We start from the raw sequence: 57,671 nt of genomic DNA on the forward strand, positions 1-57,671 counted from the left end.
GGCCTGGCATAAGGCGCTCTGGAGCACGGTACTCTGGTCATTGCTGTGGGTCGCGTTGTTTGGCCTGCTGGCGGGACTGCTGGTCTGGTACTGGGTGACGCGTCCGGTTAAGCGCCTGACGGAAGAGGTCACCGGCCTGGAGCAGGACAGCATTGGCGCAATCAGGTTGCTGGCAGCGCAGCCGCCGGACGCCGCGGCCAATGACGAAGTGGCCCTCCTGCGCAACAGTTTTATCGAGCTGGCGCGGAAAATCACCCGCCAGTGGGACCAGCTGGCCGACAGCGATCGCCAGCGCAGGGAGTTTATTGCCAATATTTCGCACGATCTCCGCACGCCGCTCACCTCGCTGCTGGGCTATCTGGAAACCCTGTCGCTCAAATCCGCCACCCTGACGCCGCAGGAGCACCAGCAGTATCTCGCCACCGCGCTGCGTCAGGGACAAAAGGTACGTCATCTTTCGCAGCAGCTGTTCGAGCTGGCGCGCCTTGAGCACGGCGGCATTAAGCCGCAGCGCGAGCGTTTCGCTATGGGAGAGCTGATTTCCGATGTGGCGCAGAAGTTTGAGCTCACCGCCCGCACGCGCGAGGTCAATCTGCATATTGACGTGCCTGGGCCCCTGCCGCTGGTCAATGCCGATGTGTCGATGATCGAGCGCGTGGTGACCAACCTTCTGGATAACGCGATGCGCCATACGCCCACCGGCGGGGAAATTCGTCTGGCGGTCTGGCAGGAGAATGAACAGCTTCAGGTCGAAGTAGCCGACACCGGAACGGGGGTGGATGCCTCGCTGCGCGACGATCTGTTCCAGCGGCCGTCGGCGCTGAATACCCAGGCAGCGCGGGAGAACCGCGGTGGGTTAGGGCTGTTAATCGTTAAGCGTATGCTGGAGCTGCATGGCGGCGGGATCAGGCTGATGGAGTCGGTGAGCGGGGCGCGGTTCAGGTTCTTTGTACCGCTGTGAGAGAGTGCCGGGTAAGGCGAAGCCGCCACCCGGCAAAAGAGATTACTGCGGGAACCACTGGTCGCTGATTTTCTGATACGTGCCGTCCGCTTTAATTGCCTTCAGCGCGCCGTTCAGTTTTTCCAGCAGGGCCTTGTTATCCGGACGTACCGCGATGCCGAGGCCCGTGCCGAAGTACTGCGGGTCGGTGACTTTCTCGGTCGCCGTACCCAGCTGCGGATTGGTTTTCAGCCATTCGTTCACCACGGCGGTGTCGCCGAATACGCCATCAATACGGCCGTTTTTCAGGTCGATAATCGCGTTCTGGTAGCTGTCATAGGCCACGGTCTTCACTTCAGGATGCTTGTCCTGCAGGTATTTCTGGTGCGTGGTGCCGTTTTCCATCCCGATGCGTTTGCCTTTCAGCTCGTCGAAGGACTTGTACGCCCCTTTCTTCGCAATCACTACCGCCGAGTTGGCGTAGTACGGGTCGGTAAATGCCACCTGCTTGCTGCGCTCCGGCGTGATGTCCATCCCGGAGATCACCGCATCGTATTTTTTGAATTTCAGCGACGGGATCAGGCTGTCAAATGCGTGGTTGGTAAAGGTGCAGTTGGCCTGCATCTGCTTGCACAGCGCTTTCGCCAGGTCGATATCGAAACCGACGATCTGGTTGCTGGCATCCAGCGATTCAAACGGCGGATAAGTCGCCGAAACGCCAAAATTGATTTTATCAGCAGCGGATGCGCCAGCGGCGAAGGTTGCCAGTAGTGCGGCCAGAACTAACTTTTTCATTGTAATGCTCCCGTCTGTCTTATTTATGCGCCGTGTCTGCGGCATGGATGTACAATGCCATTTAATGAATTTATATGCAATAAAAATGATTAAATATTATTTTCATGACAAAAAAAAGCGGATAACCCATCAGGTTACCCGCTCTGTGAATATCGTTTTATGCACTCGCGTGGTTAATTTCTGCGCTCAAATGCTAACGCTTTACGCTCAATCAGGCGCATCATCAGCGTCAGCAGGCCGTTTACCACCAGATAGACCACGCCGGCTGCGCCGAACACCATCACGTCATAGGTGCGCCCGTACAGCAGCTGCCCGTGACCCATAACTTCCATCAGGGTGATGGTGTAGGCCAGAGAGGTACTCTTGAACACCAGCACCACTTCGTTGGAGTAGGAGGAGAGTGCGCGCTTAAAGGCGTACGGCAGCAGGATTGCCAGCGTGTCTTTCTTGCTCATGCCCAGCGCCCCGCAGGACTGCCATTGTCCTTCCGGGATGGCGCGGATCGCACCAAAGAACAGCTGCGTGGTATAGGCCGCACTGTTCAACGAAAGGGCAATCAGGGCGCACAGCCACGGCTCAGAGAGCAGGTGCCAGATAACCGGATACTCCTGCAGCGACGGGAACTGGCCCGGGCCGTAGTAAATCAGGAAGATCTGCACCAGCAGCGGCGTACCGGTAAACAGGGTGATATAGCCGCGCACGATCCACACCAGCACCGGCGTTTTCAGCGTCAGGACGATGGTGAAGATAAGGGCCAGGATCAGCGCCACGATAATGGACGCCACGGTCAGCGTCAGGCTGGTGTGCAGCCCTTTCATCAGCTCGGGGAAATATTCAAGCATCAGCCTGGTCTCCGTTCAAAGCGCGTCGCACGCAGGTCAATACGCTTGAGGATGTACTGACTGAGCAACGTGATCACCAGGTAGATAGCCGCCGCCACGATGTACCACGTAAAAGGCTCCTGGGTACGGGTGGCGATGCTTTTGGTTTGCAGCATTAAATCGTTAACGCTGATCAGGCTCACCAGCGCGGTATCTTTCAGCAATACCAGCCACTGGTTACCCAGCCCCGGCAGGGCGTGACGCCACATCTGCGGCATCACCAGACGGAAGAAGATGGCTGATTTCGACAGGCCTAACGCCTGACCGGACTCCCACTGCCCCTGCGGTACGGCCTTCAGCGCACCGCGCAGGGTTTGCGACGCGTACGCGGAGTAGAGCAGGGAGAGGGCAATCACGCCGCACAGGAACGGGCTGACGTCGAAGTTTTCAATCTGCATCTGCACCGGGATCTGCGTAAAGCCAAGATTGAGGGTGAAGCCGTCCGACAGCGTGAGCAGCAGCTGCGAGGAGCCGAAATAGATGAACAGGACCACCAGAATTTCCGGTAGCCCACGCAGCACGGTGACCAGCGCGGAGCCTGTCCAGGCGACGGGGAACCATTTCGCGGATTCCCACACCGCAAAGAACATCGCCAGCACGAGGCCGATAATCAGTGCGCAAACGGCAAGGCCGACGGTCATCCCGGCGGCGCTTGCTAAAGGAAATATTTCATTCATCAGGAATTACTTCTGGAACCATTTTTTGTAGATGGTTTCGTAGGTGCCGTCTTTCTTCACTTTTTCCAGCGCAGCGTTGAATTTCTGCTGCAGCTCGGTGTTGCCCTGACGAACGGCAATCCCCAGACCGGTACCGAAATAATCCTTATCGGTCACTTTGTCGCCCACTGGCGCCAGTTTGTCGTTGGCTTTCAGCCACTCGGTCACGACAGCGGTATCACCAAATACACCGTCGATACGGCCATTTTGCAGATCCAGCTTCGCGTTCTGGTAGCTGTCATACGGAACGGTGGTGATTTCCGGGTGTTTATCCATGATGAATTTCTGGTGCGTGGTGCCGTTCTGCACGCCCACTTTTTTGCCTTTTAGCTGATCGACAGAGGTGAATTTACCTTTCTGACCAATAAACAGGGCGGAGTTGTCGTAGTAAGGGGTGGTGAACAGCACCTGCTTTTCACGCTCCGGGGTGATGTCCATACCGGCCATGACGGCGTCAATACGGCGGAACTTCAGGCTTGGGATCAGGCTGTCGAACGCCTGGTTGCTGAAGGTACAGGTTGCATCGATCTCTTTACACAGGGCGTTTGCCAGGTCTACGTCGAAGCCAACAATTTTGTTGTTCGCATCAATGGACTCAAACGGAGGGTAAGAGGCTTCCGTGGCGAAACGAATGGTCTGGGCTGCGGTAGCGGAAAGGGTAACGCCAGCAAGCAGCACGGCAAGTAATACTTTTTTCATTATATTTCCCCTGACACAATCAATGAGATAAATAGTTTTTGAAGGCATCGGTTTGCGGGTTCGCGAAGCAGCTCGCGTCACCTTGCTCAACGATGTACCCGTTTTCCATGTAGACCACACGGCTGGCGGTTTTACGCGCCACTTCCACTTCGTGGGTAACGATGACCTGCGTGATATTGGTTTCCGCCAGCTCGCGAATAATGCTCACGATCTGGGCTGTGATTTCCGGGTCCAGCGCCGCGGTCGGTTCATCAAACAGCAGTACCGCAGGCTCCATCATCAGCGCGCGGGCAATGGCTACGCGCTGCTGCTGACCCCCGGAGAGGTGCAGAGGATAGCGGTCGCTGTAGGGCTTAAGGCGCAGACGCTCCAGCAGCTTTTCGGCACGCGCGATGGCCTGCTCCTTGCTTAACCCCAGCACGCGGCACGGGGCTTCAATCAGGTTTTGCAGGACGGTCAGATGCGGCCAGAGATTGTATTGCTGGAAGACCATGCCGACGTTTTGACGCAGCTCGCGAATCGCTTTATCTGACGGGGTTTTCGCGAAATCAAAATGGTTACCGGCGATAGCCAGCGTACCGGAACGGGGCATTTCAAGCAGATTAAGGACGCGCAGAAGGGAGCTTTTGCCTGCACCGCTTGGGCCAAGTAAAACCAGCGTTTCGCCTTCCGGGCAGTTCAGCGTGATGTCAAACAGCGCCTGGTGTGCGCCGTAGAAGCAGTTAATGCCGTTTAGTTTAATACTCATCGGGGCAGTCTTTACTCATCCAGGCAATCTATAGCAATTGAGGCCGCAGATAGTACCGTTGACAGAATAGTTATGCAATATTTCTGCGTTAAAAGTTAAATATAACCCGTATTTCCTCTTAAACATAGCACAAAATAGCGAACGGCAAGGTCGGCGAGTATAAATGTCGGCATTCCGCACGAAATGCCGGACATTTTACGGGGGTAACATTTTTATCACTGATGATTTAGCGGTTCTCAATCGACTGGCGCAGCGTGCCGGCCGGGGCATGAACGCTGCCGCCGATGTAGCGCACGTCGTCCACCGCCCAGCACTGACCTTCACGGATCATCAGCACTTCATCCTGCCAGGTCTGGGTTCCCTGGGTCAGCTTCACGCGCAGCGGAATGTTCCGCGCATCGGTGTTCGGGATGGTTGACGCGCTGGCCACCTCGGCGCTGTCCGGCAGCGTGGCGCGGCTGGAGAACGGATCGGATTTCAGCAGAGCGTTATGCTGCGGATCGCGGGTGGCGTCGTTGAGCAGTTTTGCCAGGTTATCGCTCAGGTACGGGCGCAGGGCGGTCAGGTCATTCCCGCGATGCTGAATGCGGTAATCATAAAATTGTTGCGCCACGGTATTCGGGCCGCCGTCGATGCAGGGGCCGCTGCGGGTACCGATATCCTTAAAGGCTGGCGTGACCGTGGTGGTACAGGCGCTGAGCACCAGCGCGCAGGGCACTAAAAGTGTTAAAGCAGAGTAGCGCATGTTGATTTCCTTATTTATTAACTATCCTTTCAATCATAGCGTAACGAACCGATAATGCTGTGCCTAAGGCATTGAACGCTAAAGAAGGAGAAAAGAATGCAGTTTTCAACAACGCCAACCCTGGAAGGACAGACCATCACCGAGTATTGCGGCGTGGTTACCGGCGAAGCGATTCTCGGCGCGAACATTTTCCGCGATTTCTTTGCCGGCATTCGTGACATCGTCGGTGGACGCTCCGGCGCGTACGAAAAAGAGCTGCGTAAAGCGCGAGAAATTGCGTTTAAGGAGCTCGGCGAGCAGGCAAAAGCGCTGGGCGCGGACGCCGTTGTGGGAATCGATATTGATTATGAAACCGTCGGCAAAGATTCCAGCATGCTGATGGTGAGCGTAAGCGGCACGGCGGTGAAAACCCGTCGATGAAGCGTTCGCTTTCAACGCTCCTGCTGGCGATGTTGCTGGCAGGATGCGCCCCGGAAAAAGGTATCGTTGATAAAGGCACCTACGAGCTGGATACGCGCCATCAGGCGCAGGCGGCCTATCCGCGTATCAAGGTGCTGGTAATCCACTATACCGCCGATGACTTCGACACCTCGCTTGCGACCTTAACCGACAAAAACGTCAGCTCGCATTATCTGATCCCCGCGAAGCCCCCGGCACCGGACGGCAAGCCGCGCATCTGGCAGCTGGTGCCGGAGAGCGAGCTGGCCTGGCATGCCGGCATCAGCTTCTGGCGCGGCACCAACCGCATCAATGATACGTCTGTTGGCATTGAGCTGGAAAATCGTGGCTGGCAGAAAACGGCCGGGGTGAAGCATTTTACGCCGTTTGAGCCTGCGCAGATTGCGGCGCTGGTGCCGCTCGCGAAAGATATCATTGCCCGCTACAGCATCAGGCCTGAAAACGTGGTGGCCCATTCGGACATTGCGCCGCAGCGCAAAGACGATCCTGGCCCGCTGTTCCCGTGGCGGGAGCTGGCTCAGCAGGGGATAGGTGCATGGCCCGATCCCGCGCGCGTGGCGTTCTATATAAACGGACGACCGCGCTTTCAGCAGGTAGATACCGTCGCGTTGCTCGATGTGCTTGCGCGCTATGGCTATGACGTGCCGGTTAACAGTACCCCGGCGCAGCAGAAACGCATCATCATGGCATTCCAGATGCACTTCAGGCCTGACCTGTGGAACGGCATCGCTGATGTTGAAACGATGGCCATAGGTGAAGCGCTTTTAGAGAAGTACGGGCAGGGGTAATCCTTCGGAATACCCCGAATCAGTTGTTTTTCCTGAAAACCCTTCAGATTAATCTTAAGTACAAACTCAATTCATTTTTAGTTAATTGACTTAAAATTATCCGGATTTAAGATAGACACATAGCTTGCTAACTAATGCAGCAAATAAATATATCGCATTCAGTTCTTAATTTTTCTCCTTGAGAACATCTTCAGAAAAATTTTCGAAGATTAAGGCTTTTATTGCCTTGGTCCTGCATCTTTAAAATTTCATATCTTAAATCGGGTATAACAATGTTAAGCATCTACGCAAAAAAATTACGTCCGCAACATGAAATGGAAGCCATTATTTCTGCAACCTCAGGTTTTGAAGAGAAAACCTTAAAGAAATGGCAAAAAATATCTACGTCTGATTCGCAATATATCCATGTTATCGTCAGCGGCGAAGTGGAATTCCGACGCGAATCCGACGAGCTGTGCATGTTCACGGTAACGGGTCAGTGCATTTTTGGTCTCGCGGCTATGTACTACAACGCGACCCACATGTACGGCCTCGTTCGCGCCAACACCGTGGTGCGCTCAATCAAAAAAGAGGTCTTCGCGCAGCTGATGACCGATAAAAACTTATGGCCTGAACTGACCAAAGTGCTCTCCTGGTACATTTGCATGCTGAGCAAACGCGATGATGTGCTGGTTGCCCGCAGTGCTTATTCTGTCGTACGTGAATTTTTGTACGAAATTAACGATCTAATTGTTCATCATCAGCGCGATATCAATATTTATGATTATATTCAGGAATACACCAACCTGGCGCGCAGTACCATTATTAAAATCCTCTCCGATCTGAAAAAAGGTCAGTATATTGTCGTGGAAAAGGGTCGACTCCTTAACCTGACAACGTTGCCTGAAAAATATTAACTACTCCAGCCGGTCTCCTTTCTTACTCAAAGGTGACCGGGGATCCACTTTCTGCAATGAACCTTTCTGCGAATTATCCTGCGTCTCGTCAACCGGCGGCGCGGGAATTTTGCCTTGCGAATAATCCTGCTCTTGTTCTTTTAATGCCTGCTTAAATAATTCGGTTATTGAGGCATCGTCACCGCTCGCGCTGGCGGGTACCGCATCGTGCGCTTCGGTTCCGGGTAAAGTATCCCGCGAGGTATCGTGCGGCACGCCGCCGTCAGGTGCCTGCTGCCAGTCAGCATCATCGCTGTTGATGGGCAGATCCTGCATGGCGGGAACATCAGCGTGTACCGGCGCGGGTTTCGGATGCGGATGCGGGAACGGCTTACTTACATACACGTAGTGCATCTCTGAAAGCTGCGTTTCGGGTTTCGCGACGCTCGCTTTAACCGGTTCCGGCACAGGATGGCGCAGGTTCCAGTAAACGTGCGCGTACAACCCTGCCATGACCATGGCGCACAAACCTAACGCCCATAAAAGGGTATTACCGCAAATTTTTCTCAGGCTGGGGAAGCGGTATGAAAACCAGACCGCCTCCCCGGTGACGTAGCTGCGCTGAGCCGCAAGACAGATGGTAGACATTAGGAATGCTTCTCCTGCGTTTTGGCGTCTGATGTGGCCTGGAGCAATACGCTCGGCGTGGTATGGGTTTCACGCATGAGCTGCATCAGCGTGTCTTCCCCAGGAATGCCATCCACGTGCAGATTCATTTTTTGCTGGAACTCGCGGGTGCGTTTCATCATCTCCGCCGTCCAGGTCTGAGCATGGGTTTCAGGCTGGGCAAGAGCCAGGCTCAGCTGCTGATCCAGCCAGCTCATGTCTTTCGCATCGCTGGCGGCACTGATGGCGTCTTTACCTTCCGGCGTCAGGCGGTGCAGCTGTGTAAAGTTCCCGGTCGCATGCTGGTTAAACCAGCTGCGGCTTACCTGCCAGGTGCGGTTGTTCATCAGCAGGTCGATAGAGGTATCCCCAACGCGGGCGACCACGGCGTAGTTAAGATGGTCACCGGTTTTAAGTTCGCTGACCCACGGATAACCCTCTCGTGCCAGCGCGTCCGGCGAGGCGTTGCCCTGTTTACACATCAGGTTCACCTTCGCGGCGTTTTGACACAGGGCGTCATCCGCCGAGGCGTCGTACCCCCACATCAGGTAAAGCTGGTGCATCGCATCCGGCTGATTAACCATTTCGTTGTCGATAACCGGCACCGCGGGCGCCTCAACTTTTGGCGCCTGCTGTTTCCAGCTGACGGGCACCGGCAGTTGAACGGGAAGTTTTGCGGTGATCGAGGAGGTTAAATACCAGCCGCAGGCGGCGAACAGCACGGAAGCGAACAGTCCCACGGTTGCCAGGCGCTTACCGTGTTTTTTCGCAGGAAGGCTCTCACCGGCCGCCAGGCGTAAATGACGAGGGCTGACCTGTAGCGCACGTTCGGTCCAGGCGGCCAGCATTGACAGGTGTGCCAGTTCATTCAGCTTGCTGATATTCCCTTTGGTCAGCGCGTGCATCTTACGCACACGCGCCGGCGTAAGCGGCGAGCTCTCGCACCCGTGCTCTTCACACTGCGCCTGGACATAGCTGAGAAATTCCCGGCAGGTCAGGGGACGTAACGTGTGACGGGTATGTGCATATTCACGCAGTTCAGATTTCTGCATCAGAACGGCGTCCTGATCCTTCGTGCCCATCAGCACCACGGCCAGGCGAAACTCCAGCTCCTGGGCGCGCGTGAGCAACATACCCAGCACCTCGCGGCAGCTCTCTTTCATGGCTTCGGTATGGGTAATGACCAGCACTTTCGTTCTGGCTTTCCCACCCTGCCACTGCTGCAGCACCGCATCTACCGCCTGAATCCGGTTCTTGTTCTCTTTCGTTCCCGGGTTGAGCTTGTACAGCAGGCTACTGGCGCTCAGTTTTGGAAACGCGTTGATGGCAAGAACGCCGGGCGTCGCGGTTTTCAGCGCATGGCTGAACTGACCTAACAAACGGGCGTCGTCACAAAAGAGACCGCTCACGCCCGCCTGTTGGGTTTTCTCTTTCAGCAGGTTGAACACGTCCTGATGATAGGGCACCAGAAAATCCCCGGATGAGCGGGCGATCTCCCTGAACGGCGGGTTTTTAAAATGAAAGTGGCTCTGATACATAACGACTTACCGTCTCTGATTAGGAATAGCAACAGGACGAGAAAGTAAAGCAACGCTATAGGGTGGTCAATTTGCGTGCAGGGTAAAAATATCCAGTGGATGATGCCTAACATCTGGATTTTATACGGTCAATATTTTTCTTTATGAAAGTTAGCGGCAAAGTCAGTGGTCGTATTTACAGCAGCTAATTACTATTTTCTCACATATTGGCGCAGCACGACGCTGCTTATTTTCGCTTTGTTAAAGGCCAGATGAAAAATGAGGTTCTCATTTCTGTCACGGTGGATAACGCCTTGCATTATGTTTGCGCTGTTAATTTTTTGCGGCCAGCAAGGCTATCTGACGTTTAAAGATTATAAAAAAGTTACGAATGAATTGGCTAAATCTGATGAACAGCCACTGAAAAATCGTCGTGAAGAAAAAAAGTTCACCCTTTTCACGGCTGCGGTGCGTCAGGACAACTTACCGACTGCGACGAAAGCCCCGCTGGCAGCGGAGATAGAAGGTATCGTGCGTAGCGATGACGCCTGGCTTTCCTTCGCGGTTATCAAAACGCCGGGGGGGGAGAAGAGCTATCGTGAAGGCGAGCCTCTGACCGGTTTCAACGATGCGTTTATTCAGGAAATTAACAAAGACAATGTGGTGGTTAATTACGAAGGTGCTACGCAGGTACTGGCGTTAAATAAGCCTGACTATTTTAAGGGCGGCGTTGACAGCGGCCCGGTAACCAAATCGACGAAAGATGCAGGCGCGGAAAGCGTGCATCTGGATGATTATCTGGTGCTCAAACCGTTAATCGAAAAAGGCCAGCTGGAAGGCTACAACATTAATCCAAGGAATGCCTCCTCGTTCTATAGCCATTCGGGGCTACAAAAGGGCGATGTGGCGGTAGAAGTTAACTCTGTCGATATGACCGATGAAGCAAAGGCAAAAAGTATTATTGCCAACTGGTCGAAAATGAAAGAAGCGGAGGTCGTCGTCAGACGTCACGCTCACCTTGAAAATATTCGGGTCAATGTTCTAAACAATTAACAAGTGTACAGACATGAAGAAATTTCCTTGGGCGTGCGTGGCGCTGACCGCATTGTCGTTATATTCCAGTTCGCTGCTTGCAGCCAACTTTAGCGCGAGCTTTAAAAATACCGATATCCGCGAGTTTATCGATACGGTAGGCCGCAATCTTAACAAAACCATTCTCGTCGACCCGTCCGTTCAGGGCACGGTGTCGGTCAGAACCTATAACGTGCTGACGGAAGATGAGTATTACCAGTTCTTCCTGAGCGTGCTGGATCTGTATGGTCTGTCGGTGATCCCGATGGACAACGGGATGGTGAAAGTGGTGCGCTCAAGCGTAGCCCGCACCGCGGGTGCGCCGCTGGCGGATAGCAAAAACCCGGGCAAGGGCGATGAGATCATCACCCGCGTGGTGCGCATGGAAAATGTGCCGGTGCGCGAGCTTGCCCCGCTGCTGCGTCAGCTTAACGATGCCACCGGTATCGGGAACGTGGTCCACTTCGAACCGTCCAACGTGCTGCTGTTAACCGGTAAAGCCTCGGTGGTTAACCGCCTGGTTGACCTGGTGCAGCGCGTCGATAAAAACGGTGTTCAGCGTCGCGAAATTGTGCCGCTGCGTTTTGCTTCCGCCAAAGATCTGTCGGATATGCTGAATAACCTCAACAACGAGGAGCAGAAAGGGCAGAACGCACCGCAGCTGGCCACAAAAGTGGTGGCCGATGACGAAACCAACAGCCTGGTGATCAGCGGCCCGGAAGACGCGCGCGCGCGTACCCGTTCCCTTATTCATCAGCTGGACCGTGAGCAGAACAACGAGGGGAATACCCGCGTCTTCTATCTCAAATATGCCAGCGCCACCAAAGTGGTTCCGGTTCTCACCGGGATTGGCGAGCAGCTGAAAGACAAGCCGGGCACCGCCAAAGCGAAAACCGCGAGAGCCTCAACGGATCTGAATATTACCGCCGACGAGTCAACCAACTCCCTGGTGATCACCGCGCAGCCTAACGTGATGAACTCCCTGGAGAAGGTGATCGACAAGCTGGATATTCGTCGTCCGCAGGTGCTGGTGGAAGCGATCATTGCTGAAGTGCAGGACGGCAACGGCCTGGATCTCGGCGTGCAGTGGACCGGCAAGCACGGTGGCGTACAGTTCGGCTCCACCGGCCTGCCAATCAGCCAGATTAAGAACGGTACCATGAAGGGGGCGAGCTTCACCGGCCTGGCGACCGGCTTCTTTAACGGTGATTTCGGCGCCCTGATGACCGCGCTCTCTACCGACGGTAAAAACGACATTCTCTCCACGCCAAGCGTCGTTACGCTGGATAATAAAGAAGCGTCGTTTAACGTCGGCCAGGACGTGCCGGTCCTTTCCGGTTCGCAGACCACCAGCGGCGACAACGTCTTTAACTCCGTTGAGCGTAAGACCGTCGGTACCAAGCTGAAAATTGTGCCGCAAATCAACGATGGCGACATGATCCACCTGAAAATTGAGCAGGAAGTGTCCAGCGTTGACAACAGTGCAACGGAAGACGCCAGCCTCGGCCCAACCTTCAACACCCGCACCATCAATAACGAAGTGATGGTGCACAGCGGTCAGACGGTGGTGCTTGGCGGCCTGATGGAAAACGTCACCAAACAGTCGGTCTCCAAAGTCCCGCTGCTGGGCGATATCCCGCTGGTCGGGCAGCTGTTCCGCTACACCTCGCAGGATACCTCCAAGCGCAACCTGATGGTGTTTATCCATACCACCGTCCTGCGTGACGACGAAAACTACAGCGCGGCGTCGAAAGAGAAATATGACCAGATCCGCGTTCGCCAGATGCAGCGCGCGGAGGAGAAAAAGCTCGGCATTCTTGAACCGGCGGATAACGCCGTTTTACCCGCGTTTCCGTCTGCCAGCACCAGTACCCACACCGCTCCGGTGAAAACCAGCGCGACGCGCAATCCGTTTAAAGAGTAAGGCGGAGGGGCAACGTGGACGAACTGAGTAAAACTCTGTGTAGCAGCAGCTACGCAAAAGATAACGGCGTTTTATTTTATAACAATGACGTCTATATCCGTGATGACACTCCGGCATTTGCACTGCTGGAGGTGCGCCGGGTGCTGGGACGCGCGTTCGTCCCGGTCACCCTGACGCCGGAAGCGTTTGACGAGATGCTGGCCAAAATCTGGCAGCAGAGCAGCGGCGTGTCGCAGCAGCTGGTAGACGACATGGACGCGGACATCGACCTGATGGCGTTAACCGAGGAGATCCCGGACAACGAAGATCTGCTCGATAACGACGAAAACTCGCCGGTGATCCGCCTTATCAACGCCATTCTCGGCGAGGCGGTGAAAGACGGCGCGTCGGATATTCATATCGAAACCTTTGAGCGCACGCTGAGCATTCGCTTTCGCGTCGACGGCGTGCTGCGCCCGGTGCTTCAGCCGGCGCGCAAGCTCGCGCCGCTGCTGGTGTCGCGTATCAAGGTCATGTCGAAGCTGGATATCGCCGAGAAGCGCCTGCCGCAGGATGGCCGTATCTCCCTGCGCATTGGCCGCAAGGCGATTGACGTGCGTGTCTCGACCATTCCGTCCCAGTACGGCGAGCGCGTGGTCATGCGTCTGCTCGATAAAAGCAATCTGAAGCCCGACATCAACAAGCTGGGGCTGATTGATGAAGAGCTGGAGAAGTTAAAGGGGCTGATTGACCGCCCGCACGGCATTATCCTGGTCACCGGGCCGACAGGTTCCGGTAAAAGTACCACCCTGTACGCCATTCTTTCGGCGCTGAACGGTCACGAACGCAACATCCTGACCGTCGAAGACCCGATTGAATACGAGCTGGAAGGGGTGGGGCAGACGCAGGTTAACCCGCGCGTGGACATGACCTTTGCCCGCGGGCTGCGCGCCATTCTGCGTCAGGACCCGGACGTGGTGATGATCGGGGAAATTCGCGACGGTGAAACCGCGCAAATCGCGGTGCAGGCGTCGCTCACCGGTCACCTGGTCATGTCTACGCTGCACACCAACAGCGCCGCAGGGGCGATTACGCGTCTGCGGGATATGGGGCTGGAGTCGTTTTTAATCGGATCATCGTTGCTCGGTGTCATTGCCCAGCGTCTGGTGCGCCGGCTGTGCACGCACTGCCGGACCACCAGTCCGCTGGACGCCAATGAAAAAGCGCTGTTCAGCTTTATGGACGCGCCGCCAAAAGCAATCTATCGCGCGGTGGGCTGTGAACACTGCCGCCAGAGCGGCTATCAGGGCCGGGCCGGTATTCATGAGTTCCTGGTGGTGGACAGCACCATGCGCCGCGCCATTCATGAAGATAAAGACGAAATGTCGATTGAAACGCAGCTTTTTAAGCAGGCCTACAGCCTGCGTGAAAACGGGCTGCTGAAGGTGATTAGCGGCGTGACTTCTCTGGAAGAGGTGATGCGCGTCACCGCCGAGCGTGGGGGGGATGCGTAATGGCCTTCTACGCCTGGACGGCGACGGATGCCGCGGGGAAAACCCAGCGTGGTACGCTGCAGGCCGAGGGGCAAAAGCAGGTTCGCCAGATGCTTCGCGAGCAAAAGCTGATGCCCGTCAGCATCACCGAAACCCGTGAAGCGGCGTCCGCCGGAAAAGCAAAAACCGGGGCAAAGCTCTCAACGCCGGTGCTGTCGATGTTTACCCGCCAGCTTTCCACGTTGGTCAACGCCGCGCTGCCGCTGGAGAGTGCGCTGAAGGCGATCTCTAAGCAGACGGAAGACAAAAAGCTGGCAGCGATGGTGGTGGAGATCCGCGAGAAGGTGGTGGAAGGGCACACGCTGTTTGACGCCTTCAGCCAGTTTCCGCGCACCTTCGACAAGCTCTACTGCACGCTGGTGATGGCCGGTGAAAAGACCGGCCACCTGGGCGATGTGCTGGAGAAGCTGGCGGAGTACAACGAGCAGCGCCAGAAGATGAAGAGCAAGCTGACGCAGGCGATGGTCTACCCGATCACCCTGACCGTGGTGGCCATCGCGGTCATCAGCATTCTGCTGGTGGCGGTGGTGCCGCAGGTGATTGAGCAGTTCACCCACATGAAGCAGCAGCTGCCGATCACTACCCGCACGCTGATTGCGGTGAGCGATTTCCTGCAGGCGTACGGCATCTATATTGTGGGCATCCTGGGGGGCGGCTTTATCGGCTTTAAAACCTGGCTCAGAAATGTCAAAAACCGCTTTCGCTGGAACAGCTGGCTGGTGAACGGTTCGCCGATTAAAAAGCTGGTGTGCGCCATCAACAGCGCCCGCTATATCCGCACCCTGAGCATTCTGCAGGCCAGCAGTGTGCCGCTGCTGGAGGGGATGTATATCGCAATGGACGGTATCGAAAACCTCTACGCCCGGCAGGTGCTGGAGCAGGCGGCGGATACCGTGCGCCAGGGGGCATCCCTTTACGCGGCGCTTGAACAGGCGAAATTATTCCCGCCGACCATGCTGTATATGATTGCCTCCGGCGAAGAGAGCGGGGAATTAGGTAATTTAATGGACCGCGCGGCGGAAAACCAGGAATCGGCATTACAGCATCGCATTACATTAACGCTGTCGGTATTTGAACCGGCGCTGGTGGTATCCATGGCAACGATTGTTTTATTCATCGTACTGTCAATATTACAACCGCTTCTGCAACTTAATAATATGGTAGGTTAAATCATGGCTTTAAAACGTAAAAACCTGGCGCGCCAGGCGGGCTTCACGTTGCTCGAATTAATGGTGGTGATTGTTATTCTCGGCGTTCTGGCGAGTATGGTAGTGCCAAACTTAATGGGGAATAAAGAGAAAGCGGACGAACAAAAAGCGACCAGCGATATTGTTGCGCTCGAAGGTTCACTGGATATGTATAAGCTGGATAACCACCGCTACCCGACCACAGAGCAGGGGCTGCAGGCGCTGGTGACCAAGCCTGAAATCGCGCCAATTCCGAACGGCTACCGCGCCGATGGCTATATCCGCCGTCTGCCGCAGGACCCGTGGGGTGGGGATTATATTCTGGTGAGCCCGGGCGAGCACGGCGCGGTCGACGTCTTCTCAGCCGGTCCGGACGGTGAAGCGAATACCGCCGATGATATTACGAACTGGTCTCTGGACAAGAAAGAGAAATAATGAATAAACAACGCGGCTTTACGTTGCTGGAAATTATTCTGGCGCTGGTGATATTTGCCAGCTGCGCCATGATGGTAGTGTCAACAATACCTTCGCGCAGCGGTGCGGATATATTTGGCCAGCAATTAAAAGCCCTCGTTGATTATGGTTCAGACCGTGCGGTGATGGACGGAAATATTGTCGGGCTGGTGATTACCACGGATAACTATCAACTGGTGACGCTCGAAGATAAAAATGGCGAACGTCGCTGGGTGCCGTTATCCGCGGGGCGAATTACCACCAAAGGCGATTTCCCGGAGGAGATGCACGTTTCGCTCTCGCCGCAGCGCCTTGCCGCCACGGTAACCTCCGACCCGCAGGTGCTCTTTTTACCGGACGGCGAAATCAGCCGCTTCACGCTGACGCTGCAAAGCTACGACAAACAGCACCATTTCCGCGTGGTGTCGCAAGGCGCGGCCCCGGTATCGGTAGAAAACGATGGCTAACGGCAATAAAAAGCAAAAGGGGATGACGCTGCTGGAGGTAATGGTCGCGCTGGTGATCTTCTCCACCGCCGCGTTGGCGCTGATGAACTCCGTCACCCTGAACGTGCGTTTCACCCACGGTCTGGCCGAAACGCTGCAGGCCAGTTGGGTGGCGGAAAATCAGCTGGCGGAAGCGCAGCTCACGAAAACCGACTTCCCGGACGCCGAGGAGCAGGGGACGGAAATCATGGGCGGACGCAGCTGGAACTGGCGTAAGCAGCGGGTAAAAACCGCCGACAACGTCTGGGCGAACGCGATCCGCGTCTACGCGGAAGGCGACGACAGCCAGCCGGTTATTGCCCTGCACATCATTCCGCCGGGAGAGAGCAAGTGAAAAAAACGCGACGCCAGCGCGGATTTACCCTGCTGGAGATCATGATTGCCCTGACCATCTTCGCGGTGATCAGCACGCTGGCCTGGCAAATTCTGGACGGCGCGATGCGCACCAGTTCGGCGACGGATGCCAGCGCCGCAAAGCTCAACCAGCTGCAGCGGGCCTGGAATCTGATGGAGCGCGATTTTTATCAGCTTCAGGCGCGCGCGCCGCGTAACGAGCCGGAACTGTTTCGTCAGGAGGGCGATGCCCTTGAGCTGACCACCCTGAACGGGGTGAGTGGAACGGTTCAGCTGGAGCGCGTGCGCTGGCGGCTGGAAGAGGGGCGTCTGTATCGCGACGTCTGGCCGGTGATTGACGGCCCGGCGGACGTTAAACCCGATGAGGTGCCGATTGTCAGCGAGGTGAAATCCCTGCAGTGGCGTTTTTACCGTCAGGGCTGGCAGAAAAGCTGGAGCGACGCGGCGCATCTGCCGGACGGCGTGGAGCTGACGCTGACCATGGAAAACGGTGACACCTGGCGCTGGGTCTTCACGACCCCGGGCGATATGCCTGAAGCGGCTGCGCCCGCCGCTGCGCCCGCCGCTGCGTCTGCGCCAGCACCAGCACCAGCACCAGCACCGGAAGCAAAATCATGAGTGCATTACGTAAACAAAAAGGGGTCGCGCTGCTGGTGGTGCTGATCCTGCTGGTCATGATGTCGGCGCTGGCCGCCAAAATCAGCCAGCAGTTCTGCCGCAACCTGCAGAAAACCCATTACCAGGTGAGCCAGCAGCAGCTGCGCAGGGCGATGCAGGCGCAGGAAAAGGTGGTGAAAGACCGCCTGCAGGCCGACGCCAGCGGTGAAAACAAGGCCCTGAACCTTGAAGGCGACTGGCATCAGCCGCTGGAAACCCGGGGCGAAGATTACACGGTGGTCAGCCAGGTGGAAGACGCGCAGGACTGCTTTAACGTCAACAACCTGCTGGCCGCAGAGAAAATACCGCAGGGGCAAAACGCGCCCGCGGTGCCGGAAAAACCGCGTAACGAGCAGATTGTTGAACAGATCCTGACGGAAAGCGGCATCAGTCACACTACGGCGGAAGAGGTGTATCAACAGCTGGTGGACTATCTCGATGGCGACGCGACGACCGCCAAAGACGGTGCAGAGAGCGATGCCTGGGCCGGCGTCGTGCCTGCCCGCCAGCCCGCAAACCAGATGATGCGCACCATTGCTGAGATCAAACAGCTGCCCGCGTTCCCGGCAGCGGCATACCCGAAGGTGAGCAAGCTGCTCTGCGCGCTGCCGGACTCTGCCAGCAAAGTGGATGTGAATACCCTGAAACCGGAGCAGGCCGCCTTACTGGCCGCCCTGTTCCCCGGAAAATTAACGGAAGATGACGCCGTTCGCCTGATTGATTCGCGTCCAGAAACCGGCTGGGAAAATATGGAAACCTTCAGCAAGGCGCTGGAGCAGACCTTCCCGCAGTTGAAAGACGATCTCCCGCAGGTGGCTGAGCTTCTCTCCATCAGCAGCCGGTATTTCCGGGTGAACTATACCGGCAATACCGATGAATTAACGCTTCGCGTGGTTAGCCAGCTTCAGGTCAATAACGAAGCCGGTGAGATCGTGACGTGGCAACGTCGTTACCGAATGATTGAATAAGAAAAGTAGATCGCTATGAAACAGGTACTTTTTGTTCGTCCCGATAACCGCGAGGGCGGGAAAATTATGGGGTGTGTCTCCGGCAGCCAGCAGGTTGAGACGCTGGAGAGCCTGGACGCACTGGCGGACCATCCACTGGCGTCCCGTGTTTGTCTGCTGCTGCCCGCCAGCAGCATGATCTTCCGTCATTTTACGCTGCCGAAAAAAGTCGCCTCTCAGGCGACGGCGTTCTCCTGGATGGCGGAAGAGACGCTGATTGGCGACGTGGATAATCTCCACTGGACGGTGCTGAACAAAAAAGGTGCCGAAGTGGATGCGGTGGCGATAGACGCCGATCTGCTGCGCGGGTGGTTAAACCGCTGTCAGGAGGCGGGGTTAAAGGTGATTCAGGTGCTGCCGGATGCCTGGCTGCTGCCCGTGACGGCTGGCGGAAGTACCCTCGTCGCCCTGGATGACAGCTACTGGCTGCGTTTATCACCGCATATTGCCAGTGAGATGGAAGCGAGCCTGCTGCCGCTTCTGATGCAGAAGGCCGGAGAGGGGGAGGTGTGCTGCTACGGTGAAGCGCCTGCCGGCGTCGCGGTCGACATCGCCCAGCCCTGGCAGCATCCGCTGGTGCTGATCCAGCCCCAGTGGCAAGCCTGCCGCGTCACGCTCCTGCACGGCGAATTCAGCGCGAAAGCGGGCTCGGGGAAAGCCTCGAAGGGCATCAAAGCGGCAATTGCCGCGGCGGGTCTGCTCTCTCTCGGCCTGTTGCTGGGCCCGCGCGTCGCCATGGCCTGGATGCTGGTGCAGCAGGAAAATCAGATTCAGCAGGAGATCCTGCAGGTTTATCAGCACCATTTTCCGAGCATGCGCCAGCAGACCAATATCAAATATCACTTTGGTCAAAACATGAAAAAGCAGAGCAAAGGGGTGTTTCTGCAGCTGGAAGATCTGGAGAAAGCCAGGCAGGCCGTACCCGCGCTGGAGATCACGCTGCTCGAATACGATGCTCAGCAAAACACGCTAACGCTGAGCGCCAGTTCGCAAAGCCAATCCGCGTTGCAGACGTTTGTAAACCAGGCGGGGGAATATTTTGATTTCACCTTACAGCCTGTTTCGACCTCAGCTCCTTATACCGCCATGATCGCAGGGAAATATAAATGAAAGAGCGAATCACGCAGCTTAAGTCTCGTTACCAGAATTACAGTGCCAGGGAAAAAATTATTCTGAAAATATGTGCCGTCGCGATAGCGGGGGCGGTTATTTATTACGCGGGAATGGTTCCGCTGGATAATATGATTCAGAACAGTAAGGCCACGCTGAGCAGACAAAAAGAGACGTTGAACTGGATGCGCAGTGAAATAGATAAAAACCATCTTCAGGTCCAGATTGTCAAAACGGATAATCCGCGCACGGTGGTGGAGAACAGCGCCCAGGAGATTCATTTGCCTCTGACAGACGTGCGTCAGGATGGGCAAACCTTATCGTTCGTGGTCAGTCGCGTAAATGTCTATGAATTAAAGAGCTGGCTGCGGGAAATAAACCAGACCTCCGGCGTCAGGCTGCAGAAAATGAACCTCACGCCGATCGACCACCTCAGCGACGTGAAAGCGGAAGTCCAGCTCACCTGGAGCAAAAAGGCATGAACACGTTCGCGCTGATGCGGGACGTTTACCCGGTGGGGTTCCCGGTAATGAGTGCGATCTTCGGCAGTATTATCGGGAGCTTTCTTGGGGTGGTTGCCGAACGCGTGCCGGGCATGGTGATGCAGGAGGAGAGGGGCGGTAATCTGCTCTTTCCGGCGTCGCACTGTCCGGTGTGCCAGCACAGCCTGACCGCCTGGGAGAATATCCCGCTGGTCAGCTGGCTTGTATTACGCGGGCGCTGCCGCCAGTGCAGAACGGCTATCCCCTTGCGGCTATTTTTAATCGAACTTTTTTCCGCGCTGTTTTGCGGCATCACCGCCTGGTGTATGCCAGACATCCTGTCCCTTTTCGCCCTGTGGCTGCTGGCCGCTTTTTTGCTGCCCCTGGCAATGATTGACTGGCGGCATCAGCTCCTGCCGGATTGTCTGACGCAGCCTCTGCTGTGGGCAGGATTATTGTTCCATGCGTTTGACCACCAGATGCCGCTGCGCGATGCGCTGTTCGGTGCGGTCGCGGGCTATCTCTCCCTCTGGCTGCTCTACTGGGCATTCCGTCTGATTACCGGGCGGGAAGGGCTGGGATATGGCGATTTTAAGCTGCTGGCGGCCCTGGGTGCCTGGTGCGGCTGGCAGGCGCTGCCTTCAATTGAACTTGCGGCAGCGTTGAGCGGTATTATGGGTTATTTCACATTAAATAATTTAAATAAAAATAACCTCACTATTTCTTTCGGACCGTATCTCTCATTTGCTGGAATAGTGGTGTTTATTGGACAGCAGTTTGCTTTCATATTTTAAATATACAGGTCAAGTTTTTTTATAAATTTTTTTGATGGTGGAAGAGAAGGACGTCTCTTTGCGCTCAGTGTATCGTAAGGGATATAAGCTACACGGAATATGGGCTTGTATCTTTTTATGGAGGAATACAACGCAGCAAAACGTTTTTTGTCACGGTTTTCAGGTTGGTTAAATACGCATTACGCGAAACGCATCCATGTTCTCAAGGAAGGCATGGGTTATTAACGTTACGAATAAATTTATCAGGAAATAAAAATGAAATTTATGAAGCCTAAATATCTGGCGCTTTTTGTTGCAGCCGCAACAAGCTCAGTATTTGCAGCGGCACCCGGTACGCCTACTATTAGCAGCGGTAATGACAAATTTGCGCTGGTAGAAGTAGACCAGGCTGCACAGGACTATAACAGCCTTGTCAAAGTTCACCCTGACGGCGTGGACGTGAAGGTTGAGTGGAATGTCTGGAGTGGCGACGCGCCAACCTCAGCGAAAGTGCTGCTGGACGGCACCACGGTCTGGTCTGGCGCGGGCAGCGCGTCCGGCTCTGCCACCTTCAAGGTAAAAAAAGGTGGACGCTACCAGGAACAAGTTGAACTTTGTAATGCCAGCGGCTGCACCAAAAGCGCCAGCAAGCTGATTATCGTTGCGGACACCGACGGTAGCCACCTGCTGCCGCTGAACGCGCCGATGCTGGAGAACAACAAAACCTTCGCACAGCATACCGATAAAGTGGTCGGTGCCTACTTCCCAGAGTGGGGCGTGTATGGCCGTAACTTCCCGGTTGATAAAATCCCTGCGGCTAACCTGAACCACATTCTGTACGGCTTCATTCCAATCTGCGGCGGTGACGGCATCAACGACAGCCTGAAATCTATCGAAGGCGGTAATAGCTTTGAAGCCCTGAAGCGCGCCTGTAACGGCCGTCAGGACTACACCGTGGCGATCCACGATCCGTGGGCAGCCCTGCAAAAGCCACAGTCCGGCGTCTCTAACTGGGACGACCCATACAAAGGCAACTTTGGTCAGCTGATGGCGCTGAAAAAAGCGCATCCAGGCCTGAAAGTTCTGCCATCTATCGGCGGCTGGACCCTGTCTGACCCGTTCTATCAGATGAACGATCCGGCCATTCGCGCCCGCTTTGTCTCCTCAGTGAAAGAGTTCCTGCAGACCTGGAAATTCTTTGACGGTGTAGATATCGACTGGGAATTCCCGGGCGGCGGCGGTGAGAACGCGGCGCTGGGCAACCCGCAGCAGGATAAGGCAACCTACACCGCCCTGATGCACGACCTGCGCGCGATGATGGATGAACTGTCTGCGAAGACGGGCCGTACCTACGAACTGACCACCGCGATTGGTTCCGGTAAAGACAAGATTGAAGATGTGGATTACACCACCGCGCAGCAGTATCTCGATCATATCTTCCTGATGAGCTACGACTTCTACGGCGCGTGGAGCAACACGGTGCTGGGTCACCAGGCGGCGCTGCGTGCACCAGCATGGCGTCCAGATACCGACTACACCACCGAAAACGGCGTGAATGCGCTGCTCCAGCAGGGCGTACAGCCTGGCAAAATTGTGGTGGGTGCGGGCATGTACGGTCGCGGCTGGACCGGCGTACACGGCCAGACGGGCGACAATCCGTTCACCGGTACCGCAACAGGACCTGTTAAAGGCACCTGGGAACCGGGCGTGGTGGATTATCGTCAGATTGTGAACGAGTACAAAGGTAAGCCAGGCTGGGAATACGGTTACGATGCTGACGCGGAAGCGCCTTATGTCTTCAACAAGTCAACCGGCGATCTGATCTCCTATGAAGATGCGCGCTCTGCCGCTGCGAAAGGTAAATACGTTCTGGCCAACAAACTGGGCGGTCTGTTCTCCTGGTCTATTGACTCTGACAACGGCGACATTCTGAACGCCATGAACGAAAGCCTGCTGGGCAGCTCTACGCCGGTTGAGCCTGTGGTGACCAACCACGCGCCAATCGCGTCATCGACAGACCAGACCATCTCCGGTCCGGCCACTGTTACGCTGGATGGCTCCGCCTCAACCGACCCGGATGGCGATGCCATTACCTACAAATGGACCCAGATTTCTGGCCCATCTGTGACCCTCACCAACAGCACCAAAGCGAAAGCGACCTTCAACGTTGCGGCTGCTACCAGCGATCAGACTCTGGCGTTCCGCCTGACGGTGACCGACGCGAAAGGCCTGAGCAACGCGATTGATGTGCAGGTTGTGAACAAAGCGCCAAAAGCGAACCAGGCACCCGTTGTCAATGCAATGGAAGCGGTAACGCTGCAGGCGGGTGAAACCTACGCTCTGCATGCGCAGGCTGCGGATCCAGACGGTGATGCACTGACCTACGCCTGGAGCGTTCCAGCGGATATGCACGCGACCGGTACCGACACGGCGAATGTGAACATCACCGCACCGGAAGTGAGCTCCGCCTCTTCCTACACCCTGAGTGTTGTGGTGAGCGACGGTAAAACCAGCGTGCAGTCTAACGTCCAGGTGACCGTGAATCCGAAACCGGCTGACGTTACGCCACCTGCTGATGATGTGACGCCTCCAGCGGACGACGTTACTCCTCCGGCTGATGACGTTACACCACCTTCTGACGAAGGCTCTGCAACCGGCAGCTGCGACGCGCCTGTTGATGCTAACGCCAGCAAGTATGCCGCGTGGGATGCCAGCAAAATCTACAACAATGGCGATACCGTCAGCTTCGACCATCTGGTGTGGAAAGCGAAGTACTGGACGCAGGGCAACCAGCCTGGCTTCGGTGTGGACGCATGGGAACTGGTCAGCGACGTGAAGATGAACTGGCGTTCTGACCTGGTCTACAACGGCGGTGATACCACCACCTACGAGGGCAACGTTTACCGTGCCAAATGGTGGACTCGCGGTGATAACCCGGCTAACAGCGATGTATGGGTGAAAGAAGGTCCTTCAACAGACTGCAAATAATATAGCCCGATAAACACTCACCATCCCCGTGAGGGATGGTGAGTGATTCAAAATTCATTTTACAGGATGTTGCTAAGGAGAAATCACTGACGCTTACAGCAGGTAAAAATGAAAAAGGTAATATTGTTGTTATTAATAATAAGCCAAAGCGCACTGGCAAATTGTTGGGACAGAGCAGCGCACTATTATCATGTCGATCCGTATTTATTGTATGCCATAGCCAATGTTGAATCCGGTATGAATCCGTATGCGGTTGGGCAAAATCATGACGGCACGCGTGATGTCGGGCTGATGCAGATTAACAGTACACATTTTACGGAGCTGGAAAGCAGAGGCATTGACGAATATCGGCTGATGACCGAACCCTGTACCTCCATCATGGTCGGCGCCTCCATCCTTTCAGGGATGATCAAGGTGTACGGCTATAACTGGGAAGCGGTAGGTGCCTATAACGCCGGTTTAAAAAAAGAGAATTATCCGCAGCGAATGAAGTATGCGCATAAGGTCTGGAAAAAATATCAACAGTTGAAATTAGCGGCGCAATATTAAGGTTTTTTATTTTTGAAGAATTCCCGAGGGTGTTCTTCGAAAAGTGAAAACAGCTGTCTGTGGTTTATTTATTAATGGATTAATACATAAGCCGGGATTTATCTTTAACTTCAATTAACAGGAATACTGAAATGAATAAAAGGACGTTACTGAGTGTACTCGTTGCCGGCGCATGCGTAGCACCGTTTATGGCGCAGGCTGCCTCGCTGCAGGCGACCACCAGTGAACCATACACCATGAAAGCCAGCGATCTGGCGAAGAAAGAGAAGGAATTGACGGATTTCCCGCTGATGGCCTCCGTTAAAGAGACCATCAAGACTCTGGACAACGCTCAGGTTGAACTGATTGAACCAGGCCGCGCGGCGAAACCGGAAAACGTGAAGCGCGTTGAAGGGATTGTGAAAGCCAGCGACTGGGAATACCTGTTCCCGCTGCGTGCTCAGGCATACACCTACAGCAACTTCCTGAAAGCGGTAGGTAAATTCCCGGCGCTGTGTAAGACCTACAACGACGGCCGTGACAGCGACGCGATCTGCCGCAAAGAGCTAGCAACCATGTTTGCTCACTTTGCCCAAGAGACCGGCGGTCACGAAAGCTGGCGTCCTGAAGCCGAATGGCGTCAGGCGCTGGTGCACGTGCGTGAAATGGGCTGGAGCGAAGGCCAGAAGGGCGGCTATAACGGCGAATGTAACCCAGACGTCTGGCAGGGCCAGACCTGGCCGTGCGGTAAAGACAAAGACGGCGACTTCCTGAGCTACTTCGGCCGCGGTGCGAAGCAGCTGTCCTACAACTACAACTACGGTCCATTCTCTGAAGCGATGTACGGCGACGTGCGTACGCTGCTCGACAAACCTGAGCTGGTGGCGGACACCTGGCTGAACCTGGCGAGTGCGATCTTCTTCTTCGCCTACCCGCAGCCGCCTAAACCAAGCATGCTGCAGGTTATCGACGGCACGTGGCAGCCGAACGATCACGATAAAGCCAACGGTCTGGTCCCTGGCTTCGGCGTGACCACCCAGATCATCAACGGCGGCGTAGAGTGCGGCGGCCCGACTGAAATTGCCCAGTCGCAGAACCGTATCAAGTACTACAAAGAGTTCGCGAACTATCTGAAAGTGCCCGTTCCGGCCAATGAAGTGCTGGGCTGCGCCAACATGAAGCAGTTCGACGAATACGGTGCCGGTGCCCTGAAGATTTACTGGGAACAGGACTGGGGATGGAGCGCTGATACGCCGGACGGTAAGACCTACTCTTGCCAGCTGGTGGGCTACCAGACGCCGTTCAGCGCCTTTAAAGACGGTGACTACACCAAGTGCGTGCAGAAGTTCTATAACGTCAATATCGTAAACGATGACGGCTCTGCCGTAACGCCGGACGAAACCCCGGTAACGCCAACGCCTTCCGAAGATGAAACGCCGGCACCGGCACCAGCGCCGACGCCGGATGAAACCCCGGCAGAGCCTGTAGTGGCAAACCATGCACCGGTTGCGCATATTGCGGGTCCAATCGGGGCTGTTGACGCGGGCGCACAGGTCTCTCTGAGCGCCGAAGGTTCTACCGATGTCGACGGCAATAAGCTGACCTATACCTGGCGCTCTCAGGACGGCCAGACCGTGACCGGCGAAGACAAAGCGGTAGTGACCTTCACTGCACCTGAGTCCGCAACGGCGCAGCAGATTGAAGTGAGCCTGACCGTCAGCGATGGCGAGCTGAGCAGCACCACCTCATATCTGCTGAACGTGAAGGCGAAAGCGACCCCGTCTCAGGACGAAGGCACTTCCGGCTCTTACCCGGCGTGGAGCGCGAACAGCAAGTACAACGCAGGTGATATCGTGAACAACCACGGTAAACTGTTCCAGTGCAAACCGTTCCCGTACAGCGGCTGGTGTAACAACGCCCCGGCATACTATGAACCAGGCGCAGGTCTGGCATGGTCTGATGCCTGGACGGCATTATAAACAGCAAACGGCAACCGAAAGGTTGCCGTTTTTGTATTTGCACTTTCCCCTCACCCTAACCCTCTCCCCGGAGGGGCGAGGGGACGGTACGGTGCTGTTGCAGGCGGGCAAAACGCTAGCGATGAAGCTTCCCGTGATCCCGTAACCATGCCGCCGTGCGCATAATGCCTTCATCCAGCGTCACAATCGGTTTATACCCCAGCTCGTTCTCCGCCCGCGAAATATCCAGCGTAAAATCAAAGTTGAGCTTCGATACCCCATAGTGCGTCAGCGCAGGCTCTTTGGCGGATTTACTGCCAAAACGCTCCATGCTGCGGGCGATCATGTCCAGCATCGGGTAGGGCACGGAACGGATACGGCAGTCGATCTGCAGTTCATCAATCAGCCGCTGCACAATACTGCGCAGCGTACAGGGTTCGCCGTTGGTGATGTTATACGCGCGCCCGGAAATCAGCTTGTCGCAGTCCGGCTGGCTTGCCAGCCACATGGCGTGGACAGCATTTTCGTAATAGGTCATATCCACCAGCGCATCGCCGCCGCGCGGCAGCAGCACGCTGCCGTAGTGGTGCATCATCTGCGCCAGACGCGGAATAAACACCTTGTCATGCGGCCCGAACAGGCTCTGCGGACGCAGGACCGTAAAACGGGTGTGCGGGTTTGACTGGGCCAGCAGGTCGATCACCTCTTCGCTGGCCGCTTTACTGCGGGCAAACTCACAGGCAAAGCGAGCAGGACGGAAATCCTCCTGCACGTCGCGATGGTGGTGATAGTCGAAATAGAGCGACGGAGAGGAGATATGGATAAAGTTACGCACGTCCCAGGCGACGGCCCATTCGCCCAGACGACGCGTGGCGCGCACGTTGGCGAGATCGAAGGCTTCCTGGGTTCCCCACGGGGAGGTAAAACTGGAGCAGTGCCACAGCGTGTCGATACCGGCGAGCATCACCTTCGCCTGCGAGGAGACCAGCTCCGTCAGGTCGGCATGGACGAACTCCGCGCCCATTTTTTGCAGCAGTTTACCCATCGCTTCGTTGCGACCGGTGGCCCTGACGCTGATGCCCTTGTTGCGCAGAAATTCGACCGCATTTCGGCCTAAGCCGCTGGTCGCCCCGGTAACCAGTACCTTCATATCAATCCACTGTGTTGAAAAGAATTTCGTGCGCATTCTTTCGTGAATTACGATGTGTTGCAATGGGAAAGGTGAAAGAAAGAGGGTTTTATTGAGTTATTTTCGTCTTTTGTTCTGCCAGTTGCGCAATGCGTTTCGCCATCCCCCTGAAGATAAACAGGTGCGCGGGGATCATCAGTAGCCAATAGAACAGACCCGGCATCCCGTGCGGGTGCCACCAGGCGCGAACGTCCAGTTCCCGGTGGTCGCCTTTGTCCCTGAGCGTAAAGCAGAGCCGCCCCAGGCCCGGAGCCTTCATGCCGAACAGCAGCGCCAGCTGTTTTTCCGGTTCGACGATGATCACCTTCCAGCTGTCGACCGTATCGCCCACGTTGAGATATGGGGCGGCAGGACGACCTTTCGCCAGACGATGGCCTACCAGCAGATCCAGCGCGCCGCGCGTTTGCCAGAGGATATTGCCGAAGAAATAGCGCTCTTTGCCGCCGATCTGGTTCACTACCTCCCACAGCGCGTGGAGACTGGCAGAGGTTTTTACCGTGCAGCCCGCCTGCTTCGGGTAATAGCCGTATTCGGGCCGCCAGCGGGCAAAGGCCTGGGCGTCGTAACCCCAGTCGCTGGAGTTCACCAGCTTCTCTTCTTCCTTCAGCGTATGGCGCACCGCGTCGTCAAAGCGGATCAATTCCTGGGGGATCAACGCGCGCAGCGCGCGATCGTCCGCCAGCAGATCGTGCTTCAGCCCCTGGATCAGCGCCTTCGCGGTCGTCGGGGGAACCGAGGTGATCACATTCAAAAACCACACCGATATCCAGCGGGTCGGGAAGGGGATGGGGATAAGCCAGCGGCGGCGGCCGCTGACGCGCATGAAATGTTCGAACTGTTCCTGATAGCTCAGCACCTCCGGGCCAGCGGCTTCCAGCACGCGGTGTTGCTCTGTCGGGTGCTCCAGCAGGGCAACCAGATAATGCAGCAGGTTCTCCAGCGCAATTGGCGTGGTGCGAGAGCGCACCCAGCGCGGCGGCGTGAGCACCGGCAGGTTGTAGACCATGTCGCGCATCACCTCGAAGGCGGCGGAACCCGCGCCGACGATGATCCCGGCGCGCAGCTCGGTGACGGGAATATTCGCCCCGCGAAGCGTGTCGGCCGTCAGCTGGCGGGCGCGCAGGTGATCGGACTGCTCGTGTTCGGGCGCCTGAAGCGAGCTTAAAAAAATCACCTGCTTCACCGGCGTTTGCAGCAGGGCATCGCGGACGTTCATCGCCACCTGCCGCTCGTGGGCGATGAAATCGCCGCCTTCGCCCATGCTGTGAACCAGGTAGTAAAGCGTGTCGACCCCTTCCAGCAGCGCGGGAAGCTCCTTCGGCCAGTTGAGATCGACGTTGTGACAGGTCACGCCAGGCAAAGTGAGTTTTTGCAGACGCTCGGTGTTGCGTGCCGCTGCCCGCACCTGATGCCCCTGCTGGCTTAACGCAGAGGTGAGATGCTGACCAATATATCCGCTGGCGCCAAGCACCAGAATGCGTTGCGGCACGTGATGCTCCTTAGCGCTGTAAAAACGCCTGCCAGTGTTTCACCACGTCCGCCAGCTGTTCGCGGCTCGCGTCGAGATGCATCACCAGACGCACGATCGGGGAGGCGTTGATCAGCACGCCACGCGCTTTCATAAATTCGCCCAGCGCAGCGGCGTGCTCTTCTCCCACGCGAACGAACAGCATGTTGGTGTCATGACGCATCACGTCTGCGCCGATCTCGCGCAGCTGCGTCGCCATCCACGCGGCGTTGTCGTGATCGTCCTTAAGGCGCGCCACGTTATTTTTTAACGCGTACAGCCCCGCGGCCGCCAGAATGCCGGCCTGACGCATGCCGCCGCCGGTCATTTTACGCCAGCGGTTGGCGCGCTTGATGTAGTCCGCATTGCCGACCAGCAGGGAGCCCACCGGTGTACCCAGACCTTTTGAGAGGCAAATGGTGAACGAGTCGCAATACTGCGTTATCTCTTTCAGTTCGCAGCCGTACTCCACCACGGCGTTGAAGATACGCGCGCCGTCAACGTGCAGGCCGAGCCTGCGCTCGCGGGTTAATTCCCACGCCGCTTTCAGGTACTCGCGCGGCAGGACTTTGCCGTTGTGGGTGTTTTCGAGGCTGAGCAGCCTGGTGCGGGCGAAGTGAATATCGTCGGCTTTGATTTTCGCCGCCACCTTGTCGAGCGGCAGGGAGCCGTCCGGTGCGGCGTCAATCGGCTGCGGCTGAATGCTGCCGAGCACGGCAGCACCGCCGGCTTCGTAGAGATAGTTATGCGCGCCCTGGCCGACGATATACTCTTCACCGCGCTCGCAGTGGCTGAGCAGCGCCACCAGGTTCGCCTGCGTGCCGGTTGGCAGGAACAGGGCGGCCTCCTTGCCGCTCAGCTCTGCCGCATAGCGCTGCAGTTCGTTGACCGTCGGGTCATCGCCGTAGACGTCGTCCCCGACCGGGGCGGCCATCATCTCTTCTAGCATGGCACGGCTCGGGCGGGTAACGGTATCACTACGCAAATCAATCATTTCACATCCCTTTAGTTTAAGAGGTCATGCGAAATGTTTTACCTGAGCCAGTTGGTTTTTGCCAGTTCGATCACTTCGTCTCCGCGCCCGCTGATGATGGCGCGCAGCATGTAGAGGCTAAAACCTTTGGCCTGCTCCAGCTTGATCTGCGGCGGGATGGCCAGCTCTTCTTTGGCGACGACGACATCTACCAGTACCGGGCCGTCGATAGAGAAAGCGCGCTGCAGGGCTTCATCCACCTCGAAGGCTTTCTCTACCCGAATACCGGTGATGCCGCAGGCTTCGGCGATGCGCGCGAAGTTGGTGTCGTGCAGCTCGGTGCCGTCCGTGAGATAGCCTCCGGCCTTCATCTCCATCGCCACGAAGCCCAGCACGCTGTTGTTAAAGACCACGATTTTCAGCGGGAGCTTCATCTGCACTACCGACAGGAAATCCCCCATCAGCATGCTGAACCCGCCGTCACCGCACATCGCCACCACCTGGCGCTCCGGTGCCGTCGCTTTTGCGCCCAGCGCCTGCGGCATGGCGTTGGCCATCGAGCCGTGGTTGAACGAGCCGAGCAGTCGGCGTCTGCCGTTCATCTTCAGATAGCGCGCCGCCCAGACGGTTGGCGTGCCGACGTCGCAGGTAAAAATGGCGTCGTCGTCCGCAAAATGGCTGATCTGCTGCGCCAGATACTGCGGGTGAATGGCTTTGTCGCTCGGTTTGGCGAGGTCGTCCAGCCCCTTGCGCGCGTCGCGATAATCGCTCAGGGCTTTATCGAGGAACTTGCGATCCGTTTTTTCTTCCAGCAGCGGCAGCAGGGCGGCAAGGGTGGATTTGATGTCGCCCACCAGCGCCATATCGACCTTGCTGTGCGCGCCGATGCTGGCCGGGTTGATATCAATCTGAATAATTTTGGCATCCGTCGGGTAGAACGCGCGGTACGGGAACTGGGTGCCGAGCAGAATGAGCGTGTCGGCATTCATCATGGTGTGGAAGCCGCTGGAGAAACCGATAAGCCCGGTCATGCCCACATCAAAGGGGTTGTCGTATTCCACGTGCTCTTTGCCGCGCAGGGCGTGGACGATAGGCGCTTTGAGCTTACCGGCGAACTCAAGTAATTCTTTATGCGCGCCCGCGCAGCCGCTGCCGCACATCAGGGCGATATTGCTGGAGTAACGGAGCAGCTGCGCCAGCTTTTTCAGCTCTTCTTCGGCAGGCGTCACCACCGGCTGCGGGGCGTGGTACCAGTGGGTGCTGGCCCCTTCCGGCGCGGCCTTGAGCGCCACGTCGCCGGGGATGACGACAACTGACACACCACGGTTCAGCACGGCCTTGCGCATGGCGATCGCCAGCACCTGCGGGATCTGCTCCGGGGATGAAACCAGCTCGCAATAGTGGCTGCATTCACGGAACAGCTCCTGCGGATGCGTCTCCTGAAAATAGCCGCTGCCGATTTCGGAAGAGGGAATATGGGCGGCAATCGCCAGCACCGGCACGTGGTTACGGTGGCAGTCGAACAGGCCGTTGATCAGATGCAGGTTGCCCGGCCCGCACGAGCCCGCACACACGGCAAGCTCTCCGGTGAGCTGCGCTTCGGCACCCGCGGCGAAGGCGGCGACCTCTTCATGGCGGGTGGGCATCCACTCGATGGTCTTCATCTTGTTGAGGCTGTCGCTAAGCCCGTTCAGGGAATCGCCGGTTACGCCCCAGATACGTTTTACACCTGCCTGTTCAAGGGTCTTCGCTATGTATGCAGCCACGGTTTGTTTCATGGTTGTCCGTCTCCTTTTTGTGATATCGCTTACAAGCTTAGAAGAAAGTCACTGTATTGCCTGCTCTTTACCCCTCAATTAAAGGTGGTTTTCCTGTGCGATTATTCAGCATAATCTGGTCATCACTTGGATGGAAACAGGAATCATTTCAAATGGTTAAATCAATGTTAATTGCTGTTAATGAAAAGCTGTCTCACGACGATTTTGGCAAACTCTTGTTACGACTTACCGTCGGCGGGCTGATGCTGTTTCACGGTTTGCACAAGCTATTGGGCGGTGTGGGGTTCATCAGCGGCATGCTGGTGGAAAAAGGGTTGCCGGGGTTTATCGCTTACGGCGTGTTGGTTGGTGAAGTGGTGGCACCGATACTGATTATTGTCGGCCTCTTCACGCGCCCGGCCGCGCTGGTGCTGGCGTTTACCATGATCGTGGCGTGGCTGATGGTGGGAATGGATGAGACATTCGCGCTCGATAAGGTCGGTGCATGGGCGATTGAAAGCCTGGTGTACTTCTTTATTGGCTCGCTGACGGTGGCGTTTTTAGGGGCAGGGCGGTTTGCGCTGGGGAAAGGTCCGGCGTGGCGGTGAAAGTTGGGTGCTGGAATGAAGGAAGGGGTCTACGGACCATTTTTTATTGGTGGGTTTTAAGTGATTGATTTTATTAGGTTGAATTGTAAGTGGTAAAAAAAGGGTTTAAGGGGAATTTTTAGGGGAATTCTTTATCTTACAAGGTTATAGGTGTAGATTGTTCCAGTTCACTGCCGTACAGGCAGCTTAGAAATCCATGAACCCCACGGATAGCGCTTCCTGGAAGTTCACTGCCGTACAGGCAGCTTAGAAAAGCCAGCCACTGAGTCCGTCCCACTCGCAGCAGTTCACTGCCGTACAGGCAGCTTAGAAAGAGCGCCAGAGTAGGACAACCAGCACGCCGCCGTTCACTGCCGTACAGGCAGCTTAGAAAAAAAACAATCGTCGTAAACCCGCCCCAGCCAGGTTCACTGCCGTACAGGCAGCTTAGAAAATACAGATCAATGTTTGAGCCGTCATTAGCTTGTTCACTGCCGTACAGGCAGCTTAGAAAATCGTTACCGCTGCGGCGATTTTGCCATTCTCGTTCACTGCCGTACAAGCAGCCTGCACAATCCAGGTCGGGTATACGCAGTGTCATCCGACAAAAGCCCGGTGGCGCTGACGCTTACCGGGCCTTCGACCGAACGTTTACCGTTTATGCGAGGATCAGGTCCCCCTGCGGGTGGCACGAGCACGCCAGCACGTAACCCTCGGCAATCTCCGCGTCGGACAGCGTCATGGTGCTGGTGACGGTGTACTCCCCGGAAACGACCTTCGTCTTACAGCAGCCGCACACGCCCGCACGGCAGGCCGCTACTACCGGTACCTTGTTGCTTTCCAGCGCTTCCAGCAGCGTGGTGCCCACGCGGCCAAAGAAGGTCTGCGCGGGCTGCAGCTTGGTGAACTGAATCCCGCTGCTTGCCGCTTCCGCCACCGGCGTGAAGAACTGCTCTTTAAAGAAGCGGGTTACGCCGAGCGCTTTCACCTCTTTCTCCACGATATCCATGTACGGCGCCGGGCCGCAGGTCATTACGGTACGGTTCGCAATGTCCGGCACGCTTTGCAGCAGCTCACGGCTCAGGCGGCCGGGCACAAAGCCGTGTGTCGCGTTGTGTTCCGCCACCAGCGTCACCGGATAATCACGCCACTCCTCGGCGAAAATAACGTCTTCCGGAGAGCGCACGCTGAAGATCGCCTGCACGTCGGCCTGCGGGCGGTTCTTCGCCAGCCAGCGGCGCATCGACATAATCGGCGTTACGCCGCAGCCCGCCGCCAGCAGCAGGAATTTATCGTCTGCCTTGTCGTCACAGGTGAAATCTCCCTGCGCGTCGGACAGCCAGATGTAATCTCCGCGCTTCACGTCACGGGTCAGCCACTGAGAGCCGGCACCGTCATCAATGCGGCGGACGGTGAGCGTGATGTACTCGCTCACGCCCGGTGTGGAGGAGATCGTGTAGGCGCGCAGGGTGTCCGCCGAATGGCGGACGCTGACCAGCGCATACTGGCCTGCACGGTACGGATAGTAGTCGTGACAGAGCAGCGAAAGCGTCCACACATCCGGCGTCTCCTGATGGATGTGATGAACCTGCATCCGCCACGGACATTGTGAGGTTGGCATGGTCATGAATAGCTCCTTACGCGCTCAGCAGTTGCTTCATATCATCTTCAACGTTGGTGACTGAGCGCAGACCGAATTTCTCGTTCAGAACGGCCAGCAGGTCCGGCGTCAGGAAACCTGGCGCAGTCGGGCCGGTCACGATGTTGGTCACGCCCAGAGAGAGCAGGGTGAGCAGGATGACAATCGCTTTCTGCTCAAACCAGGAGAGCACCAGGGAGAGCGGCAGATCGTTGACGCCGCAGCCCAGTTTTTCCGCCAGCGTGACCGCCAGAATAATGGCCGAGTAGGCATCGTTACACTGGCCCGCATCAATCAGGCGCGGCAGACCTTCGATGTCGCCGAAGTCCAGCTTGTTGAAACGGTATTTACCGCACGCCAGGGTCAGGATCAGGCAGTCTTCCGGCACGCGGGTGGCGAAATCGGTGAAGTAGTTACGTTCGCCGCGCGCGCCGTCGCATCCGCCGACGAGGAAGATGTGGCGCAGCTTTTCACGGCTGACGAGATCGATCAGCGAGTCAGCGGCGCCGAGAAGCGTCTCGCGACCGAAGCCGACGGTGATCAGGTGCGGAATTTCGCTGTACGGGAAGCCCGCCATCTGCTGCGCCTGGGCGATAACCGGGCCAAAATCGTCGCCTTCGAGGTGGCTCACGCCCGGCCAGCCGACGATGCTGCGGGTCCAGATGCGGTCGTCATACGCGCCCACGGTCGGGTCGATGATGCAGTTAGAGGTCATCACGATAGGGCCCGGGAAACGGGCAAACTCCACCTGCTGGTTCTGCCAGCCGCTGCCGTAGTTACCGATCAGATGCCTGAATTTACGCAGCTCCGGGTAGCCGTGCGCCGGCAGCATTTCGCCGTGGGTATAGACGTTAACACCGGTGCCTTCGGTCTGCTTCAGCAGGTTGTAGAGATCTTTCAGATCATGACCCGAAATCAGGATGCACTTGCCTTCGGTCGCTTTCACGTTGACCTGTGTCGGCGTCGGGTGGCCGTAGGTGCTGGTTTCACCAGCATCCAGAATGCTCATCACGCGGAAGTTCATCTGGCCGATTTCCATTGAGCACTCAAGCAGAGCATTCATATCGGCAGGCCAGGTACCCAGCCACGCCATGATCTTGTGGTACTGAGCGTAGATGTCATTGTCGTACTGACCGAGCACGTGCGCGTGCTCCATATAGGCCGCAGCGCCTTTCAGGCCGTACAGGCACAGCAGGCGCAGGCCGAGAATATTCTCGCCAATCGCCGCTTTGTCTTTATTCGGGGTAAAGTCTGCCGCCTGGCGCTGGAGGTCGCCCAGATCGTCGCTCACCAGCTGAAGCTCTGACATAGGATTGTCCACATGAGCGTTAGCATCCACCTTCAGGCACTGCGCCTTCAGCGCTTCGCGCAGGGCAATCGCTTCACGGGCATAGCCGACGATGCGCGGAGAGTCGAAGTTAACGTTGGTCAGCGTGGAGAAAAACGCGCGCGGGGCGAAGCTGTCGACGTAGTGGTCGACAATGCCGTATTCGCGGGCTTTGAACGCCCATGCGGAAAGGCCTTGCAGGGCAGCAATCAGCAGGTCCTGCAGGTCTGATGTTTCTGCGGTTTTGCCGCACATACCCTGTGCGTAAGAGCAGCCATTGCCTGCCGGGGTACGGATGGTTTGTTCACATTGCACACAAAACATAATCACACCTGTTAAAGTTATATTTGATATACATGTTTAAGGTTATGCCTGTGCCTGAACGGTGAAAAGGGCTTTCTGCTACAAAATAGGGGGAGATTGATTTAGCGCAATTTTGGCGGCAGGAAACCTACCGCCAAAGAAGTATCAGGCGGAGAAGAAGGCCATCATAACCGGAACCAGCAGACTTAAAATAAAGCCGTGTACGATGGCGGCGGGCACCATCTCCAGCCCGCCAGAACGCTGAAGGACCGGCAGGGTAAAGTCCATCGACGTCGCGCCGCACAAGCCCAGCGCCGTTGAGCGGCTGCGGCGAACCAGACCCGGGATCAGCATGATGGCAATCAGCTCTCGCGCCAGATCGTTAAAGAAGGCGGCGCTGCCGATGACCGGGCCGAAGGATTCGGTCAGCAGAATACCGGAGAGGGAGTACCAGCCGAACCCGGAGGCCATCGCCAGGCCGGTCTTCAGAGGCAGATCGAGAATAAAGGCATTAATGACGCCCGCCACCATTGAGCTGGCGACAACCATAACGGCAACGATCATTCCCCGACGGTTCAGGACGATCTGTTTCAGCGTCATGCCGTTATTTCGCAGCTGAATGCCAATCAGGAACAGCAGGAAGATCAGGGTATATTCGCTGGCCTCTGTTGCGTGCTGTAAAAATGTCCATCCGGTAAGGCCCAGAAGAAATCCGAGCACCACGACGCCGCAGAGCTTTAATGATTCCAGCGCCATTGCAATTCGGGAGGGCAGCTTTTCCTGGTGGTGATTATTTTTCCACGGAATAGTGCGTTCCAGCCACAGCAGGGCGGCAATATTGCACAGCAAAATAACCACCACGGTGACCGCAGAATAATGCAGGATGGAAAGTAAATTCGTCGCCAGATTATCCAGGAAGGCCAGGCTGATCCCCATAAAGAACAGAATGACGTAAACAATCCAGCTGAGAAAACGGTTGATAAGCTTTAAGGCCGATTCATGACGCAGCGGAATAAGATAGCCCGCAATCAGGGGCAGCAGAATAATGAGGAGTCCTGAAAACATGAACAGCCGGTCCTTTTGAGTATTCGTTAAGCGCCAGAGACACTACCCAATAAAGGCTATTCAGTAAAGCGGCAAAAGAAAGCCGGGTGGCGGCTGCGCCTTACCCGGCTTGTATGTGCGGCCTGTTGCCCACACCCCGGCCCTCTCCCACGGGGAGAGGGAGGGATAGATTAATCGCGTTTTTCCAGCAGGGTGCGGTACAGCACGCCGCCCAGAATACCGCCGACGATCGGCATCACCCAGAACAGCCACAGCTGCTCAAGCGCCCAGCCGCCCTGGAAAATGGCCACCGCGGTGCTGCGCGCCGGGTTCACGGAGGTGTTGGTGACCGGAATAGAAATCAGGTGGATAAGCGTCAACGCCAGACCGATGGCAATAGGCGCAAAACCTGCTGGCGCGTATTTGTCGGTTGCGCCGTGGATCACCAGCAGGAAGCCTGCGGTCAGCACAATTTCAATGACGATGGCAGACAGCATGGAATAACCGCCCGGAGAGTGTTCGCCGAAGCCGTTAGAGGCGAAGCCGCTGGCCGCTGCGTCAAAGCCCGCTTTACCGCTGGCAATGACGTACAGAACGCCCGCCGCAATAATACCGCCAACTACCTGCGCCACGATGTAGCCAATAACCTCTTTTGCCGGGAAACGGCCGCCCGCCCATAAACCTAATGTCACCGCCGGGTTAAAATGACCCCCGGAAATATGCCCTACGGCAAACGCCATGGTTAATACGGTTAAACCAAACGCCAGCGCCACGCCGACAAAACCAATGCCTAATTCCGGGAATGCTGCTGCCAGAACGGCGCTACCGCAGCCACCAAATACCAGCCAGAATGTACCAAAGCACTCTGCTGCCAATTTTCTAAACATAACCACCTCAAAATTATTTTCCACGCGTTTTCCCGCGCGCGGGATATATCGCCATAAAGGGATGACGACTCAAAGAGCCCGTATTTTAAAAACCAACAACACCCCTTCGCCACTTAAATAAATTCGATTAATTTGATTTAAGGCAATGTGATGTCAATCCTTGTTCAAGTCAGCGGTAAATAGAGCATAGTTCAAATCTCGCAAGGATGAATGTTCTGCTGTCGTGCCAGGATTCCTGCCGCTATACTGCTGATAACTTAAAGGAAAAAGTGATCATTTCGCGGGGGATTTATGCTTCTCGAACGTGTGGAAATTGTCGGGTTTCGCGGTATTAACCGCCTGTCGCTTCAGCTGGAGCAGAACAACGTCCTGATCGGCGAGAACGCGTGGGGTAAGTCCAGCCTGCTGGATGCGCTGACGCTGCTGCTTTCACCCGAAGATGATTTGTACCACTTTGTTCATGATGATTTCTGGTTCCCGCCCGGCGACGTGACGGGCCGCGAGAAGCATCTGCATATCATCCTGACGTTCCGCGAGTCCGAGCCCGGCCGTCACCGCGTGCGTCGCTTCCGTCCGCTGTCGCCCTGCTGGGTGCCCTGCGACGATGGTTTCCACCGGATTTTCTACCGTCTGGAAGGGGAGATGGCGGAAAACGAGGGGGTGCTGACCCTGCGTGAATTCCTCGACGAGAAAGCCAACCCGATCCCGCTGGAGAATATCGACGATCTTGCGCGTCATCTGATCCGCCTGACGCCGGTGTTACGCCTGCGCGATGCGCGCTTTATGCGCCGTATTCGTAACGGCACCGTACCGAACATGCCGGAAGTGGAGGTCACCGCCCGCGAGCTGGATTTTCTGGCGCGAGAGCTGGTGTCGCGTCCGCAGAATCTTACCGATGGTCAAATTCGTCAGGGGCTGTCCGCGATGGTGCAGCTGCTGGAGCACTACTTTTCCGAGCAGGGCACGTCGGAGTCCCGCCATCGTTTGATGCGCCGCCGCTCTCATGATGAACAGCGCAGCTGGCGCTATCTCGACATCATCAACCGGATGATTGACCGGCCCGGCGGGCGTACCCATCGGGTGATTTTACTGGGGCTGTTTTCAACGCTTCTGCAGGCGAAGGGCACCGTGCGTCTTGACCGGGACGCACGGCCGCTGCTGCTGGTGGAAGACCCGGAAACGCGCCTGCACCCCATCATGCTCTCCGTGGCATGGCACCTGCTCAATCTGCTGCCGCTCCAGCGGATTACCACCACCAATTCCGGTGAACTGCTATCGCTGACGCCGGTGGAGCACATCTGCCGTCTGGTGCGCGAGTCCTCCCGCGTATCCGCGTACCGCCTCGGACCCGGCGGGATGAATGCCGAAGACGGGCGGCGTATCGCGTTTCACATCCGCTTTAATCGCGCTTCGTCGCTCTTTGCCCGCTGCTGGCTGCTGGTTGAGGGGGAAACGGAAACCTGGGTCATCAACGAACTGGCGCGCCAGTGCGGCCACCATTTTGATGCAGAGGGCATTAAGGTCATCGAATTTGCCCAGTCGGGATTAAAACCGCTGATAAAATTTGCCCGCCGAATGGGAATTGAATGGCATGTGCTGGTGGACGGTGACGAGGCGGGGAAAAAATATGCCTCAACCGTGCGCAGCCTGCTGAACAACGAGCGCGAAGAAGAGCGCGACCACTTAACGATGCTGCCCGCGATGGACATGGAGCATTTTATGTACCGTCAGGGCTTTGACGACGTATTCCACCGCATTGCGATGGTGCCGATCGACGTACCAATGAACATGCGGCGCGTGATCGCCAAAGCTATTCACCGTTCGTCGAAACCGGATTTAGCCATTGAAGTGGCGACGGAAGCGGGAAGGCGGGGCGTGGAGGCCGTTCCGACGCTGCTGCGGAAAATGTTCTCCCGCGTGCTGTGGCTGGCACGCGGAAGGGCGGATTAACGCCGGGTTGCCTGTTCTACCTGCTGAATCAGGCTATCCAGCAGCGCGTAGCGGCGGCGATATTCAGAACGTTTTTTGCTCGCAATCTCGTCCATCGGTTTACGCGGCATGGCAAGCGGCAGCATAAAGTGGCCGCTATCCTGTTTTTCCCCACCGAGGGAACTCCAGAAGCTGTCGTAATCGGCCAGCAGTTTCCCCTCTTTTTTCTTGCGGTAGCGCCAGCTGCGATAAATATGGGTGGCGTTACTGACGGCAACAATTTGCGCGACCGGGAATGCGGCGCCGAACGTCATGGCGGCTTCAACCAGCAGGCGTTTCGGGAACAGGCCGTGGCAGGCCTTCGTCGCTTTCTGGATCTGCTCATGGGGAACATGCGCTTTCGCGCCCTGCAAACCGCCGATGAACAGCGTCGATTTTCCTTCAAACTGGCAGAGCGTAAAGGTTAGCTCCGCCAGCACCGTATTCTGACCGTCGCAGTAGGTGAGTGTGGCCTCGCCCTCTTTATCCAGAAACGCATCGGCACACAGGCGGACGGTAAATGGCTGGTCATCTTTCCCGGTTAAGGTCAGCAGCGTAGTCCCCTGCGTCGAAAGATAGCCCTTCAGGAGCGTGGCCGGAAGCTGGCGGCTCATGGCCTCATAGTGCCAGTTCAGGGATTCCAGCGCATGCTGACGGTCCATTTTCACCGTCAGCCAGGGACGGTGAAGCCGACACGGCAGACCGGGCTGCACCTGCAACATCTGCATCAGACGAGGCTGCTTAGCGAGGTTCGTTAACAGGCGAGACGTGCTCACGGGCGTTGCCAGCGAACGCAGCATGAACTTACGGCGATAGGCGGGGTTCTGCCATGCAAGGCCGGGCGCGATCTTACCGAACGCCAGGTTTTTGAAGAGCTGCCAGCCGGATGTCGGCTGCGTCAGGTTTGAAAGAGGTGTATCGACGATAGAAGACATGATAAATCCTGAGTCTTTTGGAATACCGCTATTTCAGCAGGTGAAATATCAACGTCTTGTAAACAAATTAAGGTGATTTCGGAGAACGGGGGTTTCGTTAAGGAGTCGTTTAGATAGAATCAACGTTTATTATTGCCAGAACATTTAATTGGAATATTTATGAACCTCAAGGGAAAACGCAGAACGCTGTTTCTGCTGCTGGCGCTGGTGATTGTAGCCGGTGGATTCTGGTTATGGCAGGTGCTTAACGCGCCTGTGCCGCAGTACCAGACGCTGATCGTTCGTCCCGGTGAACTGCAGCAAAACGTCCTTGCGACGGGCAAACTTGATGCGCTGCGCAAAGTTGACGTCGGCGCGCAGGTCAGCGGCCAGCTGAAAACGCTGTCGGTAGAGATTGGCGACAAGGTGAAAAAAGGCCAGCTGCTTGGCGTTATCGATCCCGAGCAGGCTGAGAACCAGATCCGCGAAGTGGAAGCTACGCTGATGGAGCTGCGCGCGCAGCGTGCGCAGGCGCAGGCAGAGCGTAACCTGGCGCAGGTAACGCTGACCCGCCAGCAGGCCCTGGCGAAAACCCAGGCTATTTCAAAGCAGGATTTAGACACCGCCGCGACTGAACTGGCGGTGAAACAGGCGCAGATTGGTACGATTGACGCGCAAATCAAGCGTAATCAGGCCTCGCTGGATACGGCGAAAACCAACCTTGATTACACAAAGATCGTCGCGCCGATGGCCGGGGAAGTGACGCAAATTACCACGCTGCAGGGCCAGACGGTAATTGCCGCCCAGCAGGCGCCAAACATTCTGACGCTGGCGGACATGAGCACCATGCTGGTGAAGGCCCAGGTCTCCGAGGCGGATGTGATCCATCTTAAGCCGGGGCAGAACGCCTGGTTTACCGTACTCGGCGACCCGCAAACCCGCTACGAAGGCGTGCTGAAAGATATCCTACCGACGCCGGAAAAGGTTAACGACGCCATATTCTACTATGCGCGTTTCGAAGTCCCGAACCCGAAGGGCGTGCTGCGTCTGGACATGACCGCCCAGGTGCATATCCAACTGACCGGCGTGAAGAACGTGCTGACCGTTCCACTCTCCGCGCTGGGTGAATCCGCCGGGGACAATCGCTATAAGGTGAAAGTGCTGCGCAACGGCGAGACGCGCGAGCGCGAGGTGGTGATTGGCGCGCGCAACGACACCGACGTGGTGGTGGTAAAAGGGCTTGAAGAGGGCGAGGAGATTGTTGTCAGCGAAAGCCTGCCCGGAGCCGCTAAATGACCGCGCTGCTTGAGCTGAATGACATTCGTCGCAGCTATCCGTCGGGCGACGGCCCGGTGGAGGTGCTGAAGGGCATCTCCCTGCGGGTGGAGGCGGGCGAGATGGTGGCGATCGTAGGCGCGTCGGGTTCCGGTAAATCGACGCTGATGAACATTCTCGGCTGCCTGGATAAACCCACCAGCGGCACGTACCGCGTGGCCGGGACGGACGTCTCAACGCTGGACGGCGACGCCCTGGCGAAGCTGCGCCGGGAACACTTTGGCTTTATCTTCCAGCGTTACCATCTGCTCTCTCACCTTAGCGCGGCGCAAAACGTAGAGGTGCCCGCGGTGTATGCGGGCGTTGAGCGTAAGAAACGCCTTGAGCGCGCGAAGGGGCTGTTAACGCGTCTGGGGTTGGCGGAGCGGGTGGATTACCAGCCGTCGCAGCTGTCCGGCGGCCAGCAGCAGCGCGTGAGTATTGCCCGTGCGCTGATGAACGGCGGGCAGGTGATCCTCGCGGATGAACCGACCGGGGCGCTCGACAGCCATTCCGGCGAAGAGGTGATGGCGATCCTGCACCAGCTGCGCGATCAGGGCCACACGGTGATTATCGTTACCCACGATCCGCAGGTGGCGGCCCAGGCCGAACGCATTATCGAGATCCGCGACGGTGAGCTGGTGAGCAACCCGCCGCCGCGCGAGGCCAGAACGGCGGCACCGAAGGAAGCGCTGCCTGCTTCGACCGGCTGGGGACAGTTCTCCAGCGGCTTTCGTGAAGCGCTGACCATGGCCTGGCTGGCGATGGCGGCCAATAAAATGCGCACCCTGCTGACCATGCTCGGCATCATCATCGGTATTGCCTCGGTGGTGTCGATAGTGGTGGTGGGCGACGCGGCCAAGCAACTGGTGCTGGCGGATATTCGCGCTATCGGCACCAACACCATCGACGTTTATCCCGGCAAAGACTTTGGCGACGACGAGCCGCAGTATCAGCAGGCGCTGAAGTATGACGATCTGGCTGCCATCCAGAAGCAGCCGTGGGTGAACTCCGCCACGCCTGCGGTCTCGCAAAACCTACGCCTGCGCTACGGCAATATCGACGTGGCGGCCAGCGCTAACGGCGTGAGCGGCGATTACTTTAACGTCTACGGCATGACCTTCAGCGAAGGCGCCACCTTCAACGCCGAACAGCTGGCGGGCAGGGCGCAGGTGGTGGTGCTGGACGCCAACTCGCGCAGACAGCTCTTCCCCAATAAAGCGAACGTGGTGGGCGAAGTGATCCTGGTCGGCAATATGCCTGCCACGGTCATTGGCGTGGCGGAAGAGAAGCAGTCGATGTTCGGCAGCAGCAAGATCCTGCGCGTCTGGCTGCCGTATACCACCATCTCCGGGCGGATTATGGGCCAGTCCTGGCTCAATTCCATCACCGTGCGCGTGAAGGAGGGCTATGACAGCGCGCTGGCGGAACAGCAGCTGGAGCGGCTGTTGACATTGCGCCACGGGAAGAAGGATTTCTTCACCTGGAATATGGACGGCCTCTTGAAAACGGCGGAAAAGACCACACGTACTCTTCAACTGTTCCTGACGCTGGTGGCAGTGATCTCGCTGGTCGTCGGCGGTATCGGGGTGATGAATATCATGCTGGTGTCGGTGACCGAACGCACCCGGGAGATTGGCATCCGCATGGCGGTCGGGGCCAGAGCCAGCGACGTGCTCCAGCAGTTTCTGATTGAGGCGGTGCTGGTGTGTCTGGTGGGCGGCGCGATGGGCATTGCGCTCTCGATGATGATTGCCTTTGCGCTCCAGCTCTTTTTACCCGGCTGGGAGATTGGCTTCTCGCCGATCGCGATACTCACCGCGTTTTTGTGTTCCACCTTTACCGGCATTTTGTTTGGCTGGCTGCCTGCGCGCAACGCGGCGCGGCTGGATCCGGTGGACGCGCTGGCTCGGGAATAACCCGAAAATAAAAATGCCAGCCGATCGGGCTGGCATTTTGACTGCGGGATGTACACAATAAAACAGAGAGCTATGCAACCGTTTCTGCTTCAACGGGTACGATAAGGCTTGCATGATTGCCTTTTGGCCCCTGGTGTACATCGAACCGGACGGATTGCCCGGCTTTGAGCGTCCTGTAACCATCCATCTGAATGGTGGAATAGTGAGCGAAGATATCTTCGCCGCCGCCTTCGGGGCAGATGAAGCCAAACCCCTTGGCGTTGTTGAACCACTTAACAGTACCCATTTCCATGCTTCGACATCCTTCGTAAATCTTATAAATTAAGATGGAATGAACCGGTGGTGGAGTGGGGGCTGTTCAAAACCTCGCCATCTCACGCTTGTACAATTTAGATAAACGAAAGACGTCGTCAAGCGTTTGGCGCTGGAGTTGGGACAATAATCAACCAAAGTTTGAAGCAGTTAACGCTATTGCAACAGTTTGTGACAGACATCGCGGATGACAGTAATAGATGATTGTTATCTAACATCTGAGGTAGATTCAAAGTGGTTATGCAAAATGGGTAAGACCAACGACTGGCTGGATTTTGACCAGCTGGCGGAAGACAAAGTGCGTGACGCGCTAAAACCGCCATCTATGTATAAAGTTATGTTAATGAACGATGATTACACGCCGATGGAATTTGTTATTGACGTGCTACAAAAGTTCTTTTCTTATGATGTAGAACGTGCAACGCAACTGATGCTTACCGTTCATTATCGTGGCAAAGCTATCTGCGGCATCTTTACCGCCGAGGTGGCGGAAACCAAAGTGGCGATGGTGAACGACTATGCGAGGGAGAACGAGCATCCGTTGCTGTGTACGCTGGAAAAGGCCTGATAAGGCATAAAATTGGGGGAGGTGCCTATGCTCAATCAAGAACTGGAACTCAGTTTAAACATGGCTTTCGCCAGAGCGCGTGAGCACCGACATGAGTTTATGACCGTCGAGCATTTACTGCTCGCACTGCTTAGCAACCCATCTGCCCGCGAAGCGCTGGAAGCCTGCTCCGTGGATCTGGTGGCGCTACGTCAGGAACTCGAAGCCTTCATCGAACAAACCACACCGGTGCTGCCAGCCAGTGAAGCGGAGCGCGACACGCAGCCGACGCTCAGCTTCCAGCGCGTGCTGCAGCGCGCGGTATTCCACGTCCAGTCTTCCGGACGTAGCGAAGTGACTGGCGCAAACGTCTTAGTCGCCATCTTCAGCGAGCAGGAGTCACAGGCTGCCTACCTGCTGCGCAAACACGAAGTCAGCCGCCTCGACGTGGTTAACTTTATCTCTCACGGAACGCGCAAAGACGAGCCTAACCAGGCATCGGACTCCAGCAATCAGGTCAATAACAATGAAGAGCAAGCAGGCGGGGAGGATCGTATGGAAAACTTCACCACCAACCTTAATCAGCTTGCTCGCGTTGGCGGTATCGACCCGCTGATTGGTCGCGATAAAGAGCTGGAGCGTGCGATCCAGGTGCTGTGCCGTCGCCGCAAGAACAACCCGCTGCTGGTGGGGGAATCCGGCGTGGGTAAAACCGCGATTGCCGAAGGCCTTGCCTGGCGCATTGTGCAGGGCGACGTGCCGGAAGTGATTGCCGACTGCACCATCTACTCGCTGGATATCGGCTCGCTGCTGGCGGGCACCAAATACCGCGGTGATTTTGAAAAACGCTTCAAGGCGCTGTTAAAACAGCTGGAGCAGGATACCAACAGCATCCTGTTTATCGATGAGATCCACACCATCATCGGCGCAGGGGCGGCCTCCGGTGGCCAGGTGGATGCCGCGAACCTGATCAAACCGCTGCTCTCCAGCGGCAAGATCCGCGTGATTGGCTCCACCACCTACCAGGAGTTCAGCAACATCTTTGAGAAAGACCGTGCGCTGGCGCGCCGCTTCCAGAAAATCGACGTGACCGAACCGTCCGTCGAGGAAACGGTGCAGATCATCAACGGCCTGAAGCCGAAGTACGAAGCGCACCACGACGTGCGTTACACCGCGAAAGCGGTCCGTGCGGCGGTGGAGCTGGCGGTGAAATACATCAACGACCGTCATCTGCCGGATAAGGCGATTGACGTGATTGATGAGGCAGGGGCGCGTGCGCGTCTGATGCCGGCCAGCAAGCGTAAGAAAACCGTTAACGTGGCGGATATTGAGTCCGTGGTGGCCCGCATCGCGCGTATCCCTGAGAAGAGCGTTTCTCAGAGCGACCGCGACACGCTGCGCACCCTCGGCAATCGCCTGAAAATGCTGGTCTTTGGTCAGGATAAAGCCATTGAGGCCTTAACCGAAGCGATCAAAATGGCCCGTGCCGGACTGGGGCATGACCACAAGCCTGTCGGTTCCTTCCTGTTCGCTGGCCCGACCGGCGTGGGGAAAACCGAGGTGACGGTTCAGCTCTCCAAAGCGCTGGGCATTGAGCTGCTGCGCTTTGATATGTCCGAGTACATGGAGCGCCACACCGTCAGCCGTTTGATTGGTGCGCCTCCGGGCTACGTGGGCTTTGACCAGGGCGGCCTGCTCACCGACGCGGTGATCAAGCATCCGCACGCGGTTCTGCTGCTTGATGAAATCGAGAAAGCGCACCCGGACGTGTTCAACATCCTGCTGCAGGTAATGGACAACGGGACGTTGACCGACAACAACGGGCGCAAGGCGGACTTCCGCAACGTGGTGCTGGTGATGACCACCAACGCCGGGGTGCGTGAAACCGAGCGTAAATCCATCGGCCTGATCCACCAGGATAACAGCACCGATGCGATGGAGGAGATCAAGAAGATCTTCACGCCGGAGTTCCGTAACCGTCTGGACAACATTATCTGGTTCGATCACCTGTCTACCGAGGTGATCCATCAGGTGGTGGATAAGTTCATCGTCGAACTGCAGGTTCAGCTGGATCAGAAAGGCGTGTCGCTGGAAGTGAGCCAGGAGGCCCGCAACTGGCTGGCCGAGAAAGGCTACGACCGCGCGATGGGGGCCCGTCCGATGGCGCGCGTGATTCAGGACAACCTGAAGAAACCGCTGGCGAACGAGCTGCTGTTTGGCTCGCTGGTGGATGGCGGCCAGGTGACCGTGGCGCTGGACCAGGCGAAGAACGAGCTGACGTACGATTTCCAGAGCGCGGCGAAGCACAAGCCGGAAGCGGCTCACTGAGTTGTTTTAGTTCAAAAGCCGGGTTTTTAACCCGGCTTTTTTGTGCCCGCTTTTCTTCCTCTCCCTGTGGGCTGAGGAATCTCCACAAATTAATGCGAGCAGTGAACAATCCCCTCGCCCCTTTGGGGAGAGGGTTAGGGTGAGGGGAACAGGCCGCCGAGGAATTTTGCGAGGCGCTTTCCAGTTTCCTTCGAAGTCAGTTGCTGGATAAAACCACAGTAATAAAATGGCGGCGCACCTGCAAAATCAGGTGCCGGGATTGGCGTCCTGATTGCACACATATGGAAAGATGTTGCTCGCAGCAACGTCACTGGTTTCGTTCACTCTTTTTTTAGCTGCGGTATAATCCGTACCTTCAAATATGGTGGGCTGAACCGGGGCTTCTTTTGAAGCGCCGATTTTCCATATGGTCGGTACGCCAAACCGGTTCAGTCTGCCACCCGAAGTTGGCGTTTCTGGTGGTAGTTTTCAGCATCTAATATGGAAATTATGAATATGGAAAACCAGTCTATCTCTCAACTCTACAGCGAACTCTCCCTCGACCCCGATCTCCCAACCCTTGCCGAGCGCTGCAAACTGCTCACCGAAATCCTCCTCGACTGCAAATCACTCCCGCAAACGCAGCCCGTTTGCCGTTGTCTCGGAGCTTACCTGGAAGAGGTGAAATCCGGCCTCACTGAATCAATGCGTGATTTTCAGGTGGTGGAATTTGAGGACGAAGCGGAACAACCGCGACAAAAAGAGTGGTTGCTGGAAGATACAGAAACGAAATGCGACTACTGCCGGGCGTTAAACCACGTACTGCTGGTGTCGCATTTTGACCGCGATATGTTGCCGCACCTGACGGGGCTCCTTCATGACATTACGCATTCGATGGCTGCTGATGTCGTTGCACCTCAACGTGCAGAAAGGTAATTCACATTATTTCCTGAGTGCAATCTGAGGCGTCGGGGGAGTTCCTCTGACGCTATTGGTTTAAACCCTTTTTTCTGATGCTTACGTAACATATTGATTTATATGGTGAGAATTTCTGTTCCAGAAAAAAGGGTTTTATGCGTAAAAGTTGATTATTTTGTTTGCTAACAATAAGATGGCGTTGTTTCCTTTCAGTTCACTGCCGTACAGGCAGCTTAGAAAACAACCACGGGCAAGATTGCTGAGGCATTACCGTTCACTGCCGTACAGGCAGCTTAGAAATCGCGCTTGCCCTGAATCCATCCGGTGACAGTGTTCACTGCCGTACAGGCAGCTTAGAAACTGACGCCTCAGCCGCCTTTTCTGCTCGCTCCGTTCACTGCCGTACAGGCAGCTTAGAAAGTCAAGCAAGCCGCATGAGCACGTCACAGCGTGTTCACTGCCGTACAGGCAGCTTAGAAAACTTCAACCTCAAGGCGATCAAGCTGCATATCGTTCACTGCCGTACAGGCAGCTTAGAAATAACCGCAATGATTAAAAAAGAATTGATCACGGTTCACTGCCGTACAGGCAGCTTAGAAAAGCTACCGATTACATTGAAGAACGTTTATCGCGTTCACTGCCGTACAGGCAGCTTAGAAATTAACTTCGGCGGCAATAAAGCCGAGTTTGCCGTTCACTGCCGTACAGGCAGCTTAGAAAATTGCGCGCCGTTTTTGCGGGCAAAGCGGATCGTTCACTGCCGTACAGGCAGCTTAGAAAGATATCAGTGAACATGATCAGACCTGATGAAAGTTCACTACCGTACAGGCAGCTTAGAAATGAAGCATGGCGGCGCGGCAGGCGTCAAACACGTTCACTGCCGTACAGGCAGCTTAGAAAGCGCCGCTGGAATCAAAGTGAAGGAGTGAGTAGTTCACTGCCGCACAGGCAGAATAAAAACCATCGGCAATCATAACCGAGTCTACCAGGCGAATGCCCGTTTTAATGCTGAGCTAAACGTCACCTCTTCATTATGTTGACCCTGTATGGGGACTTGGCATTTTTAACCTGGAAATAAAATACCTTTGAGTTATTCTTTCCCCGTCAAAAACAAGGAGAAGTATATGAAATTCCAATGGGTTATTATGACAACAATTCTTTTTCTTCCATTAGCCAGTAATGCGGTTGTAATACCTCTCATGGGGGAACTTAAAGCCGAAAGTCATCAGGTTTGTGGGAAAAATATCGATGTGGAAGTTATTATGCTTGCAAATCACTCTACTTTGATTGGCCTGAAGAATAAACAAACACATAATCTGGATTTATTTCTCTCATCCGAGCAATCTTCCGAGGAGATGAATTATGCGAAATTCATTCCCACCAAATATGATAACCTGTCAAAGAGTTTTGTTGCCCGCGAAGATAACGAAATTGATATAGTCTGGGGGAGCTCAAAAAATGATAAGGATGAGGTTTCTTATAGCCTTGCCCTTGGTCCTCAGACATATTCGTGTAGCCCGCTCCAGAAGTGGCCAAGTGAAAAAGCCAATGAAATTTATGGTGAGACCCCCTGACTCTTGTTATGCTTACAGGCGCTTTTTTAAGCGTCTGTATCAATGACACCTTTCTGAACCTGGCAGGGAAGAGAAGTTGCGTAATTTATTTCCTGACATTAAGATGAGCGACGTTCTTCCTGCTTAACTGCTGTACAGGCAGTTTAGAAAAACTCGACTGCGAATTTTTCCGCAATAAAACGTTTACTGCCGTACAGGCAGTCCCCCTCTTTATAGTAAATATTCGTTATGTCAATTTTATAAGTGGAAGTATTCAAGCTCTCGCTTTTTTTCAAACGTATACACGTAAATATTCACGGGTGAATTATATTATTACGTATATATCATTGGTGAAAATAATGATTGAAGTAGGTAGAGTTATTTTTATCTCAATTATAACTGTAATTAGTATTCATTTGATACCCGTCACATTTTTTTTCATCTTGTCTCCGATAACATGCAATGCATACAACACTTTGAAATAAAAGCCCTTGCTATGCCTACAAACAGCATCACCCCTACCGACTTAAAAACCATTCTGCATTCAAAGCGCGCCAACATTTATTACCTGGAGAAATGTCGCATCCAGGTAAATGGGGGCCGCGTTGAATATGTCACTCAGGAAGGAAAAGAGTCGTTTTACTGGAATATTCCCATCGCCAATACCACAGCGGTGATGCTGGGAATGGGAACATCCGTTACGCAAATGGCAATGCGAGAGTTTGCCCGGGCAGGGGTAATGGTCGGGTTTTGCGGAACGGACGGCACGCCGCTTTATTCCGCGAACGAGGTGGATATCGATGTCTCATGGCTCAGCCCGCAAAGCGAATACCGCCCGACCGAATATTTACAAAACTGGGTCTCATTCTGGTTTGATGAAGAAAAACGTCTGCAGGCGGCAAAGCAGTTTCAGTTTATCCGTTTACAGCAAATCGAAAAACAGTGGGCAGGGCTGCGGATGCAGCGGGAAACGTCTTTTCAGCCCGAACGGGATGCGCTGAATACTATTCTGGCGCGTGCGAAAGAGGGCATGGAAAACGCACAGGACCACACGTCGCTGATGCTCCAGGAAGCACAGCTCACAAAATCGCTCTACAAACTGGCCAGCCAGACGGTGGGCTACGGCAGCTTTACGCGCGCCAAACGGGGCGGCGGGGCGGATATAGCGAACCGTTTTCTCGATCAGGGCAACTATCTCGCCTACGGGCTGGCGGCTGTCGCGGCCTGGGTGACGGGCATTCCTCATGGTCTGGCTGTCATGCACGGCAAAACCCGACGCGGAGGGCTGGTTTTTGATATTGCCGATTTAATCAAAGACGCCCTCGTTATGCCGCAGGCATTTATTGCGGCGATGGAGGGTGAGGATAATCAACAGTTTCGTCAGCGCTGCATCAACGCGTTTCAACAGGCTGATGCGCTGGACGTAATGATTACTACCTTGCAGGAAACCTCGCACTCGCTGGCGGGCGTCGCAAAATGAATGTGCTGATTATCTCTCGGTGTACCAAACGTGCGTGTGAGCAAAGCTGTCAGATTATCGATCAGTTCGCAGAGCGTACGGGTGATGCGGCATGGCAGACGACAATTACGATGGAAGGTGCCATCACGCTGCGCAAGCTGCTGCGTAAAACGGCACGTCGTAACACCGCCGTGGCCTGCCACTGGCTGAAAAAAAACGGTCAAACCGAACTGCTGTGGATAGTGGGCAACTTGCGTCGTTTTAACGCGCAGGGGCGCGTGCCAACAAATCGCACAACGCTGCAAATTATCCGCAATGACAGCGAACATCGCTGGCAAAGTGCGGAAAATATCGCCCTGCTGGCGGCGATTGCCGGGCTGTTTCATGATTTTGGTAAAGCAGGGATGTGCTTTCAGCAGACGCTTAAGGGGGAAAGTCAGCACCTTTGTCAGCCGTATCGCCATGAGTGGATCTCGGTTCGTCTGTTCGAGGCGTTTGTAGGTGAGCAAACCGATGAGCAGTGGCTGACATCCCTCACTCAGCTAAAAGCCGCTGACGAAAAGGCCATGCTGAAAGCGCTGAAGATGGACAGGGCAGAGTGGAGCAATAGCCCACTTGAAAAATTACCTCCTATGGCGAGGGTAGTGGCGTGGCTAATGCTATCGCACCACCGTTTACCTCAACCGCACCCGGCAAAAACCTCATTACTGTACAGTGAAGGCTGGATTGAGAAACAGCTGAACGCGGACTGGAACTCGCTTAATCATAAATCCACCGAAAAACATCCATGGAAAGAGCGTGATTTTAAAAATGTCTGGAAATTCCCCCACGGTACGCCGCTAAAAAGCCAAACCTGGCGCGAGAAGGCCCTGCAGATTGGTAAACGCATCCGAAATCTTCCCGCGCTGCTTCATGCGGGATCGCTGAATAATCTCTTCACTCTACATCTCGCTCGCCTGGCGCTGATGCTGGCCGATCACGTTTACTCCTCTCAACCCGCGTATGCCGGATGGCAGGATGATGCCTTTCAGGCGTGGGCTAATAGCGACCGCCAGTCCCGGCAGCTCAAGCAAAAGCTGGATGAGCACAATGTCGGCGTGGCGCATCAGGCGCTATTGATGGGGCGTTCTCTTCCCGTGTTGCGCCGTTCGTTACCCGCCATCGCCCGGCATAAAACGTTTAGGGAAAGGGCGAAAGAAAAGCGCTTTCACTGGCAAAACGAGGCGTGGAACGTGGCGTCGTCCCTGCGCGAGAAGAGTGCCGAGCAGGGCTTCTTCGGCATCAATATGGCCTCGACCGGATGTGGTAAAACCTTCGCCAATGCCCGAATTATGTACGCGCTGGCAGATGAGCAGGCGGGATGTCGTTTCAGCGTGGCGCTGGGGTTGCGCACGCTGACGCTGCAAACGGGTCAGGCTCTGCAGTCGCGCCTGGGGCTTGATGACGACGCGCTGGCCGTCGTGACCGGTGCTGCAGCAGTAAAGGAGCTGTATCAGGGTAATGATGCTGAAGATACCAGCAGCGCCAGCGATGAAGCGTTCTTCGCCAGCCATCATTATGTGCATTACGAAGGGGCGACCAGCAGCGGGATCGTACAGCAGTGGCTGGCGAAAGAACCGGCGCTCAACCGCCTGGTCAGTGCTCCGGTCCTGGTGACAACTATCGATCATCTGATGCCTGCCACGGAAGGCGTGCGCGGCGGCAGGCAGATCCCCGCCATGCTGCGCCTGATGACCAGCGATCTGGTGCTTGATGAGCCTGATGATTTTGACGTTGATGATTTGCACGCCCTTTGTCGGCTGGTTAACTGGGCGGGGATGCTCGGCTCTCGCGTGCTGCTCTCCTCTGCAACGCTGCCCCCTGCATTAACCGAAGCGCTGTTTGAAGCCTATCGGGAAGGGCGCAAAGCCTGGCAGGCCGCGTGCGGTCAGTCGGACAGACCGTCGAGTATTTGTTGCGCCTGGTTTGATGAGTATGGCGCGCAGTCGCAGGACGTGGCTGACGACGCGAATTGGCGATTTTGTCAGGCAGCGGATCAAACGTCTGCCAGACCAGCCCCGGCTTCGTCTGGGTAAACTTGCCGCCGTGGAGCCGCACGCTTCCCGCAATGCAGATGTTGTCTCTGCGTTAGCGCAGACTCTGTATCAGCAAACGATCGCGCTGCATGGCGAGCATCACAGCACGCATAAAAGTGGCAAAACCGTATCCTTTGGTCTGGTGCGGATGGCGAATATCAATCCGCTGGTTGCCGTCGCGCGGGCGCTGATGGCCTTACCTTCTCCGGACAATTACCGCATTCATTATTGCGTGTACCACAGCCAGCACCCGCTGGCGGTGCGTGCGGCGATTGAAAAACGACTTGATGCCGCGTTCACGCGGCACGAGCCGGAGCGGGTCTGGCAGTTGCCTGACGTTAAGCAGGCGCTGACGTCACCGGAACAGCACCATCTTTTTGTCGTGCTCGGAACATCCGTTCTCGAAGTCGGGCGCGATTTTGATGCCGACTGGGGAATTATCGAGCCCAGCTCTATGCGCTCGCTGATCCAGTTCGCTGGCCGTATTCAGCGCCATCGTCAGATCGTTCCTGAGCGCGAAAATCTGGTGATTCTGGAACGCAACGTTCGCGCGCTTCGCGGGGAAACGGTGGCCTACTGCCGACCCGGTTTTGAAACCGAACATCATCTTCTGCCTCACCACAACCTCCATGAACTGCTCAGCGAAGAAGGCTACCGCACGCTGAATGCGATCCCGCGCATCGTTGAAAATCTGCCCGGCAATGCGCTGGCGGCGCTGGAGCATGCACGGTTGCGCGCTGCTCTGCTGGACGGAGAAGACAAGTCCGATGCGGTAGCCGCGTCGTGGTGGCGACTGCCGTTGACGTGGAACGGTGAATTGCAGCGGCGGACGCCGTTTCGCCGCGCTTCACCGCAGGAAACGTTCTTTTTGAGTATGGAAGAGGAAGGCGATGAACCTGAGTTTTGCCTGATGCAGGAAAACGGGGTGTTAAAACCTGCGGGAGGATTTTGCGAACAGGCGTTGTCCATGGCCGACGGCGTAGAGCCGTGGATTGCAATTGATTATGCCGAGGTATTACAGGCGCTGGCCGAAACGAAGCAAATGGAGCTGAACGCGGTGTCGCGACGGTATGGCGAAATTACATTGAGAGTGACCAGGGAGGAGGAAGCAGAGCAATGGCTGTATCACCCGGTGTTGGGTGTGTTCAGGGAATTTCTATAAAAAACCAGGAGACAGTATGTCAGTTGAAGCACTAAGCGCTTTCATCGCTGAGTACATCGCCGGACGACGACAAACAAAGCTGGAAGCATTTGATAAAGAGGCCGCAAAGCGCAGCGATACAGTTAGCGCAACGCTCGCGGCAGAACGCCGGGAACTGGAGCTTCGCTATGAGCCGAAAGCATGGCTGACGGATGCAGCGAAGCGAGCCGGACAAATTAACCTTGTGACCCACGCGGCGAAGTTCACCCACGGGGATTCAAAAAGTAGCAGTATGTACAGCGAGGTAGTGGCACAGGAAGGGTATCTCAGCACCGCTGCCTTGTCAGGTCTGGAACCGGATGCGGTGGGTAACGCAGCTGCGCTGGACGTCGCGAAACTGCTGCAAATGCGGGTAGAAGATGGCGATTCTCTACTCGCCAGTCTGAAACGTGGCGAGCACGCTGCGCTGGCCGCTTTTACCGAAGATGCCAATCAACTGAGTGAATGGATAGCGGGATTTTCCCGCGCGTTTACGCCCGGCGAACCCGCTTCCCACAGGCTGGCGAAACAGGGGTATTTTCCGGCAGGAGAAGGTTACCATCTCTTAAGCCCGTTATTTTCCACCTCGCTTGTTCACGACATGCACCAGAAAATGATCGCCTTTCGTTTTGGTGATGAGGTTAAAGCCATCTGGAAAGCGCGTCGTGAGAAAACCTGGCATCCTTCTGCGCTGACGTTATTCCCGGATTCTGCGGAAATACACTTCGGTGGCACCAAACCGCAAAATATTTCCTATCTGAACAGCGTGCGGGGCGGGCGTAGCTGGCTACTATCCTGCCAGCCACCGCAGTGGAAAAGGGCAGACAAGCCGCCTGCGGGTTTACGTTCCGTTTTCGCTTCGGGTGGGCAATTTGACCGTCGTGCAAGGAGTCACATTCAGCTACTTGTCTCGTTACTAACAAAAACGGGAGATTACACCAATTTTCGTATCCGTGAAGCCCGCGATGGCTACATCAATATGATTATCGATCTGCTGTTCGAGATCGCATCTGAACTTCAGCGTGAACCTACGCAGAACTGGACACTTAACAGCCCCGATCTGAAACGCCATCAACAGCTCTGGCTCGATCCCTGGCGCACAAAAACGGACGAAGCCTTCCGTCTTGAACGAGAAAAAGATGACTGGCAGGACGCTGTGGCCGAAGATTTTGCCCTGTGGCTGAACGCCCGTCTGCGCAAGTCGATGCCGGATTTAGGTGCTGTAGAAAAACATGAATGGGAAACCCGCGAACGTTTACGTACTCACCTCCGCGTGATGGAAAAAATTATCCAGGAGGCACTTAAATGAGCTCACTGATCCTGCTTCGCCGTATCAGCGTCGAAAACGCCAACGCGATAGCCGGGCTGACGTATGGTTTTCCCGCGATTACTCATTTTCTGGGATTCTCTCATGCGCTGTCTCGCCGTCTGACCGAAACGCATGGGCTACGCATTGATGGCTGTGCCGTTGTCAGCCACGAGCAGCAGATCCATGCCCATTCTTCTGGTCGTGACTATCAGTTTGCGCTGACCCGCAATCCTCTTACCCGTGAAGCGAAAACGGCCTCCTTTAATGAAGAGGGGCGCATGCATATGACCGTTTCATTGCTGCTGGAGTGTCGCGGGGAAATCCCTAACGGCGAATACGGGCAGCGCGATCTGGCGGAGCACCTCATGCAGCTGTGCCCAACGCTTAGATTGGCGGGCGGTATCATTGTTGATATTGAGGCTGTTACCGTCATGGCGATGCCGTCCAGCAGTCGGGATATGTGTCGGTTGCAGTGGCAACTGATGCCCGGCTTTGCCCTGCGCGATCGCAGCAGTTGGCTGGGCGAACATCATCAAGCGCTTCTTGAAAACAAGCCTGATGCCACGCTGCTTGATGCCTGGCTCGATTTCGCTGCATTGAAAATGCAGGCCGAAACACCGGAAGACGGCAATATCCGTGAAGGCGATCCGGCAGACTGGCATTACGTCCCCAAACCTAACCCCGGTTATCTGGTGCCGTTGATGATCGGCTACCAGCGTATCTCTGAACTCTACGCGCCCGGCGTCGTAGCAAACGCGCGCGATGCAGAAACGCCCTTCGCGTTTACCGAAGCTGCGTATGGCGTGGGCGAATGGTGCGGTCTGCACCGGATTCGGTCATTAGACGATATTTTCTGGCGTTATCACACGACAGAAACAAGCTACTACTGTCAGGGCGCGGGTGCGCCGGCGACATCTGAACATCTCATTTAAAAAGGACTTATCTATGGCAAAGGCTCCAACTGCCGTTAAAACGGCATCTGTACTGGCATTTGAACGTAAACTGGCGACCTCGGATGCGGTGATGTATTCAGGAAGCTGGGAAGGAGAAACCTGGCAACCGATCCGCATCCAGGAAAAAGCGGTGCGCGGAACCATTTCCAACCGCCTTAAAAACGCGCTCACTAACGATCCGGCGAAACTGGATGCTGAGATCCAGAAAGCCAACCTCCAGCGGGTGGACGTGGCCGCTCTGCCCGCAGACTCAGACACCCTGCAGGTGAAATTTACCCTGCGCGTGCTGGGCAATTTGTCTACACCTTCCGTATGTAATGATCGCGCGTATCAGGATGAACTTCAGCAGGTTATCGAAGGTTATATCAGCGAACACGGTTTTGCCGAACTGGCGCGCCGCTACGCAACCAATCTGGCGAACGGCCGCTTCTTATGGCGTAACCGCGTCGGCGCTGAAAAAATTGTCGTGAACGTGACGGGCAGTAAAACATGGACGTTTGATGCGTATCGTTATGCGCTGCGTGATTTTTCCGCGAGCGATGAGCAGCTCGATACGCTTGCGCGGGAAATCGAAAAAGGGCTTAGCGGCGAAGGATTTGTTCTCCTGAACGTCGAAGCGCAGGTGCTTCTTGGTGCCGGACAGGAAATTTTCCCGTCCCAGGAGCTGGTCCTGGACAGCAACAGCAGCAAGAGTCGTCTGTTGTATCAAGTGGATGATGTTGCCGGTATGCACTCGCAGAAAATTGGTAATGCGATTCGGACTATCGATACCTGGCATCCAAAAGTGGATGAGCTGGGCGCGATAGCCGTTGAACCGTATGGCTCTGTCACCAGCCGCGGTGTGGCTTGTCGTCAGCCGAAAGAGAAAATGGACTTCTACACGCTTCTCGATAACTGGGTGACGAAAGGGCAGAAACCCGAGGTTGAGCAGCAGCATTATGTGATGGCCGTACTGATCCGTGGCGGCGTCTTCGGTGAGAAGGGCGAGTAAGGAGTGGTTATGGATCACTATCTTGAGATCCGCGTCCTGCCCGACCCGGAGTTCAGCGAGGAGATGCTGATGGCCGCGCTGGTGGCTAAACTGCATCGTGCGCTGGGCCAGCGGGGGAAGGGGGATATTGGTGTTAGTTTCCCTGCGCACGGCATAAAGCCCGGCGCGGTGTTACGCCTGCACGGTACTCACCCGGCGTTAAGCGAGCTCGACTCGCTGGCATGGCGAAGGGGACTAAGCGATTACTGTCTGTGCACGGCGATACAACCCGTGCCAGAGGTAAAGCAATGGCGATGCGTGTCCCGTGTGCAGGTGAAAAGCAGCGCGCAGCGGCTTATGCGCCGTTCGGTAAAAAAAGGGTGGATCACTGAGGCAGAGGC

The 57,671-nt window shown here is 55.9% G+C and carries 50 protein-coding genes, 1 pseudogene and 2 CRISPR repeat arrays (2 of these 53 only partly in view); of the genes and pseudogenes, 33 read left to right on the top strand and 18 right to left on the bottom strand.

Annotated elements, in window-relative coordinates:
- Positions 1-961, top strand: the 3' portion of a protein-coding gene (locus tag ACR42C_RS07565) for a sensor histidine kinase (RefSeq protein WP_479985181.1). It extends 509 nt beyond the left edge of the window; the window shows 961 of its 1,470 coding nt (coding positions 510-1,470); the start codon falls outside the window, past its left edge; it ends in the stop codon at positions 959-961.
- Positions 962-1,003: 42 nt separating this feature from the next.
- On the opposite strand, the gene artJ is transcribed toward ACR42C_RS07565, so the two are convergent.
- From artJ to ACR42C_RS07595, 6 genes are all read right to left on the bottom strand, one after another.
- Entirely contained in the window at positions 1,004-1,735 is a 732-nt protein-coding gene (gene artJ / locus ACR42C_RS07570) for an arginine ABC transporter substrate-binding protein ArtJ (protein WP_479984953.1), read from the bottom strand.
- Between the two features lie 173 nt (positions 1,736-1,908).
- Positions 1,909-2,577 (bottom strand): arginine ABC transporter permease ArtM, encoded by a 669-nt coding sequence (gene artM, locus ACR42C_RS07575; protein WP_163330820.1) that lies wholly within the window; start codon positions 2,575-2,577, stop codon positions 1,909-1,911.
- Positions 2,577-3,293, bottom strand: coding sequence for an arginine ABC transporter permease ArtQ (artQ, locus tag ACR42C_RS07580; RefSeq protein ID WP_166710581.1), 717 nt, complete (start codon positions 3,291-3,293; stop codon positions 2,577-2,579). The genes artM and artQ overlap by 1 nt, the downstream gene beginning before the upstream one ends.
- A 6-nt stretch (positions 3,294-3,299) precedes the next feature.
- Entirely contained in the window at positions 3,300-4,031 is a 732-nt protein-coding gene (gene artI / locus ACR42C_RS07585) for an arginine ABC transporter substrate-binding protein ArtI (protein ID WP_008500032.1), read from the bottom strand.
- A gap of 19 nt (positions 4,032-4,050) precedes the next feature.
- The gene (gene artP, locus ACR42C_RS07590; RefSeq protein ID WP_116341046.1) at positions 4,051-4,779 is read right to left on the bottom strand and encodes an arginine ABC transporter ATP-binding protein ArtP; all 729 of its coding nucleotides are present in this window, start codon (positions 4,777-4,779) and stop codon (positions 4,051-4,053) included.
- 226 nt (positions 4,780-5,005) lie between these two features.
- Positions 5,006-5,524: a lipoprotein gene (locus ACR42C_RS07595; protein WP_479984954.1), complete on the bottom strand. Its 519-nt coding sequence runs from the start codon at positions 5,522-5,524 to the stop codon at positions 5,006-5,008.
- A 96-nt stretch (positions 5,525-5,620) separates the two neighbouring features.
- On the opposite strand from ACR42C_RS07595, the gene ACR42C_RS07600 reads away from it, so the two are divergent.
- From ACR42C_RS07600 to ACR42C_RS07610, 3 genes are all read left to right on the top strand, one after another.
- Positions 5,621-5,944: a heavy metal-binding domain-containing protein gene (locus ACR42C_RS07600; RefSeq protein WP_028012516.1), complete on the top strand. Its 324-nt coding sequence runs from the start codon at positions 5,621-5,623 to the stop codon at positions 5,942-5,944.
- Positions 5,941-6,771: an N-acetylmuramoyl-L-alanine amidase gene (locus ACR42C_RS07605; RefSeq protein WP_479984955.1), complete on the top strand. Its 831-nt coding sequence runs from the start codon at positions 5,941-5,943 to the stop codon at positions 6,769-6,771. The genes ACR42C_RS07600 and ACR42C_RS07605 overlap by 4 nt, the downstream gene beginning before the upstream one ends.
- A gap of 272 nt (positions 6,772-7,043) precedes the next feature.
- On the top strand, positions 7,044-7,667 hold the full coding sequence (locus tag ACR42C_RS07610; protein WP_316380018.1) for a helix-turn-helix domain-containing protein: 624 nt from the start codon (positions 7,044-7,046) through the stop codon (positions 7,665-7,667).
- On the opposite strand, the gene ACR42C_RS07615 is transcribed toward ACR42C_RS07610, so the two are convergent.
- On the bottom strand, positions 7,668-8,294 hold the full coding sequence (locus ACR42C_RS07615; RefSeq protein ID WP_479984956.1) for a hypothetical protein: 627 nt from the start codon (positions 8,292-8,294) through the stop codon (positions 7,668-7,670). It abuts the gene before it with no gap.
- Positions 8,294-9,850, bottom strand: coding sequence for an ExeA family protein (locus tag ACR42C_RS07620; protein WP_479984957.1), 1,557 nt, complete (start codon positions 9,848-9,850; stop codon positions 8,294-8,296). The genes ACR42C_RS07615 and ACR42C_RS07620 overlap by 1 nt, the downstream gene beginning before the upstream one ends.
- A 300-nt stretch (positions 9,851-10,150) precedes the next feature.
- Here ACR42C_RS07620 and gspC point away from each other — a divergent pair, with 300 nt between their 5' ends.
- The 15 genes from gspC to ACR42C_RS07695 all read left to right on the top strand — a co-directional run bounded on the left by gspC (position 10,151) and on the right by ACR42C_RS07695 (position 26,380).
- Complete coding sequence (gene gspC / locus ACR42C_RS07625) at positions 10,151-10,882, top strand: type II secretion system protein GspC (RefSeq protein ID WP_479984958.1); 732 nt, start codon at positions 10,151-10,153, stop codon at positions 10,880-10,882.
- A 13-nt stretch (positions 10,883-10,895) separates the two neighbouring features.
- Entirely contained in the window at positions 10,896-12,824 is a 1,929-nt protein-coding gene (gene gspD, locus ACR42C_RS07630; protein WP_479984959.1) for a type II secretion system secretin GspD, read from the top strand.
- Between the two features lie 14 nt (positions 12,825-12,838).
- A complete protein-coding gene (gspE, locus tag ACR42C_RS07635) occupies positions 12,839-14,317 on the top strand; it encodes a type II secretion system ATPase GspE (RefSeq protein WP_006809432.1) in 1,479 nt (492 codons plus the stop codon).
- A complete protein-coding gene (gspF, locus tag ACR42C_RS07640; RefSeq protein WP_166710589.1) occupies positions 14,317-15,525 on the top strand; it encodes a type II secretion system inner membrane protein GspF in 1,209 nt (402 codons plus the stop codon). The genes gspE and gspF overlap by 1 nt, the downstream gene beginning before the upstream one ends.
- Before the next feature lie 3 nt (positions 15,526-15,528).
- The gene (gene gspG / locus ACR42C_RS07645) at positions 15,529-15,978 is read left to right on the top strand and encodes a type II secretion system major pseudopilin GspG (protein ID WP_006809430.1); all 450 of its coding nucleotides are present in this window, start codon (positions 15,529-15,531) and stop codon (positions 15,976-15,978) included.
- A complete protein-coding gene (gspH, locus tag ACR42C_RS07650) occupies positions 15,978-16,463 on the top strand; it encodes a type II secretion system minor pseudopilin GspH (RefSeq protein ID WP_166710593.1) in 486 nt (161 codons plus the stop codon). The genes gspG and gspH overlap by 1 nt, the downstream gene beginning before the upstream one ends.
- Positions 16,456-16,836: a type II secretion system minor pseudopilin GspI gene (gene gspI / locus ACR42C_RS07655; RefSeq protein WP_116341024.1), complete on the top strand. Its 381-nt coding sequence runs from the start codon at positions 16,456-16,458 to the stop codon at positions 16,834-16,836. The genes gspH and gspI overlap by 8 nt, the downstream gene beginning before the upstream one ends.
- A complete protein-coding gene (gene gspJ, locus ACR42C_RS07660) occupies positions 16,833-17,474 on the top strand; it encodes a type II secretion system minor pseudopilin GspJ (RefSeq protein ID WP_479984960.1) in 642 nt (213 codons plus the stop codon). The genes gspI and gspJ overlap by 4 nt, the downstream gene beginning before the upstream one ends.
- Positions 17,471-18,481: a type II secretion system minor pseudopilin GspK gene (gspK, locus tag ACR42C_RS07665; protein WP_479984961.1), complete on the top strand. Its 1,011-nt coding sequence runs from the start codon at positions 17,471-17,473 to the stop codon at positions 18,479-18,481. The genes gspJ and gspK overlap by 4 nt, the downstream gene beginning before the upstream one ends.
- A gap of 15 nt (positions 18,482-18,496) precedes the next feature.
- Complete coding sequence (gene gspL, locus ACR42C_RS07670) at positions 18,497-19,630, top strand: type II secretion system protein GspL (protein WP_320720603.1); 1,134 nt, start codon at positions 18,497-18,499, stop codon at positions 19,628-19,630.
- Positions 19,627-20,112 carry a type II secretion system protein M gene (locus ACR42C_RS07675; RefSeq protein ID WP_320720602.1) on the top strand — a complete coding sequence of 162 codons (486 nt, stop codon included), beginning with the start codon at positions 19,627-19,629 and terminating at the stop codon, positions 20,110-20,112. Before gspL ends, ACR42C_RS07675 begins: the two co-directional genes overlap by 4 nt.
- The gene (locus ACR42C_RS07680; protein WP_479984962.1) at positions 20,109-20,906 is read left to right on the top strand and encodes a prepilin peptidase; all 798 of its coding nucleotides are present in this window, start codon (positions 20,109-20,111) and stop codon (positions 20,904-20,906) included. Before ACR42C_RS07675 ends, ACR42C_RS07680 begins: the two co-directional genes overlap by 4 nt.
- Positions 20,907-21,161: 255 nt before the next feature.
- Positions 21,162-23,873: a glycosyl hydrolase family 18 protein gene (locus tag ACR42C_RS07685; protein ID WP_479984963.1), complete on the top strand. Its 2,712-nt coding sequence runs from the start codon at positions 21,162-21,164 to the stop codon at positions 23,871-23,873.
- 108 nt (positions 23,874-23,981) lie between these two features.
- Positions 23,982-24,422, top strand: a complete 441-nt coding sequence (iagB, locus tag ACR42C_RS07690; RefSeq protein ID WP_116341012.1) for a type III secretion system invasion protein IagB — start codon at positions 23,982-23,984, stop codon at positions 24,420-24,422.
- Positions 24,423-24,553: 131 nt separating this feature from the next.
- Positions 24,554-26,380, top strand: a complete 1,827-nt coding sequence (locus ACR42C_RS07695) for a glycoside hydrolase family 19 protein (RefSeq protein ID WP_479984964.1) — start codon at positions 24,554-24,556, stop codon at positions 26,378-26,380.
- 115 nt (positions 26,381-26,495) lie between these two features.
- Here ACR42C_RS07695 and ACR42C_RS07700 read toward each other — a convergent pair whose 3' ends face one another.
- The 4 genes from ACR42C_RS07700 to poxB form a co-directional block, all read right to left on the bottom strand.
- A complete protein-coding gene (locus ACR42C_RS07700) occupies positions 26,496-27,509 on the bottom strand; it encodes an NAD-dependent epimerase/dehydratase family protein (RefSeq protein ID WP_479984965.1) in 1,014 nt (337 codons plus the stop codon).
- An 88-nt stretch (positions 27,510-27,597) separates the two neighbouring features.
- Positions 27,598-29,037, bottom strand: coding sequence for an SDR family oxidoreductase (locus ACR42C_RS07705; protein ID WP_479984966.1), 1,440 nt, complete (start codon positions 29,035-29,037; stop codon positions 27,598-27,600).
- 10 nt (positions 29,038-29,047) lie between these two features.
- The gene (gene ltaE, locus ACR42C_RS07710) at positions 29,048-30,049 is read right to left on the bottom strand and encodes a low-specificity L-threonine aldolase (RefSeq protein WP_479984967.1); all 1,002 of its coding nucleotides are present in this window, start codon (positions 30,047-30,049) and stop codon (positions 29,048-29,050) included.
- A 38-nt stretch (positions 30,050-30,087) separates the two neighbouring features.
- On the bottom strand, positions 30,088-31,806 hold the full coding sequence (gene poxB, locus ACR42C_RS07715) for a ubiquinone-dependent pyruvate dehydrogenase (protein ID WP_479984968.1): 1,719 nt from the start codon (positions 31,804-31,806) through the stop codon (positions 30,088-30,090).
- Positions 31,807-31,958: 152 nt separating this feature from the next.
- Here poxB and ACR42C_RS07720 point away from each other — a divergent pair, with 152 nt between their 5' ends.
- Positions 31,959-32,393, top strand: coding sequence for a DoxX family protein (locus ACR42C_RS07720; protein WP_320720166.1), 435 nt, complete (start codon positions 31,959-31,961; stop codon positions 32,391-32,393).
- Between the two features lie 165 nt (positions 32,394-32,558).
- Positions 32,559-32,946: a CRISPR direct-repeat array (repeat unit 28 nt; unit sequence GTTCACTGCCGTACAGGCAGCTTAGAAA).
- Between the two features lie 84 nt (positions 32,947-33,030).
- Here ACR42C_RS07720 and hcr read toward each other — a convergent pair.
- The 4 genes from hcr to aqpZ form a co-directional block, all read right to left on the bottom strand.
- Positions 33,031-33,999 carry an NADH oxidoreductase gene (hcr, locus tag ACR42C_RS07725; protein ID WP_479984969.1) on the bottom strand — a complete coding sequence of 323 codons (969 nt, stop codon included), beginning with the start codon at positions 33,997-33,999 and terminating at the stop codon, positions 33,031-33,033.
- 10 nt (positions 34,000-34,009) lie between these two features.
- Entirely contained in the window at positions 34,010-35,662 is a 1,653-nt protein-coding gene (hcp, locus tag ACR42C_RS07730) for a hydroxylamine reductase (protein ID WP_316380030.1), read from the bottom strand.
- 144 nt (positions 35,663-35,806) lie between these two features.
- Positions 35,807-36,706 (bottom strand): LysO family transporter, encoded by a 900-nt coding sequence (locus ACR42C_RS07735; RefSeq protein WP_116340996.1) that lies wholly within the window; start codon positions 36,704-36,706, stop codon positions 35,807-35,809.
- A 170-nt stretch (positions 36,707-36,876) separates the two neighbouring features.
- The gene (gene aqpZ / locus ACR42C_RS07740) at positions 36,877-37,572 is read right to left on the bottom strand and encodes an aquaporin Z (RefSeq protein ID WP_014831264.1); all 696 of its coding nucleotides are present in this window, start codon (positions 37,570-37,572) and stop codon (positions 36,877-36,879) included.
- Positions 37,573-37,863: 291 nt separating this feature from the next.
- Here aqpZ and ACR42C_RS07745 point away from each other — a divergent pair, with 291 nt between their 5' ends.
- Positions 37,864-39,522 (top strand): ATP-dependent endonuclease, encoded by a 1,659-nt coding sequence (locus tag ACR42C_RS07745; RefSeq protein WP_192982963.1) that lies wholly within the window; start codon positions 37,864-37,866, stop codon positions 39,520-39,522.
- Here the strand turns inward: ACR42C_RS07745 and ACR42C_RS07750 are convergent.
- Positions 39,519-40,475 (bottom strand): VirK/YbjX family protein, encoded by a 957-nt coding sequence (locus tag ACR42C_RS07750; RefSeq protein WP_479984970.1) that lies wholly within the window; start codon positions 40,473-40,475, stop codon positions 39,519-39,521. The genes ACR42C_RS07745 and ACR42C_RS07750 overlap by 4 nt on opposite strands.
- Before the next feature lie 159 nt (positions 40,476-40,634).
- On the opposite strand from ACR42C_RS07750, the gene macA reads away from it, so the two are divergent.
- Positions 40,635-41,750: a macrolide transporter subunit MacA gene (gene macA, locus ACR42C_RS07755; protein ID WP_479984971.1), complete on the top strand. Its 1,116-nt coding sequence runs from the start codon at positions 40,635-40,637 to the stop codon at positions 41,748-41,750.
- Complete coding sequence (gene macB, locus ACR42C_RS07760) at positions 41,747-43,687, top strand: macrolide ABC transporter ATP-binding protein/permease MacB (protein WP_479984972.1); 1,941 nt, start codon at positions 41,747-41,749, stop codon at positions 43,685-43,687. The genes macA and macB overlap by 4 nt, the downstream gene beginning before the upstream one ends.
- Positions 43,688-43,757: 70 nt before the next feature.
- Here macB and cspD read toward each other — a convergent pair whose 3' ends face one another.
- Positions 43,758-43,979, bottom strand: coding sequence for a cold shock-like protein CspD (cspD, locus tag ACR42C_RS07765; protein ID WP_006809408.1), 222 nt, complete (start codon positions 43,977-43,979; stop codon positions 43,758-43,760).
- A 267-nt stretch (positions 43,980-44,246) separates the two neighbouring features.
- On the opposite strand from cspD, the gene clpS reads away from it, so the two are divergent.
- The 10 genes and pseudogenes from clpS to cas6f form a co-directional block, all read left to right on the top strand.
- Complete coding sequence (gene clpS / locus ACR42C_RS07770; protein WP_006174393.1) at positions 44,247-44,567, top strand: ATP-dependent Clp protease adapter ClpS; 321 nt, start codon at positions 44,247-44,249, stop codon at positions 44,565-44,567.
- A 27-nt stretch (positions 44,568-44,594) separates the two neighbouring features.
- On the top strand, positions 44,595-46,874 hold the full coding sequence (gene clpA, locus ACR42C_RS07775) for an ATP-dependent Clp protease ATP-binding subunit ClpA (protein WP_479984973.1): 2,280 nt from the start codon (positions 44,595-44,597) through the stop codon (positions 46,872-46,874).
- Positions 46,875-47,354: 480 nt separating this feature from the next.
- Complete coding sequence (locus tag ACR42C_RS07780; protein WP_407065509.1) at positions 47,355-47,789, top strand: hypothetical protein; 435 nt, start codon at positions 47,355-47,357, stop codon at positions 47,787-47,789.
- A 194-nt stretch (positions 47,790-47,983) separates the two neighbouring features.
- Positions 47,984-48,731: direct repeats of the CRISPR family, unit length 28 nt; unit sequence GTTCACTGCCGTACAGGCAGCTTAGAAA.
- Between the two features lie 164 nt (positions 48,732-48,895).
- A complete protein-coding gene (locus ACR42C_RS07785) occupies positions 48,896-49,345 on the top strand; it encodes a hypothetical protein (RefSeq protein WP_479984974.1) in 450 nt (149 codons plus the stop codon).
- A gap of 475 nt (positions 49,346-49,820) precedes the next feature.
- Complete coding sequence (gene cas1f / locus ACR42C_RS07790) at positions 49,821-50,804, top strand: type I-F CRISPR-associated endonuclease Cas1f (protein WP_479984975.1); 984 nt, start codon at positions 49,821-49,823, stop codon at positions 50,802-50,804.
- Positions 50,801-54,020, top strand: a pseudogene (gene cas3f, locus ACR42C_RS07795) (type I-F CRISPR-associated helicase Cas3f). Before cas1f ends, cas3f begins: the two are co-directional and overlap by 4 nt.
- Before the next feature lie 16 nt (positions 54,021-54,036).
- Positions 54,037-55,347, top strand: a complete 1,311-nt coding sequence (gene csy1, locus ACR42C_RS07800; protein ID WP_479984976.1) for a type I-F CRISPR-associated protein Csy1 — start codon at positions 54,037-54,039, stop codon at positions 55,345-55,347.
- Positions 55,344-56,279, top strand: a complete 936-nt coding sequence (csy2, locus tag ACR42C_RS07805; protein WP_479984977.1) for a type I-F CRISPR-associated protein Csy2 — start codon at positions 55,344-55,346, stop codon at positions 56,277-56,279. The genes csy1 and csy2 overlap by 4 nt, the downstream gene beginning before the upstream one ends.
- 13 nt (positions 56,280-56,292) lie before the next feature.
- Complete coding sequence (csy3, locus tag ACR42C_RS07810) at positions 56,293-57,291, top strand: type I-F CRISPR-associated protein Csy3 (protein ID WP_479984978.1); 999 nt, start codon at positions 56,293-56,295, stop codon at positions 57,289-57,291.
- Between the two features lie 9 nt (positions 57,292-57,300).
- Positions 57,301-57,671, top strand: the 5' portion of a protein-coding gene (cas6f, locus tag ACR42C_RS07815) for a type I-F CRISPR-associated endoribonuclease Cas6/Csy4 (RefSeq protein ID WP_316380038.1). 184 nt of this gene lie beyond the right edge of the window; the window shows 371 of its 555 coding nt (coding positions 1-371); the start codon lies at positions 57,301-57,303; its stop codon lies off the right edge, out of view.

It is taken from the genome of Enterobacter sp. MG-EB028 (assembly GCF_056673305.1).

Coding starts and splice junctions, on each gene's coding strand:
- hcr (WP_479984969.1), bottom strand. CDS start 33,999: ATGACCATGCCAACCTCACAATGTCCGTGGCGGATGCAGGTTCATCAC.
- ltaE (WP_479984967.1), bottom strand. CDS start 30,049: ATGATTGATTTGCGTAGTGATACCGTTACCCGCCCGAGCCGTGCCATG.
- csy1 (WP_479984976.1), top strand. CDS start 54,037: ATGTCAGTTGAAGCACTAAGCGCTTTCATCGCTGAGTACATCGCCGGA.
- gspI (WP_116341024.1), top strand. CDS start 16,456: ATGGCTAACGGCAATAAAAAGCAAAAGGGGATGACGCTGCTGGAGGTA.
- artQ (WP_166710581.1), bottom strand. CDS start 3,293: ATGAATGAAATATTTCCTTTAGCAAGCGCCGCCGGGATGACCGTCGGC.
- clpS (WP_006174393.1), top strand. CDS start 44,247: ATGGGTAAGACCAACGACTGGCTGGATTTTGACCAGCTGGCGGAAGAC.
- ACR42C_RS07680 (WP_479984962.1), top strand. CDS start 20,109: ATGAACACGTTCGCGCTGATGCGGGACGTTTACCCGGTGGGGTTCCCG.
- gspD (WP_479984959.1), top strand. CDS start 10,896: ATGAAGAAATTTCCTTGGGCGTGCGTGGCGCTGACCGCATTGTCGTTA.
- csy3 (WP_479984978.1), top strand. CDS start 56,293: ATGGCAAAGGCTCCAACTGCCGTTAAAACGGCATCTGTACTGGCATTT.
- ACR42C_RS07600 (WP_028012516.1), top strand. CDS start 5,621: ATGCAGTTTTCAACAACGCCAACCCTGGAAGGACAGACCATCACCGAG.
- artM (WP_163330820.1), bottom strand. CDS start 2,577: ATGCTTGAATATTTCCCCGAGCTGATGAAAGGGCTGCACACCAGCCTG.
- gspC (WP_479984958.1), top strand. CDS start 10,151: ATGTTTGCGCTGTTAATTTTTTGCGGCCAGCAAGGCTATCTGACGTTT.
- ACR42C_RS07780 (WP_407065509.1), top strand. CDS start 47,355: ATGGAAATTATGAATATGGAAAACCAGTCTATCTCTCAACTCTACAGC.
- ACR42C_RS07595 (WP_479984954.1), bottom strand. CDS start 5,524: ATGCGCTACTCTGCTTTAACACTTTTAGTGCCCTGCGCGCTGGTGCTC.
- ACR42C_RS07620 (WP_479984957.1), bottom strand. CDS start 9,850: ATGTATCAGAGCCACTTTCATTTTAAAAACCCGCCGTTCAGGGAGATC.
- cspD (WP_006809408.1), bottom strand. CDS start 43,979: ATGGAAATGGGTACTGTTAAGTGGTTCAACAACGCCAAGGGGTTTGGC.
- artP (WP_116341046.1), bottom strand. CDS start 4,779: ATGAGTATTAAACTAAACGGCATTAACTGCTTCTACGGCGCACACCAG.
- iagB (WP_116341012.1), top strand. CDS start 23,982: ATGAAAAAGGTAATATTGTTGTTATTAATAATAAGCCAAAGCGCACTG.
- ACR42C_RS07745 (WP_192982963.1), top strand. CDS start 37,864: ATGCTTCTCGAACGTGTGGAAATTGTCGGGTTTCGCGGTATTAACCGC.
- gspF (WP_166710589.1), top strand. CDS start 14,317: ATGGCCTTCTACGCCTGGACGGCGACGGATGCCGCGGGGAAAACCCAG.
- gspK (WP_479984961.1), top strand. CDS start 17,471: ATGAGTGCATTACGTAAACAAAAAGGGGTCGCGCTGCTGGTGGTGCTG.
- artJ (WP_479984953.1), bottom strand. CDS start 1,735: ATGAAAAAGTTAGTTCTGGCCGCACTACTGGCAACCTTCGCCGCTGGC.
- ACR42C_RS07750 (WP_479984970.1), bottom strand. CDS start 40,475: ATGTCTTCTATCGTCGATACACCTCTTTCAAACCTGACGCAGCCGACA.
- csy2 (WP_479984977.1), top strand. CDS start 55,344: ATGAGCTCACTGATCCTGCTTCGCCGTATCAGCGTCGAAAACGCCAAC.
- ACR42C_RS07735 (WP_116340996.1), bottom strand. CDS start 36,706: ATGTTTTCAGGACTCCTCATTATTCTGCTGCCCCTGATTGCGGGCTAT.
- clpA (WP_479984973.1), top strand. CDS start 44,595: ATGCTCAATCAAGAACTGGAACTCAGTTTAAACATGGCTTTCGCCAGA.
- cas1f (WP_479984975.1), top strand. CDS start 49,821: ATGCCTACAAACAGCATCACCCCTACCGACTTAAAAACCATTCTGCAT.
- artI (WP_008500032.1), bottom strand. CDS start 4,031: ATGAAAAAAGTATTACTTGCCGTGCTGCTTGCTGGCGTTACCCTTTCC.
- gspL (WP_320720603.1), top strand. CDS start 18,497: ATGAAACAGGTACTTTTTGTTCGTCCCGATAACCGCGAGGGCGGGAAA.
- aqpZ (WP_014831264.1), bottom strand. CDS start 37,572: ATGTTTAGAAAATTGGCAGCAGAGTGCTTTGGTACATTCTGGCTGGTA.
- ACR42C_RS07615 (WP_479984956.1), bottom strand. CDS start 8,294: ATGTCTACCATCTGTCTTGCGGCTCAGCGCAGCTACGTCACCGGGGAG.
- ACR42C_RS07700 (WP_479984965.1), bottom strand. CDS start 27,509: ATGAAGGTACTGGTTACCGGGGCGACCAGCGGCTTAGGCCGAAATGCG.
- hcp (WP_316380030.1), bottom strand. CDS start 35,662: ATGTTTTGTGTGCAATGTGAACAAACCATCCGTACCCCGGCAGGCAAT.
- gspG (WP_006809430.1), top strand. CDS start 15,529: ATGGCTTTAAAACGTAAAAACCTGGCGCGCCAGGCGGGCTTCACGTTG.
- ACR42C_RS07685 (WP_479984963.1), top strand. CDS start 21,162: ATGAAATTTATGAAGCCTAAATATCTGGCGCTTTTTGTTGCAGCCGCA.
- poxB (WP_479984968.1), bottom strand. CDS start 31,806: ATGAAACAAACCGTGGCTGCATACATAGCGAAGACCCTTGAACAGGCA.
- ACR42C_RS07720 (WP_320720166.1), top strand. CDS start 31,959: ATGGTTAAATCAATGTTAATTGCTGTTAATGAAAAGCTGTCTCACGAC.
- ACR42C_RS07785 (WP_479984974.1), top strand. CDS start 48,896: ATGAAATTCCAATGGGTTATTATGACAACAATTCTTTTTCTTCCATTA.
- macA (WP_479984971.1), top strand. CDS start 40,635: ATGAACCTCAAGGGAAAACGCAGAACGCTGTTTCTGCTGCTGGCGCTG.
- ACR42C_RS07605 (WP_479984955.1), top strand. CDS start 5,941: ATGAAGCGTTCGCTTTCAACGCTCCTGCTGGCGATGTTGCTGGCAGGA.
- ACR42C_RS07610 (WP_316380018.1), top strand. CDS start 7,044: ATGTTAAGCATCTACGCAAAAAAATTACGTCCGCAACATGAAATGGAA.
- ACR42C_RS07675 (WP_320720602.1), top strand. CDS start 19,627: ATGAAAGAGCGAATCACGCAGCTTAAGTCTCGTTACCAGAATTACAGT.
- gspH (WP_166710593.1), top strand. CDS start 15,978: ATGAATAAACAACGCGGCTTTACGTTGCTGGAAATTATTCTGGCGCTG.
- ACR42C_RS07695 (WP_479984964.1), top strand. CDS start 24,554: ATGAATAAAAGGACGTTACTGAGTGTACTCGTTGCCGGCGCATGCGTA.
- macB (WP_479984972.1), top strand. CDS start 41,747: ATGACCGCGCTGCTTGAGCTGAATGACATTCGTCGCAGCTATCCGTCG.